Genomic DNA, 57671 nt, shown 5'->3' with positions numbered 1-57671 from the left:
CGTCGTCCAGGCTGGCCTCGGTGCTGTGGATGGTCTCGATATGGCGGCTGCGTGCGAGCTCGTGGAACTGCGGGTCATCTGCTAGTCCGTCAATCCCGAACTCAACGCTCTGTAGTATCCCGCCGTTGCCGCGGTAGGTGATGCGGACCATGCGACGGCTTCGTGCGACTCTCAGCTCGGTCGGTGTGTCCAGTGCTGCGATGCGGCCATCGGCAACGAATGCCACCCGGTCGCAGAGTTCATCTGCGGTGTTCATGTCGTGTGTGGTCAAGAATATGGTGCGGCCCTGTGCTTTTAAACTCAAGATGATGTCTTTGACGATGCGTGCGTTGACCGGGTCCAGACCCGAGGTCGGCTCGTCCAGGAACAGTAATTCAGGGTCGTTGATGAGAGAGCGGGCGAATGTCAGTCGCATCTGCATTCCTTTGGAGTATTTGCCCACCCGGATGTCGGCGGCATCGGACAGCCCCACCGCCTCGAGCAGCTCCGCCGCCGCGCGGGTCTTGCCTGCATACAAGGAGGCGAAAAACTGCAGGTTCTCGACGCCGGTGAGCTTGTGATAGTGATTAGGCAGCTCGAAGGACACACCGATGCGCTGGTAATACTGCGGCCCCCATTGCTGCGGGTCCTTCCCCCACACCGCCACGTGTCCGCCGTGCCCGCGCAGCAATCCGATCAACAGTTTCTGCGTCGTGGATTTCCCGGCTCCACTGGGCCCGAGGAACCCGAATATCTCCCCGGGCCCCACAGAAAAGTCCATCCCCCGGATCGCGGGCTCTGGACTCTTCGGATACGTGAAGGTGAGCCCACGCACGCAGATCACGTCTGTACCCACCGAACACGCGGCGTCATTGCCTAAAGCGAAAGTCATGAGGCGGTGCATAGCCTTTCAAGAAAGCTGCAGCACACCAGGTTCACCGGGCACTGCAGAAACGGACAACTCCATCTCCGACCAGGCTTCCCGGAACACCATTGAACAGGATACTGAATTTTCAGTAATCGCAGAAGACTTTGGGGTGCGCGATGGCGGAACCTGGCACGGGAATTCCTGCCGGCCCCTAAACGATGGCGCTTGTACTCTCTGACCATGGGCTGCAGCGCATGACCGCCCGCACGCCGCTGCCCTGCTGTTCACTGAGCAGCGCACCATCACCATGGGAGAGCTAGCCGAGCAGCTGCATGCTAGCGTCGGCGCTATCTCCACAGCGCTGCGTATGCTCACCGAAGTGGTTCTGGCAGAACGGGTGCCGTCCCTGGGTAACGCCGCGACCACTTCCGGCTGTGCGAAAACGCCTGGGCGAACCAGTACACCAACCAAAACCATGCCACCGCCGCAGTGCTGACTGTCACACGAGAAGGGCTGGCCGCGACGTCACCCGGCGGGTTGGCACACCACCGGCTGGCCCGGATGCACGCCTTCTATACGTTCCTCATGGACCAATTCCCGACCCCGCTTGAGCGCTGGCACGAACAGAACCCACCGTCGTAGCGAAACATTGTTCAGCGCAACATAATTCATGACGGATTCAGACACTTTTTCGACTCCGCCGTGGTGCTGGCCACCGGATGGTCGAGATGTCGGCTGTACTGAGCCCGGTGGTGCTCAGCTCATCGCTGCGGGCCGCGGGCCGCGATGATCGTGCCGGGGATGCTGCGGGCACGGTTGGCGCCAGTGGGGCCGTAAGCCGGACGCCATGGTTGGCCCCATCCAGCAATCGTGGATGGTATCTGGCTTGGCGGCTTAGTCGTTGGCGAGGCGTTCGAGGTGGGTTCGCAGGTCGTGTTGACTTAGCGGCTTTTTGGCGGTGGTGACCTGGCCGTGTGCGGTGATGAACACGTAGGCGGGTCGGGTCGTGATCCCGAATCTCATTGCGATGGCTGCGTCCGGATCGACGATCTGGGTGAAGGCCATTTGGTGTTGCCCGTCGAATTCGGTGACCGGTCGCGGACGAGTCCGAGCGATCCCGACAAAGGCGATGTCGCTGTTGCGGGCTGCAGCGGCTTGCAGGAGTGCAGCCTGCTGCCCGGCCTCTGGCTGCTGCGGCGCCCAAAACCATAAGACCGCGGGCTTGCCGTACAGGCTGGCGCCGGCCAATGGAGTCCCGTCGAGTGTGCGCGCGGTGAAGTCCAGTTGCCACGGAACACTCGGTTCGGCAATGACTGTCGATCGTTGCGCGTCGCGATCATTGACTTGGTGTTGGTTGCGGCTACAACTGCACGCACCGATTGCTATGGTCAGTAGCGCGGCGAGGATGGTGCATTTCATCGGCGTGCAGCCAGAGAGCGTTCGATAGGTGATATGTCCATGGCCCGCCCGCACGGTCGCACGTAGAGGTGGCTGTATTCATCGCTACCGGCTTGGCCGTATTCCTGCCATCCGTATTCGGCGAAGAATCCCACAGTCTGTTCGGGCTCAAGGCCGAACCGCCACAGTTGTTTGGCCACGACGAGTTCGTGATGGCCCGCCTCGGCTCCATACATCTCGTGTCCGTCCAGAAAGTCCTTGCGCACGTAGGTCAGTGCGAGATGACTGCCGGGCCCGGGGTCGCACAGATGACTCAGTGTTTGCCGCACCGCCCACTCGGTCAGGTACTGGGTCACTGCCTCCCAGATGATGAACGTGCGCATGCCAGGCTCGAACCCGTCGCGGCGCAAGGCATCAGCCAGATCGTCGGTTTCAAAGTCCACAGCGGTGAGCCGGATATTGTCTGGTGGGCTGCCGAAACAGCGTTGCAGCGCCTTGCTTTTGGCGGCAATGTTGTCAGGTAAGTCGACCTCCCAGACTGGGATATGTGCCAGTTGCGGCAGGCGGCAGGCGCGGCTGTCAAAGCCTGCGCCCAGGATCAGGACCGCGTCGATGCCCTCGTCGAAGGCAGCCAGCAGTCGGTCGTCAATATAGCGTTTACGGCACGCTATAGCAGCCCAGATACCGGGGATCTTCTTTTCAGCTGCGGCGATTATGGCGCCGCGCAGCGGCGCCCAGCGGGTGCTCGCGGCGGCCAACCGCACGGCGGGGGGTAAGAGCCTGGCGGCCCATGGGTCGACAAGTAGTGGCAGGGTTTCGTGCTGTTCTGCTGCCACGATGACCATCGGGCCTATCGCGGTCCCGGCTGCCGCAGAACGCACTGCAGGCACCTCATTTCTGGTAGGCAAATACGATCGCCGACCAGACTTCCCGGCACACCGGGTTTTACCTTAGCCGATCCGGCCACTGCTGGGTTGCTATCGGCAGCGTCGACCGCTTACCACCATTGCTGGAATCAGGGTTGGGGCGGCTAGTCGATGCCGTACACGCCGGAAGCGCGTGGGCGAGTTCGTGAGCGGTCCAGATTTTGGTGCCGATTATGTTGGAGTGTAAGAGAAGCAGACTTCGAAGCATTTGGTCTGAGGGGATGACTCCCGGCTGGACCAATAGGCGGTCCGCAAGGCGCCATAGCGTGCCGTGAAGATCTCTCGATCGTGAGGAATCGGCGGCATATTCGTTGTCGAGCTAGGGCAAATGCGTTTAAGTCGGCACACTAACGCTGTCGATACGTGTGTGCATGTGTCTGTCGTTAGCACGCCAGCGTCACGTAGGCGATCTTGTGGCTGACGGTGGGTAGCGAGGTGGGCTGATTGCGCATGTTCCGCCCCGGCTGCACATTCGTCACAGCCGACTGCTGAGATACCGACTGCACGGTGCACTGGGACGGATGGTCGGATCCGACCCTGGTGACAATCACCCGATATCCATTTGCCTTGAGGCTGTTGATGATCCCCTCGGGGTCTTCGATAGGCCCGGCGCGGGCAGTAGATCCTGGCGCCAACACCACCGCTAGCGTGATCGCCATTGCTAAGGTTGCCGGTAAGACTCTTTTCATGGTCGGTGCTCTTTCTGTCTGGTCAAATACCAATGAGCGTGAACACAGTCGGCGTCGATGCGGTGGATTCCGCTCAGAGCTACCCGGTATGCCACTGAAGACCGATGCGAACTCGCGCCACGATATGTTGACCGGCACGACCCAGGCTTGAAGCCGGTGTTCGCTAGGGCCACACGGGGGTACGGCAGGCACAGACATGGTTCCTGCACCCGCATCGACTGTCGCTAGCGATGCTCTCACGGTCAGTTACTCCCTCGAAATGAGGCGCTGCTCATTCCGAAAAGATGATTACAGCCTACCGACCCATGACTGCCCGCGCATCAAGCTGCTTCAGCACGTCGAGCTGGCGGCAGCATCAGTGTCCACGCCTGCGATGGCTGCAGGTTCCGGACATCGTGGTGGTGCAACTGTTCCCGCTGCTGCTCAACGCGATAGCGTTGACGGGCGGTTCGACATCGGTTGCCGGTCAAGCGATCAGTCCCCCTCTACCTGACCCCTCCTGCGCGACCGATCACGCGCGTGCTGCCGGATCAAACCGAACTGCCTCACGCGTCGGGCTCCCCGCTACGGCGGCAGGCCCGGTGGTGTGCATCAAGGTCTACGCACCGGCTATGCGCGCAGCGACCAGGATCACCTGGAAGACGGACAAGTGCCGTATGCAGTGCCTTCCAACGGATTTGCGAACTACGTGCGCGCACATTGCGGTCCTACGCACAGGCGCGAGCTACACGCTTATTTGTCGATGTGACTGTCGAACCACTCCAGCAGTAGTTCTGGATGGTCGTTGAAATAGGTGTAGCCATCGAAGCGGTTAGTGGTGCCCTCGATCCAGAACAGCTTCTTATCAGCGGCGGCAACATTGTCGTGCATCGCCTGAACGTCAGACGGGTACGTCATGGCATCGTCGTGAACCTGGACTAACAATGTCGGCAGAAAGACCGATTTCGCAGCGTCAATCGGCGACAACTGATTCAGGCTAAAGCCCGTTTTTTCCAACATTCTGCTTGCGGCAAGACTGCGCGCCGCTTCCTTGTCGATACCTAAGTTTTCAGCTGCGCGTTCCAGCATCGCCCCGAGAGAGGCGGGCTGGAGGCCAAGGAGTGCCTTGACGTGCTGAAACTCTTCAGGATGTTTGTCGATGGCATGAAATGTGGAATTGCATCCGTAGCAGATGCTGAACAGCCCGGTTTTCATATGCGCCGTATCGTCTCTTGATTTAGCGTAGCGCAATGAGCCGATGACATCCCGATACTCGAATTGACCGCCGCCGGCCCGCCCGTCATTAGCGGTACCGCTCTGACCCATGTTCCGTAGATCATAGGCCAGGATGTTGTAACCGGCGTCGTGCAGCGTCTTATGCTGCTGAACATAGTTGACTTCGAATCCAACAAGGTCATTCGGGATCTTGTGCCCCGGGTACCCATAACGATTGCCGTTTAGAAAGTGGTTCATGATGATGAGACGGTCAGAATCCGCCGGAATGAACCAGCCTTTGATTTCGGTCCCGTCCGTGGCGGGAAACGTGACATCCTCATAGGCCATCCCGTACTCGTCAGGCGTCCGGAGAATATCGGTCCGTGCAGGTCTGGCGAAAAAATCTACGAACTGACGGTATGTCTCGCCTTGTTCATCAGGCATCTGATCGGTTTATGTCATATTCGGGGTCCTCTGCTTCTGATCATTCTGATAATCCTCCGCCGGGGGTGTCAGGCTTATGCAGCGAGATGTTTCTGGAAGAACGGAACAGCCTCAGCGATAGCGATATCGACGTACTTGGGCACGTCATAGAAGTCCATGTGGGTAGCACCATCGACGATCACCAGCTTCTTGTCGCTGCGTGCCCGCGAATGCAACTCGGTGCTGTTCCACAACGAACCTGCTTTGCTCCCAGCGACTATCAGGATCGGCTGGGTAAGCAAGACCTCGACTAGATAGAAGGCATCGAACCCGACGATTTTCGACAGGCTCCTTGACAGCGGGTACCGATTCGTAACGTTCGGGTGCGTCCCGCGCGGCGTCAGGTAATAGTCATTAGCCTGCACCAGGTCAGGCAGGGTGTTCTCGTCGATCTCCTCCGGAAAGAACGGGGCGAAGGTCACTTCGGCGCCCGCTACCTCGGCGGTACGGTACTGCGCCGCTGCCTCCAGAGTGGGCAGCACATCGGAATCCACTCCAGTGCCGTACCAACCGCGGCGCCACGACGTGCCGATATTAGCCCCGCTGACCATACCCACTGCTTTGATGCGGTGATCGGTCATGGTGGCGTTGACGGCGTACCCGCCACCGGCACAGATTCCCCACGCACCAATCCGGTCGGCATCGACGTAGTCCAGGGACTGCAGGTAGTCCACCCCGGCCCGGGCGTCCTCGACGCGGGCACCCGGGTCCTCCAAGGAGCGGGGCTCGCCGCTGCTGTCACCCTGGTAGGACGCGTCCGCGGCCAGCGCGACAAAGCCGTGCTCAGCTAGTCTCTCGGCGTACAAGCTCGCAGTCTGATCTTTGACCCCACCGCCGGGATGCACAATAACCACCGCCGCATAGCTGCCTTGCGGATCGAGGTCACTTGGCGCAAACAGGTTGGCCGCCATAGTGATGGGACCATTGCGGAACGTGACCGCACTCTTGACCGATGTCAATGGATTCTCCTTTATACGAGTGGTCGATTGTTCTTCTGTGTCATCGTTGGCCTGGAGAAGTTCATGATCTGGTGTCTGCGCGCCAGTGCGCGTTGCCATCAGGGTCGCCTCGGCATGCAACGTCTTGCTGGTGGGGCTGCCTACCGTTTCACGCATCCCACCCACGCGGGCACCAGCATCTGCCAGACAGCGGGGTTACAACAGGGGAGAAATTCTGCCTAGGCAAAAAGCGCCCAGGCGATGCCAGAATGCGGTATGACGGAAGACCCACGATGGGGTGAGCTCGGCAAGTTCCTACGGGCGCGCCGTGCCGGCCTGAGCCCATCGATGGTCGGGCTACCGGAGTCCACCAACGCGCGGCGCGTGCCCGGGTTACGGCGCGAAGAGGTCGCCGACTTAGCAGCGATCAGCGCTGATTACTACCGGAGGCTGGAACAAGGCAGGCTGGCCGCATCACAGTCGGTGCTCGCCGCACTGGCCCAGGCGCTGCACCTCAACGATGACGAACGCGCATACCTCCATGACCTGGCCGGTAACCCGCCACCGCGACCGCGACGCAGGGCAACCCAGAAGGTCCGCCCACAACTGCAGTGGCTCTTGGATCAGTTGACCCAAAACCCTGCATTTGTTGTGGGACGGTTCATGGACGTTCTGGCCTGGAACGCAACAGCAGCCGCGCTGTACACCGACTTCTCGCAGATCCCCCCTGCACGCCGCAATCTCGTACTACTCGCCTTCCTCGATCCGTCAATACGGGCAATGTTCGCCGACTGGGACAGTGTCGTGAACACGTGCGTAGGGTTTCTGCGAATGGACGCGGCCCAATATCCGCACGATCCGCGCCTGGCCGAGCTAGTAGGCGAGCTTTCCGTAAATGATCTCGACTTCCGAAAATGGTGGGCTGCCCATGACGTCGCCCGCCGCACGAGTGGGCTGAAGAACCTATCCCATCCAGTCGTCGGCGACCTCACCCTCGATTGGGAAACCTTCACCTGCGCAACTGATCCCAACCAACAGCTCGTCATCATGACACCCGAACCCGGCAGCCCATCGCAAGAACGCCTACAAGCACTGATCACCCATGTGAGCCGATAGTTCAGCCGCTCACCCCTGGTCGCCCGCACCGTGGGCACACTGCAACTGATCTTCGACAACGTCCACGCCAGGAGCCACTCGTAAACGAAACCAGCACAATGTTCTTGGATTGAACACTGCATTCGACACCCGTAGACCTAACCTCCGATATCGGATACAGCGACCGTTTCGACCCGGCTATCGACGGGCTGGTGTTTCACTGCCTGCCCCATGATCTGACAGCTAGCTACATTCATTGTTTGGCGCTTGCGCAACTACTGGCCTGGCTAGTCTCTGCACATCGCAGCTAACTAGCTTAGGTCGTGCCAGGCAGTTGTTCCACAGCTAGTCAGGTCGGGGAACGAACCGCACGAACGGCATCTTTTGCCCAGCCTCCCGGAAGTCTGCCTCCGAGCCGTCAACAGATATTCCTAGGACGCGCGGCAGCATGTATTGGGCTGCGCGGCGGTGTTTGGCTGCGTAACGCACGAATACCTCACCGCTTTCGTCTTTACTGAGAGGAAGGGCCATCACGGGAAGTACCCGGGTGCCTACCTGGATGCTCACCTCGGGTGCGGCCAGGATGTTCTGATACCAAGCAGCTTTAGCGCCCCAGCCCGAAGCCACGACGTAGCTGTCGTGATCGGAGTCGCGTTCAGCGACTTCCAGCACGGTGCGCCTGGGCTTGCCACTGATACGCCCGGTGTGGTTGAGCAGCAGCAGCCGCTGCCCAAATATCCATCCGAGTTTCAACCGATAAAGGTAGATCGGCATCCGGAAGACAGCGCGAGTCAGGCCCGAAGGCAGCGAAACATTTTTGACGATCTGCATGGCGGCTCCTCGTTCGTTAGAGACGAAGCTTGTGATGTGTTGAATAGCGTTGTGTGCTGGTCTATCTCCAACCGTGTGGGTCGATGGGGGCTGAGGCTTGCGCGGTGACAGTAGATTCGGGTGCTAGACCGGGCAGGGCGATCCGTAGTACCCGGGGAGTGCCGAGCCTGCCCGCCAACCATGGAAAGGCTGCATCGAACGCCTGCGCGGCAAAAGGCCAGTCGTGTCGGCCCGGTCGGGTTGACACGGCACAGCGGATGCCGTGGCTACTGGCTTGCTGGCACAACGAATTGGCGGCAACATCCTGGCCCTCGAGGTTCGCGACGCCGTCGTGCGGGCTGTCGCTTACCGACCCGATCCCTGTGGCGGTGAGCAGTCGGCGCCCCGCCCCTCCGGGAATGTCAAACCAGCCTGCCACCGCGTGATAGCGCCCGTGGCGGCTGATGACGGTGGCCGGATCGAATCGCGACCATTCCTGGCTGTCACCGCCGAACAGCGCTGCGATGCTGTGGGCTTTGTCGCCGGTGTTCGGGCTTGCGTCCCCGGCGATATCGACAAACGCGGTGAAAGTTTCGGGGTGCATCACGGTCAGATCCAGCGCGCAAGTACCACCCATCGACCAGCCGGCAACACCCCAGTTATGTCGATCCGCGCTGGTGCGGAAGTTCGACACGATGTAGGGCACGACCTCGTTCACGAGATGATCGGCCGCGTTGCCGCGGCTGCCGTTGACGCACTCGGTGTCGTTGTTGAACGCCCCGGTGGCATCGGCGAACACCAGGACGGGGGCATTTCCACCATGCCGGGCAGCGAAATCATCTGCAGTTTGGGCAGCATGGCCCGCCCACACCCAGTCCGCGGGGCTGTTCAAGGCCGAGCCGATCATCAGGACAACAGGAAGGTGCGGTGCCGGGTCGTGGCCAAACCATGCCGGCGGCAGGTACACCAGCTCGGTGCGATGGCTAAAACCGGACGCGCCAACAGGAATCGTGACTGGTGTGATAACACCGGAAGCTGGCTGCACCCCTGCCAGTTGCATGGCCAATACCGTGCCGCGGTCGACCTGACCTGGAACCGGGGACAGCGTGAGTCGGCTCCACGCCGCATGCACCGTGGGCAGGTATCCGATCCACGCATTCACCGACAGGCCCGCAGACACAACACACAGTGGTATCGCCACGACCGCCAGTGCGCGCCGCCACCACACCCCACGCCAGCAGGCCGCGAGCACCGACACCAGGCCTGCGCCAGCGATCCATAACCACAGTTGCAGCGGTGCCGGGTCGCCGGCAACACCTATCGACCCGAGATACCAATACGCCGTCGCAGCCAGCATCACACCGACCACAGCACCCCAGAGCATGGCTGCGCCCCTGCGTTGCGTGCGGCTTGCTAGCACTGCGAAAAGCACTGCTGCCGTGAATAGTTGGGCCAGCACAGGCAGCCATCCATGAAGAAGTGAGAGCTGCCCAATGAAGTGACGCATCGAGGCACCTACAGGCCAGCAGAAGCGGAGGGCTCGCCGCCAGCAGCGGTGAACGCACTCAACGCCCGCACCAAGCCGCGACGCTCCCGCGGCGCCATCTTGCCGGCAATCTCAGCGATGACAGCCCGTCGGCGCGCCGTGACCTCCTGAACCACGCCTTCGCCGTGAGCGGTCAACTCGACCACCAATTCTCGGCGTGAGCGCGGGTGCGGCCGTCGATCATCATTCCAACGTTGACCAAACGATCGACCATCCGGCCCGTCGTAGACGGCTGAACCCCTAACAACTGAGCCAAGGCGGCCAAGTTGATCGGGCCCTCATTGGACAAGATCACCAAAGTGCGAAATTGCGGAAACGTGATCGTCTCATCTACCTCCGCGATCGATCGCGCAGAGATCGCCAACAGCAGCCGCGAGGCGACCAGCAGCGAATCTGTAAGGGCATCAAGCGATTCCGCTAGATCTGCCTCGTCAACAGTCACACCGTCTCCCTTTCAGGGCAGCCCATCAACACCCAGCCGAGCAATACAATACCGCACGGTAACTATTGCATAGTGCTAGTGTATGCCTCTGGCCGCGCGCTGACGCGACGTATGGATGCGTGGCCGGTACAGGGCGCTGGCGGGTATTACCTGGTGCGACGGAGAGGCCCGCCAGCGCCCCCGGCCGGTTCGCGCCTTGTGCACGGGCCGTCAAGGTGTCGGCGTCAGGCCGAGTGGCTGATGATGCCGGGAAAAGGCAGATCCCGCAGGATCGGGTCATCGGGGAAGCAGATCGATGCCACAGACACCGTCGGTTGTGGGGCTCCGGCATCAGCGGCGATATGGAGGCGATAGCCCGCCGTGTCCGCCGACCACCCCGCGGCGCTTGGGTCCTCGTTGACCTGCGCACCCCAGCTGCGCCACAGGGCCTGCGTTCTGGAGGCAATTTGGTTCGCTTGCATCTGCGGCGATGTCATGACCGCCATGGAGACCTCGAAGCGCACCGCCGGGCTAGCGGCGTTGGCGCCCACACAGGCCGTAGTGCGGCCGCCCACCGGCATGGCGCCGCCATCGAGATAGCTCCCGATCGGTAGCGCGTTGACTGTCTTCTCCAGGTAATCGACCACTGCCTTCTGAACCTGCGGCCGACTGGCTGCGAGCTGCGTCACCGAATGGTGCTCTTTGTCAACGGTATTGGTTGTCAGGCCGCTGAGGGGAGCGGATTGGGATGAACATGCGGTCGCCCCGGCAAGCACGCCGACCGCGGCGAGGCGGCACTGTCGCTGCAGGAAGGCCGAGATCTGCCGCGCAAATATGTGGGCTGCGGGAGCGGGCGAATGCGACAAGCCTGCGCCTCCGAATTCATCGATACCCACGCGGTTTCACTCAGTCCGCCCAGGCCAGCACTGATTTCACTAAAGATAACCTACAAAAAGTATTGCATACTGCTACCGTATCTGGCGGCTGCATTCACGGCGCAGCGGCCAGAACCGAGTGCTGATGGTGACGCCAGATGCGATAGGGACACATCGCCTGCGTTGCTCTGATCTGGGTGAGCGCTGCCGTGTGAGGAATGCGGTGGTGTGCCGGGAAGCCTGGTCGGCGTTATTGAGTCGACCGATCAGAGAGCTGAGGGCGCCTATGAGTTCGGCGGTGGGATACGGCGTCTACGGTTCTGCCTCGGTCCTGGCCACCGAGCAGTACGAGAGCTCACCGCTGATCATCGACCCGTACGCGATTCGTCTGCTGCCTCCCGCGTTACATCTGAAAGCTCTGGCCACACGCCGGGCACCGGTGCGGCGGGCGATGATTGCCGCAACGGAGAAGAAGATCTGCGGCGGGTGGGCTGGCGTGCTATGCCGCAAGCGGTACATCGATGAGCAGCTCATCGAGGCCCTTGCCGACGGACTTGATGCGGTGATCATCCTGGGCGGCGGGTTCGATACGCGTTTGTACCGGATACCGCAGTTGACCGGTGTCCCGGTCTGGGAGGTCGATCTGCCAGCCAACAGCATCCGTAAGCAGCAGGTGGCGGCGCGTCGTTTCGGATACATCCCCCGACATGCGACATATGTTGCTGCCGACCTAGCAACCGAGAACATGACGAAATGTCTGTCGGACAGTGGATTTGACCTGGATATGCGCGCGTTTGTGATCTGGGAAGCCGTGTCGATGTATCTGACTGAAGCTACTGTGCGACGCACGCTGCGGCACATGCTCGCGTTGGCACCGGGGAGCCGCTTAGCGTTCACCTTCCTGCGTAAAGCATTTGTGGACGGGTTCGCCATGTACGGTGCGCGCGCTGGATACGACGAATTTGTGACACAACAACAGTTGTGGCACTTCGGTCTACATCCCGAACAAGTCGCAGAGTTTCTCGCCGAGTACGACTGGGATCTGCTTCTACATGTGGGCGCAGCAGAATATTTGCAGCGCTACCTGCGACCTGCGCACCGCGACCTACCTGTTTCAGAGATCGAACGGGCGGTGATTGCCCAACGCTAGCTCATCGCACGACAAGTCTAGAACTAGCTAGGAAAGCTGAATCACCGTGAAAAACAGCGCAATAACTCTCGTCGCCATAGTAATTCTCGCAACCGGATGCTCACCCGCCCGCACACTGTTTACGTCCCAGCAGCTGCCCGCGGCTAACCCGCACGCATCAACACTGACCGCAGAGCCGCTGGCGCCCTGGCAGCTGCAGTTCATCGCCCAATCACTGGACGGAGGCGGGTTTTCCGGAGAAGACTTGTGGGGCAAGCCGGCCGTGTTGTGGTTCTGGGAACCTTCCTGCGCCGCGTGTAAGTCACAGGCCACGATCGTGCGAGCCGCGGCCGCCAAGCATCCAGGCATCACCTTCGTCGGGGTCGGAATCAAAGCCAGTGCTACAGATCTGCGGGCGTTTACACGCAATCACCCCATGGAATTCACACAGGTCATCGACACCAGCACGAACATATCGAGCCGCTTCGGTATCACCCAGTCACCTGCATACGCCTTCATCACCGAAGGCGGCGTCATAAACACCGCCAAAAAACCATTGTCACAGCACGATTTAACGAAACAAGTCAACAAGCTCAACGACGCTTGACCCACCGCCGGAGTCCATCCGTTCACCTATACGAAAGGCCACCTCATGCCCGCTAAACAAAGCACCTCCAACCCAGAGACAGCGTCGAACTCCACCCCGGGCCGAGCCCTTGCCGGCATACTCGAAGGTAGCGCTGTCGGCATAGAAGGGCGCCGCGCCTACCTCAGTCCCCAGCAGATGAGTCCTGAAGATATCGCCGCGATCCGGCACGGCATAGCCGCGCTAGATGCCGAGCTGTGGGCGCTCAAGCGAATGTTCCGCTAGCAGGTAAACACCCAGGACAACATGCGAAATGAAATCCCGCTCCGGATCAACGCGAGCACGTGTAACGAACACCCGATGATCGAGGATCGTTCTGCCGCACAGGCGCACGTGCTACTGACTTCGCTCTACGAGCATGTCAACGAGGTATCTCAATCGATCATCGAGACTGAGCGCCGGAACCAGAATGCTCCCGTCAGGCCCACCGCAGCCAGACATCGACGCCGTCATCTCATAGCGTTGCGAAAAGACCTGTACGAAGCGCACCGGCTCATCGACGAGCTACACCGCAAGTTTCCTAGCGCTCGGGACATCCCCTGGCCCACGGCCAATGCCCCGGAAGTACCCCGCCAGTAGGCGTCACGAGATCTGTTCTGCCACCTTCTATTCAAACGCGGCGCCTGCGCTGGCTAGGGGTGACGGCGAGCGGTGTCATGGAGCGTGATGCCGCGGCGCCACAGTTTGGCGGTGTAGATGGTGTGCTCACCGAGCATGCGGGCTGTGAAGGTGGCTAAGGAGACCGCGATCATCAGGGGAAGAATGATCGAGTATTGGCCGGTCAGCTCGAACAACGTCACCACCGCGGTGATCGGGGCGCCGGTCGCACCGCCCAGCAGTGCTCCCATGCCTATCAAGGCATAGGAACTGGCAACCACACTCAGCGCCGGGTCCAGCTGGTGAATCGTCTGACCGAAGGCACTGCCAGCCATCGCGCCAATGAATAGCGTAGGGGCGAATATGCCGCCGGAGCCGCCAATACCGATGGTCAGACTCGTCGCGAAGATCTTGCCGACCAGGAGCACCACGAGCATGGTGATCGCGTAATGTCCGCCAACTGCATTGCGCAGTACCGGATATCCCACTCCATACATTTGTGGCAGCGCGACCAGCAAGGCGCCAAGGATGACTCCGCCGACAGCCGGTCGCGCCCATTGAGGCCCGCGCCAGATCCAGTCACAGGCGTCCTCTACCCAATACAGAACCTTCGAGAAGGCAGCGGCCACCACACCGGCGCCCACACCGAGCAGTCCGTAGAGCAGATACTCGAACGGGCGCCGCACACTGAACCCCGGTAGTGACAGAAATGGATGATCACCCATGAGTGCGCGTCCCACCACTGCCGCAGCCACGCTGGAAAGCAGCACGAGCCCGGCAGACTCGGCGTCAAGGCTGCACAGAATCAGCTCCAGAGCGAAGAATACTCCGGCCAACGGAGCGTTGAAAGTCGCCGAAATACCCCCTGCAGCACCACAAGCGAGCAGAAGCCGCAATCGTCGGCCGTCCAGGCGCAGCACCTGCCCCACCGCCGAACCCGTCGCAGCACCGATTTGGACAATCGGCCCTTCACGCCCGACCGAGCCGCCACCACCGATGCACAACGCCGACGCCAAAGCCTTCACGATCGTGACCCGCGGAGCGATCCTCCCACCATTACGTGCCACCGCGTACATCACCTCTGGCACCCCGTGACCACGAGCCTCCGGCGCAAAATGATGCACGATGGGGCCATAGATGGCCCCCGCGATCACCGGCGATAACAACAGAAACCAAAGGCCCAACGCCGGCCAATGTGTGCTTGGCACTCGTCCCAAGGCTGAGTAATCCTCAACTCCGGTAAACAAGCGGGTAAAGAAAACGATCAGCCAACGAAATCCGACAGCGCCCAAGCCGGTAATAACGCCAACGACCATCGCCAACACCACCGTCAACATCCCGCTGTCGCGCCAGCGTCCCAACCAGATTTGCACAGATGAGGCAGCATCAAGCGCGGACGAGCGGACACCGATCATCATCGAAGTATGCAACAGTTGCATACTGCAGTGATCGGCGCCCCCTGGACCGGAAGCCTTCACATCACCGCCCAGATGGCCAACAATGCCTCAATCCGGCAATGCGCAACACCCAAATTCGCGCCGGGTCAGCTCGGCCACAACACAAGTGCAACACCAGCATGCCTCAGCCTGTGTCAGCGGAACTCGTTGCAACGCTGATGATTACGGATTTATGGCCGCTACCAGCCATGCCGACTCGTCGGCGTAGCAGCACCATTGTTTCCAACAGCTGATTCGTAGTCGACCGATTCACTTGCGTCGCGATGACTCAACTATGTGCTTTTATCGTCGTCCCGCAGGTCGGTAGCCGGACACATCGCGTTCTTCGGGGCGCCAGTGTTTGGCGGGGTAAAGCTTCCGTACATCTTCATAGCGACCAGTAATCCCGCTGACCAGCTTGCTGATCGACGGATTGTTCGGAGTGGCAAGGTACTCGATGCTCGATCCGCTGAGATATCCACGCAATAGACGACGGATCACGTTGGTCAGATTGTCGCCTTCGTCTTGGGCTTTGGAGTGTCCTGAGTCCCACTCATGGCCAGGAACTCGCACGGTGCGGCGCGGAGTGACACTCACAGCTGCTGGTCGCTATCGGCGCGCCAATCAGATACCACGCGCACCTGGTGCCGGATACCGGCTGCGCCGTCAAGCGTTTGGCCCATCGCCGAGTCTGCCAGGTATCTCGTGGCGGGCCAGGTGTCGCTGACTGGTTGAAGAATTCCCCTTTCCTGCTGCAGCCCAAGGGAATTGATCAGCTGGTTGCGCAGGGCTGCACCGGCTCCGACGGCTCCGATGCGCAACGGCAGGCCAGAGTGTGCGTGACCGTCCGCGATGTCCTCACACGCGCAAGCCTGAGCACAACCACTGGAATCAAACCGTCCTCGCTGACCGCTCACGCCGCCCGGCAGGTCTTCGAAGAAACCGGCCGAATCGAATTGGCGGCCAAGCTGATCGGCTCCGGGTCACTTGATGGCACCGCCGCGCTCATCGGCTACCAATGGCGCCAAGACGACTGATCGCACATGTCTCTGCCGCCGCACCGCCCACGTCGCACCATCTATGGTGCCGACCGGATCGATCAATGGCGCCGCCAGCAACTCCACACCCCGGACGATCACACGCTGGTGGAGATCGAGAAAGTCCGCGCGATTGCCTCCGACCCAGCCCAATACGCCATCGCCGACCGCATCCCCGACCGCGAACCAGGCACACCGGGGCGGCCTCCGATGTACCCCAACTGGGTGCATATCGTCCACACGTCCCTGCACGGTGCGTTCGGCTCGGCCAATGCCGCCAGCCGGATCATGAACAGCCCCGACTACTGGGACATTATCCGCGGACACGCCGCCGACCACGACCATACCGCTCGTGCCACGCCCCCGAAACGCCACCATCACACCTACGCACAACCGAAGCTCGACCGACATATCGAGCAGCTGCAAGACGGCCTGCGCCAAACCGGCGCAGAACTGGCCCGCCGACTGGGCTGCCTGAACCCCAACAAGCGGGTATCGCGCACCGACCCCACCCGCGGCCAGTTCGTCGTTGGAGACGGCACCGTCGTGCCACCTCCGTACCGCAAGAAGACCGTCGAGCGACTCACCGCCGCCGGGCGCTGCCGCATAGTCGCTCACAGCGAAGTCCAAAACGGTGACGGCGCACCCGAATTCCGCTACGGCGCCAAATTCGCCACCCTGTCCGCCCGGCCAGACAACGCCCGGAACCTGCGTGCCATCCTCGACACCGCACCCGTCCCACATGGCAAGGGTTACAAGGGCGAGGCCGGCATCGCGATCACCATGCTCGACAATGTCATCGCCCATCCCGACCTGCGCGTCGACGGTATCTGCTACGACGGGGCCTTCCGCGGCACGCACATCAACCACGCCATGAAACAGGGCCTGACCGTCCTGGTACCACCACACTCGGGCACCGCCAAACCCACCTTCTTCACCCAAATCACGTGCACATGCCGCGATACTCACGACATCTGGACCCTCGACGGCCGCCTCCATGAACGCAGCATCATCGACACCGGCGAGATGACCTATGAGCCGCTGCCGGTCGACAAGATCTACTCGCGCCGCAACCGAGGCGGCACCCACCGCTGGTACATCGACTTCGCCACCACTTGCGGCACCGTCCAGTCCCGTCGCCTCGACAACACCGACGAGGATGACAAACGCGGCTACAACCGCGCCGAGCACCTTCGCCAGCACACCAAGACCGACACTGGCAAGAGCATCTATGACCGCTGCTACGGCTGGCGCGAAGACGCCGAATCACTCAACAACACCCTCGACCGCACTCTCTACGGCGGACGCATGACCGCCCACAGCCCCACCCGTCAGCACGCTGTGATGATCGGATTCGCGTTGGGCCGCAACGCCATCGCCCACTACCTCCACGGGCGCCGTCAAAAAATCACCACAGCCTAACCAGGCACCGGTCTATCCGCCGCCCAGTCACAAAAGCCCCACTGGACACGTCAGGCCCCACACGCACCGCCTGCAACAGAGCCGACTCACCACCAGCCGACGTCCAGAGCACCCCGACCGAACCGCTAGAGTTTTAGACACCTATTCACACAGGTCCCCCGCCCTCGGGGACGTGTTGAAAACCCAAACGGTGCCGATCGACATCGGCGCTGTTTATGGCCTCGGAACGCGGAGTTGCCAAATCTAGAACGCGTAGACGCCGCGACCGGCCCCCGTCTCTTCGCCGCGCGCAGGGCCGGAGCTGGATAGACGCCACAAGCCAGGCCGGGTTGCGGGGTGTCCCTCTTTAGCTGCGACAATGCTGTATCGATCTTCGTCGGGCATGTAGACCAAGGGCGTCGCTCGGGGCATTCCGCTTTTCCCGACGTGATCGAACGGCACCATCAGGGAAAACCGACACGTGTTAGCCGAGCGTTCACGACTGACCCGATAGATCAGAACGTGACCGCGCACGAGATGTCGAACGAGGCACGAACCGATTCGGCCGGGGGCTGTGGTCGCCGACGCCATACGGCACAGCTGCGAGTGGTAGTGCGCGTTGGTGAGGCATGTCACCATGCGGTGCTGGATTCGAGCGGTATCGATCGGTTCGCTGGCTGACACTGCCGACCGATGCAAGTTGCGCCCATGCAATGTGCAGGCCGAAATAGTCAGTCCAGGAGGATGATTCGCGCGCCAGCGCGGAGCAGCTCAATGGCGGTGAGGCCGCTCAGGGCGTGGAATGTGTCGCTGAAGTGTGAGGGGCTGGCGAATCCCGCGGCGCCTCCTCCACACTCCGGCTCTCAGGCCCGAACAGCCGCCTCAGGCCAATGCGCAACACAGTGCATGCTCATCGCCGGACCTCGGCCGAAGCTGCCGACGCCGTGTTCTCGTCGTCCAACTGACGGCCGATGACGGCCGATGACGGCTAGAATACGTGCGTATCGAACACCGCGCGCCTATGGCGTGACCGACCCACAACGCAGGAGGACTACCTGCGATCGGCAGGTTTGCGCGCACTTGTTAGTTGGAGAGGGGTGCTTTCAATTTCCGGCGAATCCACGCCCGTCCGAGTCATCCGCAGTGCCCAGCGCGGACATTGGTCGAATGAGTGGCTCCAATCATGGCAATCGTTCCCTGCCACAGGAAATTTCGATTTCGCGGCCAATGCGCATGGTGTGCTGATGGTGCACAACGAAGACACCATTGAGCCGGGCGAAGGTTTCGACATGCACGCGCACCGGGACGTGGAAATCATCACGTGGGTGCTTGAGGGCTCAGTTGTACACAGGGATTCGCTGGGGAACGAGGGCGTCATCTATCCAGGGCTTGCCCAGCGCATGAGTGCGGGGACCGGGATCGTGCACGCCGAACGCAACGGGGCAGGACGACGTGAACGTTCACGGCTCCGGGTGGTGCAGATGTGGATCCCGCCGGATGAACTGCATCGGCCACCGGGCTATCAGGAACTGGACATTGCCGCCGAGCTTGCCGGCAACACACTGGTGCCCATGGCGTCCGGGATGCCCAAACACCGCAACGATGCCGCGATCACATTCGGAAATCGTTACGCTACTTTGCATGTCGCGCGATTAGACGCCGGACGGTCCATTCAGGTGCCAGACGCCCCCCACGGGCATGTCTTCGTTGCCCGCGGCGAGGTCGAATTCGAAGGTTACGGTCAGCTTCAGCAAGGTGACGCGGTCCGGCTCACCCGTACCGGTGGGCATCGGCTTACTGCCGAAAAGGACGGTGCCGAACTGCTTGTTTGGGAGATGCACGGCATTGCCGCCAACGTCTAAGTCCAGGACACGCAGCTGGAAGCACGTGCGGGCGCCCCGGCTAGTCTTCGACCACGCCGCCGCCACCGGGCTTTGCAGCCGCGCGGCGCCCACGAGAGCACCATGAACCACGTCAGCGGTCAGCGGCGCGGCGATGGCTGAGCACACCCGCGCAACCGACGGGCTGCGCCGCCACGCCCAGCAGCGCTGCGACGAGGCTCGCCGCCGCATCGACAAAGCCATCCGCAATCTGCGCAAACACGGCGAGCCGATCAACGTTAACGCCGTTGCCCGCACCGCCAAGGTCACCCGTAAAACCATCTACGCCCACCCCGACCTGCTGGAGGTGATCCGCGCTCAGACGCTGCGCCGCCAGCTGGCCACCCAGCAAACCCACCTGTCCAAACTCAGAACCGAACTCAAAGCCCGCGACGAAGCGCTGGCGGCCGCGCACGGCGAAATCGCCCGCCTCTCAAACGGTCAGCGCTAGAACAACTTCAGGAACAGCTGGCCCGTGCCAAATGCCCAACGTCTCAGGGCAGATCGAACTACGGTTGAGACAACCAGAGCAAGGAGGCCCAGATGGTTGCTCAGGTAGATCGCGGCATGGTTGCGGCCCGCTACTGCCCGGCCTGTGGCGCTCAGATACCGGACCGGTTGCGCCACGATGCTCTCTATTGTTCATCCGCGTGCCGGGCAAAGCATTGGCGTTGGGCCCAACGCAGCCGCTCGCGGATCTGCGCGATGCGCGGCGGGGGCCAGTTGCGGGCCCGATGCGCTGAGTGTGAGAGCACCTGGGTCGTCGGACTCGAGCACCGCGCTGGGACTATTTACTGTTCGCATCGGTGCCGGACCCGGGCTTGGCGGCGTTGCCGTTCGCTGCAGACGTCACCGTGACCGTTACCGCGAACGGCTACACAATCCCTTTCACACCGGGCTTGACCTGCGTAATTAATGATCCGAAACTCTTGATCGGCGGCCTCGGGGAGCGCACAATGATGCATCAGCCGGTTTGCAGCCGTTCTTCAAGCGGCACCGGTGCGCGCAAGAAGGTGATAGACACAAGCACATCGATCATGCGGGCCCCCGCTGCAGCGCAGGGGTTCGGCCCACGGCGCACAGACAGTGCGACCGCGGTGCATCGAGCACCAGGTGCAGTGCAGGCCCGCGTGGCCCCGGACAGGGGAATCACGCGAGGAGACAACAATGCCCGAAAAAATCGGAAACGTCAGTAAGCGCCGCTATGACCAGCTGGTCACCGAGGGACGCAACCTGGTCGAGCAGCAATCACGCTGCCAGTTCGAACTCGGTGACCGAGCCCTGGAAATCGAGCCGCTGCAGCCGCGCGGCGGAGCGCACCCCGGCCCGGGCGTCGAGCTGCTCAGCGTCACCGACGCGATCGCCATGTACGCCCAAGACATTGGCCTGGCGGCATCGACAATCATGGACTACCGGTGGGTCGCCTCACGATGGCCCAACGGTCAGCGAGTGCACACCGTGTCGCACTACATCCACAAGGTGCTCGCCGGCCACGACAACCGGTACGCACTGATACAAAAGCCACCCAAGAACGGCCGTACTGGTGAGCGCCGATGGGATAGCGAGGCTGCCCGCCGGGCAGTAGGGTGGACGCCACGCACCCCAGTTACCAGCCAGGAGAAAGTCAACCAGGTCCACGATCTGACCAAGGACGATCACGTCGCGGTATCGGTGGCCCGGGACCTGCTCAAACGCCCCAACGTCGCATTCGAAGCCATGGGCGACCAATCAGCACGCCACGCGGTCAACAGCGCCCAATACGACCGATCCCGGCAAACAATCGTGTGCGCACGCCAGCGCACACCGGCCATCCGGGCGCTTTCGCACAGCATCGAATACATCGATCTGGTGGGTGCCTGCGCCCAGTTCGTCGCCGGCGTAGGCCGCATCCTGCCCAACCTGCGTGGCCAGGAGTTCAGCACTGAGGAAAGGGCCGCAGTCGAGCAGAATCTGGCCCGGGTGCGCAGCACGGCCGACTGGATACAACACGCGATGGACACCGGGGATGTCAGCCTTGATGAGGCGCTTGCCGAATTACTCAAAGGCGGGTGAACCATGCCCCACCGCATCCCCCGCACCGTCAAATCCGAGCGCGTGCGTTTGGCACTTCTACAAGCCCGCCCTGGCGGGCTCACCCTGCAACAGCTGTGTGCCGCAACAGGTCTGACCGCAAGCCAGATCCGTGATGGTCTCAGAGAGATCAAGGAACACGCCGCCATGGAACACATGACCCCTTTTGCCTGGTCCCGCAAGAACGGCTACGCCTTTCCCGAGGAACCCTCAGACTGGATCGCCTACGAACGAGCCCAAGCCCACACCGCACTAACCCGATTCGTGCGCCTGATCACCGGCACCGTCTATCCCCACCAGCAACTTCTGCCGCACGATGACTACGCCAGGCTGCTGCTGGATCAACTCGTCGGCGTGCGTGCATCACTGGAAAGCATCACCCGGCTAGCCAGCTGAGCACCAACCGTCACGGTGCACCACAGGACCAAGACACTGACCCACAGTCACCGGAGCATCTGAGGTCCTGATGAACAATTAGCCGACCGAGGATCCCCGCCCCTTGCCGTCGGGCGATGACGGCGGCACCTGTGACATCTGCGGCATTTGTGGCGCCGCCCTACCCATAGAGCTCGGCCCAGGCCCGTCGCATTCAGACCTCTGTTGACGGCGACCCGCGCCCTGGTCCTGGTCTTTGTCTTTGCCCTTTTCCTGGTGTCGCTGTCGTGCGTCCCGGTCGTAGGCGTCCAGGATTTCCTGCAAGCGGGGATCGATATGCGCCTTGGGCGCTCGTCCCTGGTCGAATGTGTTGTTGGTGGTCATGGCGCGCACCGTAGAGCAGGCGTTGCAGCCAGGCCGAACGCGGCGCGCATACGCGCCGCCAGATGGTTGGGGGCACGGCCTCGCGGTGTGGATTCGCGCTGACCTCATCGGGTCGCCGCAAATGGATCACCCCAATCCGCTCCGCCGGTGTGGGTGTGGCCACATGCGGCGAGTCTGAGGCGGGTCACAGCTGCACATTAATTCACTTTCTGACCATCTACAGCCCGCTAGCAACCATCATGACGCGTGGAAACACCGCGCCCGCTCGTGAGGCGGCGGACCAATGAGCCGTCACTTTCCGGACGCGACCGCCTTTCTGCAAAGAGCGACGCGCTCTTACGGCAGACTGCTCCGTTGCATCAGCGGTGCCCACGTAGAAGCTCCGCGCACGGGCGGCGCATGACGCTGACATAGTTGCGCGATACATTCTTAAGGAGTCGACAACCCTAAGGAACTGTAAATGCGTGTGCTTCTTCGAAGGTCGACGTCAATCGCTGCGGTCTTTTCAGTAGCAACGCTGGTGTTTCCCGTTTCTCAGGCGTCGGCAGATGGATCGGCTGAATTCGACGACGCTGAGGTGACAGTGTCGCCGGATTGCTCGGGGGTTATGGGCGCCAGCGCTATTACGTCCCCCGTCCAGCAAAGCGACTATGTTGGACCAGGCATCGACGTTCGAATGCGCTTTGACGCATTCGACAAAGATGAGTCATGCTTCGCCGCTGCGACCATATCCTGGCGCAACCTCGACACAGGGGCGAGTGGAACACAGCATGTCACCGTGCCCTCAGTGCCGGATCCAGGCATCGCGCGCCACTACGGCTGGCGGTTCGGGATAGCGGCGGTCAAGTTGCGCCCGGGTGCCGGCACTGTAGCGGTCAGCGTCAGCACCAACCCGAACCCCCCAGAGGTCCGCATCATCATCTGAATGTGCGGCGTCGCCAACAACAGCACTAGCTCGCCTTAGCCTAGTCGACTAGGCAGATCTCGTCCCCTGAGGCCTAGAAAGATCCCTGGATACGTGGTGCCGTGCGAAACTCTCCTCACATGTCAACGTCAACCTGGGCAGGGCCCCAGCGGTACGGGTCGAGCGTTTTGACGGACGCTGCCAGATCGTCGGAGAACCGGGCGAGCCCATAACCGACACTCATCATCGGTTCAGCGGCATGTTCGTCGCCGCGTCCTTGCAGGGCGCCACTTTCAGAGCAAAATCGCCGGGACCGAATTGAGCGTGGGCGTGCTGCTCGACGAATGTGTGGCCCTCGGCGACCAGTTTCTGATACTGACTTTCAGTGACATTTCCGATCATGGTTGGCCTTCTGTGCGCTCGACGCACCGCGGCGTTGTGCCGAGCGAAAATGGCTTTAGTCCGCGACAGGCCGTTGCCTTACCGCTCCTTGAGCACGCTTTAGGTTCGGGGCTTCCGGTAGCCGGTGGATCAGGGGAAGAAAAAGTAACCGTGCTGTTGCGCAGGTCCATCGGCGGTGCCCGGTTTATGGCTGCGCCTGCTGCGACTGTTCCTGTGGGGGTAATCGCCACGTTGAATCGCCAGCTTGAGTTCACGGCGCTGCCGGAAGGCTTTAACGGCTTCCGCTGACCGCCCCACCTGCTCGGCAATCTGCTGGTCGGTGAGCTTTCCTTCGGTAACGAGCGCAACCTCAGCTTCGGTCCAGTGCTTGCGTCGGGGGCGCTGGCGCGGAACGTGTCGTTCATTGTCGCTATCGAGGGGTTCGTTGGATCGTTCGTCGGCAGCCTTGTTGACAGGCCCCCACCGCTGCGCTTCCGCGGCAGCGATCTGTTGTACCCGTTGCTGTTCGGAAGTAAGGCAGACATCACAGCGGCACCCGGATTGGTATCCCGATACACCATGGCGCACAGGCGTTGGCCTCCAATTCTCTGTCGTGGCATCGGCGCGGACTTCGCACACCGGGGACGGCGGCCCCAAATGCCGGGCTGCGCGCCAGCCGGTGATTGCGACCAGGGCGCCATGTGATGTGCGTTGGCATAGGCACGGTATGTGCCGGCCGCGGCAACGTCGGCTCGGCACAGGCCTCACGGTTATGCGGCGAGGGTGGGATAGTCGGTGTATCCGGTGTCTCCGCCGCTGTAGAAGTGCTCTGGCCGGGGCTCGTTGAGGTCGGCTGCTTGCCGGAGGCGATCGACCAGATCGGGGTTGGCCAGGAAGTTCCGTCCGATCACGGCGGCGTCGATGCGCCCGTGTTCGATCGCTTGTTCGTAGTCGGCCTCGCTGACCTGTCCATGGAACCCTGCGCTAAGGATGAAGGAGCCGGGCCATAGTGCCCGCAATTGATCAACGTAGGGGTCATTGATGTCATACATCGCGTGCAGGTAAGCCAGGTTTTGGGGCGCGATCGCGGTGAGTAGGGCCTCGTAGGTGCTGAAAGGCGCGGTTTCGTTGAGTTCTCCTATGGCGATGCCCGGGGAAATTTTGATTCCGACCCGGTCGGCGCCCACCGCTGCGGTGACTGCTTCGACAAGTTCGATGACGAACCGCGCCCGGTTCTGTGGGGATCCGCCGTATTCGTCGGTCCGGCGGTTGGCGTTCTCGGCCAGGAACTGTTGGGGCAGATAGCTTCCGGCGGCATGGATCTCGACACCGTCGGCGCCCGCGCGGATCGCGCGCTGCGCGGCGTTGGCGAAATCCTGGTGGGTGGCATGGATTTCCGGGACGGTCAAGGCGTGCGGGACCCCGACGCGTGAGCGCCCTTGCGGGCCGACGTGAGTGGTGATGTCGGTCTGGATCGCCGAAGGGGCGACCGAGCCGAGGCCGTTGATCGCGGCGTGCGCGTGCCGGCCGACGTGCCACAACTGTATAACGAGCTTTCCGCCGCGCGCGTGCACGGCCTCGGCGATCCGCTTCCAGCCCGCCTCATGGACATCGGTGTAAATACCGGGCGTGGACAGGTACGCCCCACCACCTATCGCAGAAACCTGAGTCGCTTCGCCGATGATCAGACCCGCGCCCGCACGCTGGGCGTAGTACTCGACCTGGGCGTCACTGATTCCGCCATCTGGCAGCGCGCGGCTGCGGGTCATCGGCGCCATGATGAGTTTGTTGTCAAGCGTGATCGTGCCCAGCGAAGTCGGTTGGAACAGTGTCGAATCGGCAGTGATGGACATTCTTTGTCTCCGTTCGGATGTGGTTTCGGTGGCTCTTATAGCTGTCCGCCGACGAGACGGATGCTGGTTTCTCGTAGATGCTGTTGCAGCGCCGGGTCTTTGGGGCCGGCGGTGACGGTGATGGTCTTCTTCTTCGGGCCGAAGAATCCGCCATTGACGGTGGCGGTAGCCGGATCGGTGGCCAGCCACAGCGGTGTGATCGCCGCGGTGGCGGGACTGATCATGATGAACTTGCGCAGCAGCGGTTTGAGCCAGCGGCTGTCGACCAGCTTCAACAGCAGCATGTCGTTGCCGTCGTTCTGCCGGATGTTCGTCTCCACCATGCCGGGTTGCACCGCGGTGACCACTACGCCGGAGCTGCCGAGCCGGGAGGCGAGATCCTGGGTCCAGACGTCATTGGCGGCCTGGGATTGGGCAAAGGTTTTGAACGGAGACAGTTTCGGGATGCCCGGCAGGCTGTCGAAATCGAAGTTGAGCTTGTTCATCCCGGCCGCGGCGATGTTCACGATGCGTGCGCGTCCCTTGATCAGGGCCGGTAACAGCCGTTCGGTCAGCAGGAACCGCGCCAGGTAATTGATCGCAAAGTTCTTCTCGATACCATCGGTGTTGATTCCGTGACTGATCTCGAGGATCCCCGCCGAATGGACCAGGATCTCAATCTGGTCGGTCTCGGCCAGGATCGTCTCGGACAGTGCCCGCACCTGCGCCAGCACGCTCAGGTCCGCGGCCACGAACCGCACATCGCCGTCGGCGCGTAACTCGGCTTCCGCTGCGGCGCCCTTGGCCTGGTTGCGGCCCACGATCCAAACCCGCTTACCGCTGCGGACTAACCCGCGGGCCACTTCCTTGCCGATTCCGTCGGTGCCGCCGGTCACGATCGACAGCGGCCCACGGCCACCGTCTTGCTTGCGTGTGGTCATCTCAATTCCTCGCCTTCTCGGTTGTTCAGACAGGTCCAACCAGGCCTTTCATGCTGTGACAGGCCGTGCTGGCACCAATAAACGGTGAATTTTTCTCCGGATATTGGTAAGATAGCACAAACGGTGACAATCTCTCCGTTTCATGCATTCCGGAGGAGGCCAGTGGTGTGAGTGAGGCCACAGCTAAGCGCCCGCAGCGGGCGGACGCGGTGCGCAATCATGCGCGCCTCTTACAAGCAGCGAACGAGGTATTCGCCAAACGGGGCCTGGGAGTAACCCTCGACGATGTCGCCCACCATGCGGGAGTCGGTGTGGGGACTGTCTACCGCCACTTTGCGGGCAAGGACGAGTTGATCAACGCGGTGTTTGAACAGAACTTCGCCGCCATGGCCGAGGCCGCCGATGAGGCCACCACCGGCGAAGAACCCTGGCAGGCGTTGGTGGAGTACTTCGAATTCGCCTGTGAGCGGATGGCCGGCAGCCGCGGCATGACCGAGGTCCTGAATCGCGGCGGATGCGACCAGGTTACGGCCCAGCACCTGCGCATCGAGGCCGCCGTCGCCACGCTCGTTCAACGTGCCCAGTCCAGCGGCTCATTGCGGCCCGACGCACACCCCGACGACTTCTTCGGCGTGGTTTTCAGCGTCGGCGCGCTCGCCGACGTCACCCGCCAGATCAACCCCGACGCCTGGCGCCGCCACCTGGCGCTGCTGCTAGACGGCCTCAACAACGACCACCGCCCCCGCCGGCCACTACCGGGCCGGGCCGGGTCAATGCGTCAGGTCCATCACACGGGGGACCGAGCGGGCGGGGGCCCAGATTGCCTCTGAGCGCTGTTCGGGATATGCCTCGACGCGCGATTGGGTATCAAATACCTGGGTCCCCTGAGCTTCGTCTGTATAAGCGGCCCAATCGGGGACGCCCTGTGTAGCAAAGGAAATCCAATTCCTCTGCATCTCTGCACTTAGGGCACCGGCTGCCGACGACGGTGACGGCCCATACAGCGTGTCGCCGGGACCGCCAAGGGTGCCGAACACCAGGGGAATCTCCGCTGTGTGTCCAGCACCAATAGATGACTGTTCGAAGCAGAATTCGTAGAGATAGGCCACCCCGCCGCCCCCGGAGTGCGCTTGCGCCAGATGCACACTCGGCATTCGATACAGGTAATCCGAGCAGGCTGTCTCATACAGTTGCGCATCGGTCAGCTTCGGGTAGGCCAAACGGTAGGCCCGGGAGCCATCAGTTCTCGGGGGAAGTTCGCAGAGCGCCTGCTGCGTTTGTGCGGAGCTAATGGCAACGGCTGCCCCCGGCGTCCGCGACAGCGCAAAGCGATACTCGTGGCGCGTATGTCCAACAATCAACGGAATATCAGCGCCCAGACCCCGACCCATCGCTTGCCACGGATCTCCGGTGAGCAATTCTCCGTCGATTACTGGACCGAACAAGCTGCCGCCCACCGTAAACCGATAGCCCCAACGGTCCTGGTACCGGGGAAGATTGCTGCTCACCCGAACCGCTGCTTTGACCAGCACCTGAGGATCAATGCCGCTGAGCCCATCAACCGAGGGAGCCGCAGCGAGCGGCGCGACGATTTCCATGGCGACATCGGAGGCAAAACGCACCGTCTGGCATCGTGCGGGAACACTCTGACAGATTGCCCGCCTAAAGAGCCCTCGGGCACGCGGCAAAGTCATCAGGACCGCGATCGACGATGCCCCGGCAGACTGACCGGCAAGCGTGACGTTGCCCGGATCCCCCCCGAACGCCGCGATGTTCTCATGCACCCAGCGCAGCGCTGCGAGCTGATCCAGAATCCCTCGATTGGCAGGGGCATCGGTGATCTGCGCGAACCCTTCCACACCGAGGCGATAGTTGAAGGTGACCACCACCACACCGTGCTTCGCGAGATTTACCCCGTCGTATACAGGTTGGGCGGAAGATCCGCTCACGAAAGCGCCGCCATAGATCCACACCAATACAGGCAGAGCCTGTCCTCCCAGATCCGGCGACCACACATTGATCGTCAGCCACTCACTGCTGGTAACCGAACGGACAGGTACGCGCGTGAGTTGCGGTGGGCTAGTGCCGAACCTGATGGCCGGTCGCAGACCATCCCACTTCTGCACGGGTTCGGGCGCCGCGAACCTGAGCGGCCCCACGGGCGCCTGCGCGAATGGGATACCACGGAAGACCGCTACTTTTTGTTCTTCGGCCCCCACCACAACACCCTGGGTGGTACGGACGGTTGGCCTGCTTTCACCCGCATTCTTGGTGTCGCCGCAAGCAGCTAGCGCCACCGCCACACCTAATCCTGCGCTAGCGCCCAGCAGTGATCGTCTGGCAAATCGCACGGCATACTCACAATCTCCATAAAAGAATGCCCGCCCGCAATCATCGACCCGCGCGGACCGTGCGGGTCGCGTATGGGCAGGTCATCGTCGCCAGTTTATGTCGTCGGCGGGGCGAGGACTGGCCGTATGTGATTCCGGTGGTCATGCCATCAATGGGCTAGCTGTTGCGGATCGCGGGCCGCCGGCGCAGATCTCGTGCAAGGCGCAACTGCAGCGAGGCGTTGCGGCCCGGCATAAGCCATCCTCCAGCTCACCGAGCTTTAGACTTCTTCCCAGCGGACGTTGTGGCGAGCGCTCCGAGCATCCGGGTTGCCAGAATGGCGAAGGGCCGCTGGTAGGCCGACCCGAGAATTCGCACCAGCATATCGACGACGATGGCGTCTGCCCCAACCAGCACCCTGGCGCGTCGGCGGGTAATTCCACGAATAATCGTCCGCGCAGCTGACTGCGGACTAGTCGGTGTGAGTCTTTCGGTAAATAGTCGACTGATTGCAGCCATGTCGCCACCGGCGCTGGCAGTGGCATTACGCACAATGGCAGTCTTGACGCCGCCGGGATGCACGCAGGTAACTCCCACCTGGTGCCCGGCAATCAGCATCTCTTGCCTGAGTGCCTCTGTGTATCCTCGAACGGCGAATTTCGCTGCATTGTAGGAACTTTGAGTCGGGACTCCGAACAGGCCAAAGATGCTGGAGACGTTAACGATGTGCCCGTCGCCCGAGGCGATCAGATACGGGAGAAACGCTTTCGTTCCGTGCACGACCCCCCAGAAGTCGACATCGAGAACGTTTTCGATATCACTGTAGGAGCTCTGCTCGATGGTCCCGAACTTGGTGATGCCCGCATTGTTAATGACCACGTCGACGCGACCGAAGTGGCTGGCCACGGCCTCGGCGTACACGTGAACCGCGGCCCGGTCGCGAACGTCGAGAGTCTGCGCATGTGGTCGCGCGCCGCGACTCTCGCAGAGCACACTGGTCTGCTCCAAGCCGAGGCTATCGACATCGCTGACCGCCACGAGCGCGCCTCGACCGGTCAGTTCGACGGCCAAAGCACGGCCAATGCCCGAAGCTGCTCCTGTCACGACGACGACTTTGCCTCGAAGATCTCGCATGGCGCCCTTTCTGCACGCGGGATATGACAGCACACTAGATACCAGTCGAACGACTTACAAGTCAAATGACAGATAGGTGCGACGGCCGGTACGCTCGCCGGGTGGCAACGCAGGCGGAACGGCGAGCGGCGACCACCGAGGCGTTGCTCGATGCAACCATCCGCTCGCTGTCCGAGTCTGGCTACGCCGCGTTGACCACACGCGGGGTGGCCGAGCTGGCAGGGGTGACCCAAGGCGCGCAACAGCACTACTTCCCCACCAAAATTGCTCTCGTCACTGCGGCCATGGAGCGCCTCATCGAGCAGCTTGCGGCGAACGCCATAACTAGCACCATGCACCAGGGGACCGAACAGGAGCGCGCACTAGGGTTTCTAGACCGATTGTGGGAGTTGCACAATTTGCCGATCTGCATGGCTGTACTCGAACTGTTCACGGCCGCGCGCACCGATCTGATACTGGCGCGGCAGGTTTCGGCGAGCACTCGGCTGGGTATCGCGGCGATTGAGTCTGTCGCTGCGTCGTTACTGCCCACTTACTCGCAGTCGCCACAATTCGCTGACTTCGTCGGCGTCGCCACATCGACGATCCGCGGAATGGTCTCGATGACATCGGTCCCCGGCCTGCAGGACGCTCATCCACCCTGGCCGCAGGTCCGCGCATTGCTGATGAAGATGCTGCATGAATGTGCCACGGGGTGTTCTGGAGGCAGAAACTCCGAGACAGCCGAGCAGAATTCCGCACATTGATTTGCATTTTGCTGATCGCTTGGGGACAGACTTGCCGGCCGGAATCAGCAAATATGCTCAGATACGAGGTGCGCTTGCCAGTCGAGGGATTCAGGATCAGCTCGCAGTGCTGCGACGGTTAGCTGGGCGGGAGCGCACGTTGAGGGGCCACCAGAACCAGCGGCCGAGAAGTACCGCGATAGACGGTGTCATGAACGATCGCACGATCAGTGTGTCGAAGAGCAGCCCCAGGCCGATGGTCGTGCCGATCTGACCAAGGGCAATCAGGTCGCTGAAGACAAACGACGACATGGTGGCAGCGAAGACGAGGCCCGCTGCTGTCACGACTCCGCCGGTGCCACCCATGGCACGGATGACACCGGTTTTGAGTCCCGCCCCCAGCTCTTCTTTGAATCGAGATATCAACAACAGGTTGTAGTCGGCGCCAACCGCCAGCAGCAAGATGATCGCCAGGGCAAGCACGATCCAATACAACGGGATGCCGAAGATGTACTGCCACACCAGCACTGACAGGCCAAACGATGCGCCCAACGACAGCGCCACGGTGCCCACGATGACCAGCGCGGCAACGAGGCTGCGGGTGACGAACATCATGATGAGCAGGATGAGGCTAATCGCGGCCAGCGCGGCGATGATCAGGTCGTATTTGGCGCCTTCTTGAATGTCCTTGAATCCCGCCGCGGTCCCGGCGACATAAATCTTGGAGTCCGACAGTGGGGTGGCCTTGACGGCGTCGAATGCGGAGTTCTTGATGGCATCGACGTGCGAGATGCCTTCGGGGGTCGCGGGATTGCCCTCATGGGTGATGGTCATCCGGGCAGCTTTGCCGTCCGGTGAGAGGAACATTTTGAGGCCGCGTTTGAAGTCGGGGTTGTCGAAGGCCTCCGGGGAAATGTAGAACGAGTCGTCGTTCTTGGCGGTGTCGAAGGCCTGGCCCATTGCGGTGGCGTTGCGCAGCGATTCCTCGGACTGCGCGTCGGTTCCTGAATTGGTGGCGTAATTGGACAGTGCGATATCGCGGTTTCTTTGCTGAATGGCGATCTGCGGTGGCAATAGGGCGACGAGTTTGGGTTGGAGCGCATCGAGCTTGTCCAGGCTTGCCGTGATAGCGCCGAATTTGTCGCTGAGTTCGCTGATGCCGTCGAGGGCATCGAATACCGACCTCAATGCCGCGCACATGGGGATGTCGAAGCAGTGTGGTTCCCAGTAGAAGTAGTTGCGTAGCGGCCGGAACTGATCATCGAAATTGGCGAGCTTGTCGCGCAAGTCGTTCACTGTTGCAATGGTGTCGTGGAACGCTTGGGTCTGCTCGTGGGTGGCCACAGCGCTGGCTTGCTGTAGCGCCATCTGTTGCTGCAGGACGTTGATGGTGGTGGAGATGTCGTTCGCTTGTTTGAGGAGATCGGCGGTGCGTTGACGCTGGTAATCGAGGTTCATGATCTGGCTGGCGCTTTGCGCACTGAGCTGAAACGGAATAGAGCTGTGGCTAATGGGCGTCCCTAGGGGCCGGGTGATCGACTGCACCAAGGAGATGCCGGGGGTATGCAGAATGGCTTTGGCGACCCGTTCCAGGATGAGCATGTCCGCGGGATTCCGCATGTCGTGATCGGTCTCGATCATCAGCAGCTCGGGGTTGAGTCTGGCCGGGGAGAAGTGCCGTTCGGCGGCCGCGTAACCAATGTTCGCCGGTGCTGACGCGGGCAGATATGGACGTGCATCGTAGCTGGTCTTGTATCCAGGCAGGGCCAGCAGACCGATCAGGGCGATCGCACACGATACGACCAGGATCGGGCCGGGCCAGCGCACGATTGCGGTACCGATGCGGCGCCATCGGCGCGCACGAACCTTACGTTTAGGCTCCAGCAGCCCGAAGCGGGTGCCGATGACCAGCACGGCCGGCCCCATGGTCAGTGCGGCAGCAAGTGTGACGAGCACACCGAGAGAGGCGGGCACGCCCATGCTCTGGAAGTAGGGCAGCCGCGTGAAGTGCAGGCACGCCAATGCGCCGACGATGGTCAGGCCCGAGCCGGCGATGACGTGGGCGGTCCCGCCAAACATGTCGTAATAGGCCGCTTCCCGATCTAAGCCGCTGTTGCGTGCTTCGTGATAGCGGCCGATGACGAAGATGGCGTAGTCGGTGCCTGCGGCGATTGCCACCAACGTCAGCAAGTTCGTCGAGTAGGTGGACAGGCCAATGATTCCCGAATTGCCGAGCACGGCGATAACCCCGCGGGTGGCGGCCAGCTCGACGAGGACCGTCGCGAGCACGATGAGCGCAGTGATGATCGAACGGTAAACAATGAGCAGCATTGCGACGATGACCAGGAAGGTGATGATGGTGACCTTCTCGGTGCCCTCGCCGCCCACCTGGAAGTTGTCAGTGACAAGCGGTGCCGCGCCAGTGACGTAAGCCTTGACCCCGGGCGGCGGTGTTGTGGTGGCCACGATGTTGCGGATGGCATCTACCGACTCGTTGGACAACGCCTGACCCTGGTCCCCGGCCAAGTAGACCTGGACCAGGGCGGCCTTGCCGTCCTTGCTCTGGGCACCCCCGGCGGTGAGCGGATCTCCCCAGAAATCCTGAATATGCTCGACGTGTTTGGTGTCCGCAGAAAGCTTCTTGATCAAGGTGTCGTAGAACTGGTGCGCGTCTGCGCCCAGAGGCTGATCGCCTTCGAGCACGATCATGGCGCCGCTGTCGGATTTGAACTCGCCGAAGACTTCTCCGATGTGATTCATCGCCTGCAGCGAGGGGGAATCCGGCGAACTTTGCGCCACCGAATGTGCCGCTCCGACGACTTCCAACTGGGGCGTAACCACATTGGTTAGTACGGCGATGCCAATCCACAACAACATGACGGGCAGGGCGAGCCGGCGGATGATGCGGGCAGGCCGCGACCTATGGACTCCAGGATCGATGCGATGGTCGTTCATGCCGACTTATCCAGGCAGGCGATGTAACCGTTCACGTTGCTGGTAGACCTTTCGTCCTTCACCACACCGTTGACTGTGATGCGGCAACCGATGGAATGACCGTCCCCCTGCGCACGCAGGTCGGCGAAGAGCGTGGGGTCATTGGTGGTCAGCGTGTGCGACCACGGCAGGGTTGCATCCTTAGCGCGCTGGGGTTGGGCCTGCTCGTCCAGGAAGTTGATGGTGGCGATCGTGCCCGGAGAGCCGAACACTTCGAACAGAACGCGCTTGGGGTTATAGCCCGTGTTCTCCAATGCGTCGGCACTGGGACGCGACACCACATTGTTGGAACCGAACACACCATGCAGCCGATCAACGGCGAAGCCGACGACAGTCACAACGAGGACGGCCACGATCGTCGTCCACTGCCGCCTCACGAGGCCGCTTACCGAAAATCTCTGCATTTCAGCCTTTCGACCCGTAACTTTCCATGAATGTTTGCTCCCGGACGATCTCAGTAGCTGCCCAATCTCTGGGCGGCGATGCTGCCGCTCGATGGACAGACGCGAACAATGCGTGCGCGCCGGTCCATCGCGATCACCGCTGACCGCACACTCAATTCGGAGGCTCAACCTCCGATTGGGCGACTGTAGCACATATGGAGGTTTGACCTCCGATTAGTTGATAGGTTTCCTGGGCAATCGAATATCCTGAAAAGGTGACGTCCCCTGCGCCCGCGGCGGTCCGGCTTCGTGCCGACGCGGCCAAAAATCGGCAGAAAATCCTGGCGGCCGCCCAAAGGCTGTTCGCATCACGCGGACTGGACGTAAGCCTGGACGACATAGCGCGCGAAGCCGGCGTCGGGGTCGGAACCGTGTATCGGCGATTTCAGACCAAATCGGCAGTCATCGATGCTGTCTTCGAGACGTATCTGCAGACACTGGCCGCGGCCGCCCGAAACGCTATCGCCCATCCTGATCCGTGGCAGGGATTTATCGACTACTGCGAACTCGCCTGCCAGCAACTGGCCGAAAGTCGCGGACTGCGCCGAATCTTTAGCAGCGAGAAGGACAGCGGCTCGCAGGTTCAATGTCAGTCAACCGGTGTGGACGATGCCCTCATGGACCTCTACGAGCACTTGCGGCGGACTCGGACTCTTCGCGATGAAGCCCAACCCGCCGACATCTTCTGTCTGCTGCTCATGGTCGGTGAGGTTGCCGACTTCACCGGACCCGCCGACCCCGACGCCTGGCGGCGCTACCTGCACTTGCTGCTCGACGGACTGCGTAACCCGCAGCGCCCGCAGCGCCCGCTGCTCATTCCGGCGCTTACCCCTGAACAACTACATCAAGCCAAGGTGCACCATGGCTAGTTGCCGCAGGCAAGCCAACTAAAGGCGGACCGCGTAATTCCTGGGACGCTGAGAACGAACCCGCACTCTCCCCGGCCGCCGCGATTACGATTGCCAGGTGTGATGGCGATGGTCGTGCCAGAAAGTCGGCTATGGCCACGTGCGGGGCTACGCATTGTGATGTGTTGACGGCGGTACAAAGTGAGGGCCAGATGTCTGGAGACGCCGATTTCGTTAGCCGCTCGCAGTTGCCGGTGCCTGATCGGGTGCCGCCCGGGTTGACGACCTACGACGCCAAGGACCCGGATGCGACGTATCCGTCGATCCGCCGGATCCGTCCCCCCACTGGTGCGCCGAATGTCGTGGTGATCATGACTGACGACACCGGTTTTGGGGCCTCGAGTGCGTTCGGTGGCCCGTGCAGCACCCCGAACGCCGAACGGTTGGCCGCCCGCGGGCTGCGGTACACGCGGTTCCATACCACCGCGTTGTGCTCGCCGACCCGGGCCGCCCTGTTGTCGGGGCGCAATCATCACACGGTCGGGATGGGCGGGATCACCGAAGCAGCCACCGCGGCGCCGGGGCAAAGTTCGGTGCGCCCCAACACTTGCGCACCCCTGCCGGAGATCTTGCGGCTCAACGGTTATGCGACCGCCCAGTTCGGCAAGTGCCATGAGGTGCCGGTGTGGGAGACCAGCCCATCGGGACCCTTTGATCACTGGCCCAGTCCAGGCGGAGGTTTCGAGCATTTCTACGGATTCATTGGCGGGGAGACGAACCAGTACTTTCCGGCGCTGTTTGAGGGCACCACTGCGGTAGATCCGCCGGCGACACCCGAGCAGGGGTATCACCTGACCGAGGATCTGGCCGACAAAGCCATCGCCTACCTTCGCCAGCAGCAGTCCCTGGCCCCGGACAAGCCATTCTTCCTCTATTTCGCACCGGGGGCCACCCACGCACCGCACCACGTGCCTGCCGAATGGTCCGACAAGTATCGGGGTGCATTCGATGATGGGTGGGATGCGTTGCGGGAGAGGACGATTGCCCGGCAGAAGGAGATCGGGGTCATCCCAGCCGAGGCAGACCTGACCGTCCGCAGTTCGGGCATTCCGGCGTGGACCGAGGTGGACGAGAGCCTCAAACCGGTGCTGGCCCGTCAGATGGAGATCTACGCCGGATTCTTGGAACACACCGATCACCACATCGGGCGGGTGCTTGATTGCCTCGACGAACTCGACGTCACCGACAACACGCTTGTGTATTACATCATCGGCGATAACGGGGCATCGGCCGAAGGGTCGCTGCAGGGCACCTTCAACGAGATGCTGACCCTGACCGGTTTCGGCGCCTTGGAAACCCCCGAATTCATGGCCTCCCACGTCGAGAAGTTCGGCACCCCGCAGGCCTACAACCACTACGCGGTGGGCTGGGCGCACGCAATGAACACCCCGTATCAGTGGACCAAGCAGGTCGCCTCGCACTGGGGTGGTACCCGCAACGGCGCCATCGTGTCCTGGCCGGCCAGGATCACCGCCGTGGGTGAACATCGACACCAGTTCACCCATGTCATCGACATCGCCGCCACCGTACTGGAGGCAGCCGGGCTACCTGAACCAGTGAACGTGCATGGTGTGCAACAACTCCCGCTGGAAGGCACCAGCATGCTGTACAGCTTCGACGACGCCGTCGCATCCGAACGCCATGCGACCCAGTACTTCGAAATGGTGGGCAACCGCGGTATCTATCACCAGGGTTGGACCGCGGTGACCAAACACCGCACCCCGTGGGAGACCGGCGACGACGTGCCGCTGCCCGCCTTCGACGACGACGTGTGGGAGCTCTACGACACCAGCACCGACTGGACCCAAGCTCACAATATCGCCGCCGAGCACCCCGACAAACTGCATGCACTGCAACGACTGTGGCTCATCGAGGCCGTCAAGCACAACGTCCTGCCCCTCGATGACCGGTTCGCCGAACGGGCCAACCCCGATTTGGCCGGGCGCCCACAACTGATCACCGGCACCCGCCAACGGCTCTACGAAGGCATGGGCCGGCTCAACGAAAACTCCGTGATCAATCTGAAGAACAAGTCGCACACCATTACCGCCCAACTGCAGGTTCCCGACGCCGGCGCCGACGGAGTCATCATCGCCCAGGGCGGCATGATCGGCGGTTGGAGTCTGTACGTGCGCGACGGAGTTCTGAAGTACTGCTACAACTTCTACAACTTGCAGCGCTACTACGTCTGCGCCGACACAGCCCTGACTGCGGGCGAGCACCAGATCGTCGCCGACTTCGCCTACGACGGCGGCGGACTGGCCAAGGGCGGTCAGCTGCGTCTGCTCGTGGACAGCATTCAAGTCGGCATCGGCCGGATCGAACGGACTGAACCCATCATCTTCGCCGCCGACGAAACCTGCGACGTGGGCCGCGATGCCGGATCAACGGTCACCGATGACTACCCAACCGGGAACAACGCCTTCACCGGACGCATCCACTGGGTGGAGTTAGACACCAGCCACGCCGGTGAGCACCCCGACCCCGCCGCCGAGAACCGCCAACGTCTTCGCGTGGGCTTAGGAACCCAATAGTCCCAAGGCATCCCGGCGAACCATAACACCGGACTCCTTGAGGGAACCATCCAACTCCACGGCCGCGACGCGGTCGGGACGCGGTGTCGCGCTGGAGCGGCTCGAAGCCGCCGACCGGCCACACCAGCACCGCTGGTGCGCTCTCTTGTTCGTCGCCCTCATCTCCCGCCGGGGCAGAATCGTCGACGTCAACTCTGAAAGGCTCGTAGGATCTTTCAAGTACGAGGGCGTGTGCTGCGTGCTGTACCACGGCAATCAGGAGGGTGAGGCATGGAATTGCATGAGTCGCATGTGAATTCGAGGCAAGGAGGGCCCGCAGATCTCCGAGGTCGTGTCTTCCGCCGTGCGCTCACCGGCCTCGTTGCGGTGATTTTGGCAGGGTTGGCGGGCGGCTGCGGCCAAACCAAGGACGTCAGCTCAACGAATTCCTCGAACCCACCTGCCGCCGGTGATGCTGTCTCCATCGCCACCGATGCCTACACCTTCGGGTATCCGTTGGTCCTGATGGACGCGACCCGCGCGGTGGCCGCTCCGGTGAACACCTTCGATCACGGTGTGCTGCCTAACCCGAACGATCGCGATGTCGTCCGGTTGAACCTGGATACCCTGTATTCGCAAGCGTGGATCGATGTCAAGGACCAGCCGATGGTGCTGCAGGTCCCCTCCATGGATGGCGGGCGCTACTGGCTCATGCAAATCCTGGACGCATGGACCAACACCGTGCACGATCCCAGCAGCATCGATCCCAAGACTACGGCCGGCACTTCCACCACCGCGCCCCACACCTACGTGATCACCGGCCCCAACTGGAAGGGTGCTATTCCCGAGAATGCCACCCGGCTGCAGATGCCGACGCCGACCGCCTGGCTGATCGGGCGAATTCAGATTAACGGCGAGGCCGACACCGCCAATGTGCAAGCACTGCAACAGCAATTGAAACTGGTTCGGCTCAGTGACTGGACCGCAGGCAAGCAGGACGGCACCGTCAGCCGCATCCACACCACCAACCCAAATACGGTGCCCCCGGTAAAAGCGGTCGCCGCGATGGACGGGCCAACCTTCTTCGCCAAAATGAACCAGCTGATGGCCGCCGATGCAGCCGCAACCGCCGACGCACCGGCCATGGCCCGTTTCGCCACCATCGGCATCAAACCGGGCGGCACCGCCGACGCCTCACCCGCGGATCTGAACGCCGCGGCGGCAGCCGCGCAGAAGGACATCGCGGCCTATCAGAACCCACAAACCAAGAACCTGAACGGCTGGGAGTTCGCCACCAATGTCGGCACCTACGGCACCGACTACAAACAGCGCGCCTTCATCGCCCTGAACGGGCTGGGAGCCAACCTCCCTCAAGACGCCCTCTACCCGAGCATCTTCGGTGACGCGGGTAGCAATGGTGCACCGCGGCGCTTCCGTATCCGCTTTCAGCCCGGCCAGCTTCCCCCCGCCGACGCATTCTGGTCCATCACCGCCTACAGCAGCGACAGCTTCTTCGTGCCGAACCCGGCGCAAATCTACGCAGTCGGCCATCAAATCCCGGTAACACCCGGCCCGGACGGTTCGGTCGAAATCGCCGTCCAGAGCACCGACCCGGAAACAACCGTCCCAGCAGGCAACTGGCTTCCCATCCCCGCCTCCGGCAAGTTTTCCCTCACCATGCGCCTGTACGCGCCCAAGCCTGCCGCCATCGACGGAACATGGCAGCCGCCCGCCCTAACACCGGTCAAATGACCATCAAAGCCCCGCGGGCCCGCCATGTAGCCGCACAGCGTCAGCGGACACGGCCTCGACGCTGATCGACAAGCTAATGCTGCAGTGGACAGGGATCGGCCCGCCAGGTGTTGGCGTGTTGGCGTGTCGGCTACGCCGCAAAAGCGTCTGCATGCTCCTCACCACGCCCTCATGGGGAACACCCCTACAGATAACACTGTTACCCACAGTTAAGTACTCGCCCACCACCCACATAGGGAACAGTCGGACACACTCCTAGCAGCCCTACAGATAATGGTATCTCAGCCGATCGCCGAAACCGAGCACCGGGGCCGGAACACTCCCGCCAGGCCTGCGACAGCCAGACATCGACGCCAGCATCTCATGGCGCTGCGAAAAGACCTGTACGAAGCGCACCTGCTTATCGGCGAGCTACGCCGCCAGTTCCCCGCCGCACGCGATGTCCCGTGGCCAACGGCTAGCGCGCGAGACGGATCCCGATGAACAGATTCGCTTCCGCAGCTTCGGGATTCGCGACTAGAACAACCAGCCATAGCGTAGCGACTAACGTAGCAGCACTGAATGCAGCAGCGCCCACCAAATACAATCCGAGTAGGTTCTACCGTCGTGCCGCAGGCCGGTAGCCCGAGACATCACGCTCTTCAAGACACCAATGCCTGGCCGGGTAGAGACGCCGAACATCATTGTAGCGCCCAGTAATCCCGCTGACCGGCTGACCCATTGCCGGATCAATTGGCGTGGCAAGGTATTCAATGGTCGAACCGCTGAGATACCCACGCAATAAACGCCGGATCACATTGGTCAAATTGTCGCCCTCGCCTTGGGCCTTCGAATGCCCAGCCCGCCATTCGTAGTCGGGAATTCGCACAGTGCGGCGCGGGGTCAGGCTCACGGCAGCTGGGTGTTGCCCGAATGCCACTCAGAGACTAGCCGCACCTCTTCGCGCACCTCTGGCGCACCGTCGAGCAATCTTCCCATAGCCGAGTCCGCCGAATAGCGCGTGTTGGGCCACGTTCCGCTGACCGCGTGAACAATCCCCCTTTCCTGGCGCAGCCCAAGAGAGTTGATCAGTTCGTTGCGGAGCGCAGGAAGATCGATGACCCGATCCGTTGCAGCGTCCCCGGCCATGAGGCCACCGCCTGAACTCTTTATCCACCCTTGCGCCGCAAGACCTTTGGCCAGGGCTTCATCAATATCGCTATGCAGGGCGGTCATCGCAACTCCTCACAAAAAGCATGCTTTATATGAGAAATACTACCAGAAAAGCATGACAACTATAGGCCAGTCATGCTCGCCGAGCACTAGCAGTCCATGGATTCGCCGCAGCCGCCGAACGCCTCGTTCAGGGCGCACTGCCGCCGCCCGGAAATCCGTTCTGTCCACCCCGGCCGGTGTCCCTCGCCCGCCGACGGTTCCAGATGGCTAAGGGATGTGCGTGTTGCGCTTTAGCTGATGGCGGACCAGAGAGTCAGTGGGGCGGCCGTTGTCTGCCAACGTCTCTGGCGGTTGCGCCAGCCGAAATGATCTAGGTGGTTGGTACTGCCCAAGATTTTCTTAGGTTTCTGATTGACCGAGTTTTGTCACGGCTTCGGCGGTATAGGTCGTTTTCATGTTGCCGCCGGGTGTGGTTTCGATTTTCATGATGGCGTTGATGCGGACACGGTCTCCGACTGCTAGTCCTCGGATGTGACTCGGGTCGATCCGTCCGAGCTTGACGGTGATGGTGTCGCCGTCGTCTTGTTTGATCAGCCAGGATGCGACAGCGCTGACGGTGAGGTACTCGCCGAGGATCTCGACGGACTGTTCGTCGAGGTTGGCGTGTTCAACGGTGGCTGCCATGTAGGCGGCCGCGGCCGCGGTGACCCGGACGCGGCGGGTGGTGCGCGAGGGTTGGCGCCAGTCGATATCGACGTCAAAACCGGCGCGTTCCAGTGTCTTTGCGAGGTCCCGTACGGCCGAGGCGGTGCGTGGCCCCATGTCTTCGAGTTGGCGCACGAATGCTGACTCCTGTTCGATGGCGCCAATGTCGATTCCCGCGGCGAACACATCGATTGCGGCGCCCACTGCAGTGTCGAGCATCTGATCACCGGGGTCCAGTTCGGAGAACATCCCCACCTTGCCCTCGCCATGCCCGGTTTCGTCGATCGCACTCACCGCAGGCGCCACCGTCAAAATAATTGACCCGGGTGCCGGCGATGCGGACAGCAGCAGATCCGTGCGACGCCGGACATCGGCATTGGCTTGCCTGCCGAGCGCTTTGTCGCCGGTCTGCGATGCCCCGACTGCGGTGGCTACACGTTGAAACCCAGTCATCACCCGTGCAACATCGTTCATCTTGGCCGACGACCCGGTAACCCCATCCCCGGTGATGCGAATGTTGCCCCGCGAAGTCAGGGTCCTTCCCAGCGGATCCGCGGCGATCAAGTCCTCTACCCCGATCCGCGTGAGATCGGCGGGGGTTGACCATTCCGGCACGCGAATGGCTGCCTCCGGGCTGGCCATCGCCGCCAGTATGGCGGCCGCCATCTGGTCGAGATCGCGATCAGGTGTAGTCATCGAGCGTCACTTCCAGGTATCCACGTCGCGGTAGAGCATCCAGGCGTGCTGGGGCCGAACCGGTAGGCCCGGATCGCCTCCTTTGCAGCACATCGTCGACCTGGCCGCGGGAGTACAGGTACTCGGCGTAGTAGTTGTCGTCGATTTGCGGGTCAGGTTGGCAATGCCAGGCTGCCAGTCGAGTATCCACATCGACACCGACAACTTTGTGGACTTCTCCCGGGGACGCGAAAGCGCGGAGCATATTATGGGCCTCTGGGTCGAGGTTGGCTTTGTCCAGCTCGAGGTCTTCGACCCAGTACAGACAGTGGATCGCGGGGGGTTCGGCGATCTCCGTGAGGAATGGTCCGTACAACCAGGCCGCGTTGACCGGGGTGTAGCGGCGGAGCAGGTTGGTGGTGGCCTGCCAGTCTCCCCACAGTAGGTGGCGGCGGGGCGGGTGGTTCTCAACGAACCTGGCGTAGATCTCTTCTTGAGTGACCCGGTATCTTCCGGGCGGCAACTGGCCGTCAATATCCAATTCGGGTAACACGGCCACCCCCTCTCTGAAGGGGGATGCTGTCACAAAGGACTCGCCCCCTCTAGGGCGTATTGCAAATTGCAGCCTCGGCGTTATCGGTTGGTGGCCATGGCGCGCCAGCGGTAACAGCAACGTCATCATCGGCGGCGGGTGTAAACAATGCCGCTACCGCCTCATCAATCGCGGCGATCACCCCGAGCGCCGCCCCCGTCAACTCTGCCTCATGTGCGACGGCGGTATCCGCAACCGCGGCGGCCAACCGGTCGCGCGCAGCCAGTAGTGTCCCGAAACCACGCTTCGGGGTGCTCTGCGGCACCAACTCTTCGGAGATGAAGGCGCGCAGCAACTCATCCAGTGCACGCCGCTGACGGGTGCTCATTCGATGTGCCTCGGCCGGGACTTGGTATTGCTCGGCTGCGGGGGGCCGCACTCCAGCGGCTGTGAATGCGGCCGTCTCGGGCACCTCGGCCAGGTAAGCGATAGCCCGGATCGAGGCGTCCGAGGGGCGGGAGGCGTAGGTGCCTTGCCGCAGCCGGTTCAAGGTCGCGTGCGATACCTCGTGGCCGCCGCGTTGGGCGATCTCGGCCAATCGCCGCCCTGATGCACCGCCGTGGCGCTGCACCGCCAACTCGATCAACTCGACTAACGATCTGCTGGTTGTCCCCATGATCCACCTGTTCGTGTCGGTCCCGGTTCGGCGTGTACACGCCTGCTACATCCATTGTTCTGACACTTGTAACGCGAGTCAAGCGCAACTCGCCGATATATATGCTCCAACAGCGAGCTAGCGCTGTGTAACATGTCTCATGTGTCAAGAGTCAATGACTTTAGGGGCGGTAGCTCGCTCGACCCCCTTGGGCCTGAGGCGTCGCCGCGACGAGGTCCGGGGCCACAGAGGTCGGCCAAGTGTGTGTTCGAGGTGCGCGAGGGTGCCGATATCGCAGAGCACCGTGCCAGCCAGGATGCGCCCGATCGTGGTGTGGGCAACGCCGCTGGCCAGCGCCAAGGGTCGTTGACCGATTCCAGTTTCGGCCATCGCCGCGCGCAATGCCCGCGCGACGTGCTGCGCAACAGCCGCCGCCGGCGGCGCATCGGCCGCCAGCTGCCCGTCTGGCCAGGCGCCAGCGGGCATGTACTCGGCGGGTGGTCGAACGCCGTGGCTGCGCGACACCACCCGACCATAGCGCCCAACACGGCACTCGACAGCCCATCGGCCGACCACCCGTACCATGCTGGTGCATTTACGCACCAGCATGGTTGGAGGATCACCGATGGACCAGCACCACAGACGGGTTGCGCGCGATGAAGAGCGCACAACTGGCCGCGCAGTTGAGCCTGCCGTTGCCGTGGGGGCCAGCCATGGCTGAGAACAGTGTGGCCACGTCCGTGGATCTTGTCGTCTCAGACTGGGCGGTGGATGGGGCGATGTCGGCGCAGACGCTGGACAAGTTCGCGTTGCTGGCACAACGGTTCGTGCGGTTCGCGGCCGCGCACGATGTGACGACACTCGATGCCGTCGATGACGGTTTAGTGGCCAAATTCGTTGCGGCCAAGGGCCGGTCCCGGCGCGGCGCGGTAGCGCCTGCGGCGGCGGCCACCATGCACAACCGCCGGGCGGCCTTGCGGGCATATTTTCGCACCGCGCGCCGGCTCGGCCTGGTCCTGCACGACCCGACCCTCGACATCAACGTGCCCGACCGGGAAACCGCGTCCACAAGGCCACTCACCGATGACGAGGCGGTGCTGGTGCGGCTGTTCTCCGAACACGCCACACCCACCCGGCACGCCGCCACGACCGCACTGCTGCTGGCCGGAGCGCACACAAACGAGCTCGGCCACATCCGCATCAGCGACGTCGACACCACCGCCAAGACCGCATGGGCGCACGGTTCGACCAAACACCGCGCTCGCGCCCTGCCGTTGGATACCTGGGCCCTCCGGGTCATCGACCAACGAATCGCGCATTTGACCGAACGCGGCGCTACTGCCGACACAATCTTTTGCACCGGCTCCGACGGCTCCGATGCGCAACGGCAGGCCAGAGTGTGCGTGACCGTCCGCGATGTCCTCACACGCGCAAGCCTGAGCACAACCACTGGAATCAAACCGTCCTCGCTGACCGCTCACGCCGCCCGGCAGGTCTTCGAAGAAACCGGCCGAATCGAATTGGCGGCCAAGCTGATCGGCTCCGGGTCACTTGATGGCACCGCCGCGCTCATCGGCTACCAATGGCGCCAAGACGACTGATCGCACATGTCTCTGCCGCCGCACCGCCCACGTCGCACCATCTATGGTGCCGACCGGATCGATCAATGGCGCCGCCAGCAACTCCACACCCCGGACGATCACACGCTGGTGGAGATCGAGAAAGTCCGCGCGATTGCCTCCGACCCAGCCCAATACGCCATCGCCGACCGCATCCCCGACCGCGAACCAGGCACACCGGGGCGGCCTCCGATGTACCCCAACTGGGTGCATATCGTCCACACGTCCCTGCACGGTGCGTTCGGCTCGGCCAATGCCGCCAGCCGGATCATGAACAGCCCCGACTACTGGGACATTATCCGCGGACACGCCGCCGACCACGACCATACCGCTCGTGCCACGCCCCCGAAACGCCACCATCACACCTACGCACAACCGAAGCTCGACCGACATATCGAGCAGCTGCAAGACGGCCTGCGCCAAACCGGCGCAGAACTGGCCCGCCGACTGGGCTGCCTGAACCCCAACAAGCGGGTATCGCGCACCGACCCCACCCGCGGCCAGTTCGTCGTTGGAGACGGCACCGTCGTGCCACCTCCGTACCGCAAGAAGACCGTCGAGCGACTCACCGCCGCCGGGCGCTGCCGCATAGTCGCTCACAGCGAAGTCCAAAACGGTGACGGCGCACCCGAATTCCGCTACGGCGCCAAATTCGCCACCCTGTCCGCCCGGCCAGACAACGCCCGGAACCTGCGTGCCATCCTCGACACCGCACCCGTCCCACATGGCAAGGGTTACAAGGGCGAGGCCGGCATCGCGATCACCATGCTCGACAATGTCATCGCCCATCCCGACCTGCGCGTCGACGGTATCTGCTACGACGGGGCCTTCCGCGGCACGCACATCAACCACGCCATGAAACAGGGCCTGACCGTCCTGGTACCACCACACTCGGGCACCGCCAAACCCACCTTCTTCACCCAAATCACGTGCACATGCCGCGATACTCACGACATCTGGACCCTCGACGGCCGCCTCCATGAACGCAGCATCATCGACACCGGCGAGATGACCTATGAGCCGCTGCCGGTCGACAAGATCTACTCGCGCCGCAACCGAGGCGGCACCCACCGCTGGTACATCGACTTCGCCACCACTTGCGGCACCGTCCAGTCCCGTCGCCTCGACAACACCGACGAGGATGACAAACGCGGCTACAACCGCGCCGAGCACCTTCGCCAGCACACCAAGACCGACACTGGCAAGAGCATCTATGACCGCTGCTACGGCTGGCGCGAAGACGCCGAATCACTCAACAACACCCTCGACCGCACTCTCTACGGCGGACGCATGACCGCCCACAGCCCCACCCGTCAGCACGCTGTGATGATCGGATTCGCGTTGGGCCGCAACGCCATCGCCCACTACCTCCACGGGCGCCGTCAAAAAATCACCACAGCCTAACCAGGCACCGGTCTATCCGCCGCCCAGTCACAAAAGCCCCACTGGACACGTCAGGCCCCACACGCACCGCCTGCAACAGAGCCGACTCACCACCAGCCGACGTCCAGAGCACCCCGACCGAACCGCTAGAGTTTTAGACACCTATTCACACAGGTCCCCCGCCCTCGGGGACCGGATGGAAACCCCGGCGGCCCAGGTCACGGTGGATCTGGCTTGGGAGTCGGGAACGCGACACTGCCGATTCCAGAACGCGTTACCGACCGAATCTTGTGCACACCTCAGGTGCGGTCAGTGGATGGGGTGTACTGCTGGCACTAACTGAACTTCTTCGGCGGCCCACCGGCGCGTCACTGGGAGAGCGTTATAACTTGCCACGGATAGCCGCATGCAGTGTCTGCTTGACTGATTCGCGGATCTTGTCGACGAACGGTCTTGTCCCCATCTCGAACGTCCCGTCGTGTCCGTGACTAGCTATGGCAGTACGAGTCGCCGCATGTTCTGGTTTCTCGCCAGCGTGCGGTGCTTGCCAGGTGCCATCGTGCGCAACATCGTTCCGTACTCGTACCCAGTGGCCAACTTCATCCCATAATTGATCGTCAGCATTCTTGCCTGCCAACTGCAACAACAACATGTAGACCTTGCCCTGTGCCTGCTTGGTTGTGTAATTACCCTTTCCGCTCTGGAACTTCCTCGGGTTGCCCGCCTCGTCGGCTATCACGGCGTTCGGCTGTACCACCGTGTCAGCGATTGCCTCGAGCAAGTTGAAGCAACGAAAGAACCGGTACTCCCAGCGGGGGTCACGTACGGCATCGGCGTAAAGCGACACCCAGAGCTGAGCCCGAGAATTTGCTTGCAACCCACTCCATGATTCCTGGAGGGCATGGACATCTTCGCCAGATATGACACCGCCGATCAGGTTCTCGCCGTACCCGCTGTGTTCGATCCAGGCTCCATGTAGCGCATACCGGCCATGTTCATTCCGACTCGCAATAACACCCGCGATGAGATTCGCTGCCGCACCTCGCTCCAGAGTCATCATGTCCAACAATTCCTTTATCACTTCGCGACCATGCGTCGATGCCGCGTCTGGATTCTCGGCCTGCACGTGGCATTTGATCAACACCGCTGGCCTGTTGCTTTGCATCTGCGCTAGCCACTTTTTCCTAGACAGCCACTGCGTAACGATCCCGTGGCTGCGGAGTATCCGATTGAGGACGGTGCGCACATCCTCGCCGAGAATCGTTGTCACAGGACTGAGCGAGATCCCTGGCACTCGCTGCGGTTGGGTGATCAGGAGATTGTCAGCGAGCGCAAGGATTAGAAACTCTGACGCGTTTTGTGGTGTGCTGGTTGCTCGAAGTGGCGCTGTGAAACGTTGCTCCCGCAGATTCTCGATCCGGGCAAGTTCGGCCAGTGCCAGCTCTCCGGTTACCCATTCGCCGTCACCCCGTTGGGGCTTAAGGAAGATCCATCGAGGATGGCCAATTTTGATGGCCCCCCAGGTCGGTCCGGTCTCGTTGATGTTGCCCACCTCCAGCAGAGGAGGGAGGCCGGGATCGATTTCCCACGCGGCACGCCATACGAGCGGATTGTCAGTCGATTTGAGTTCGAGGCTCGCACGCCATGCCACATCCACGGAGTCGTGCGCAAATATTGACACGGCTAGGCTCTTAACGGGCTGCGCGACCTGAACAGCCAGAATGGCTGTGCCGTCACGAGAATCTAGTCTCATATACGCGACGGGCACCTTGTGCATTCGTTCCTCTTCTCTGATTGACACTTGTGTCGGCACGAACCTCTGAGTCACCGCGGTTCCGAACCCGCCGCAGTGGCTCAGAGCGGCGATCTCTCGTGCTCCGAGACAATGCCTCGAAGCCATTCTTCAAGCGGCCGGATGGCGCGGGGCAGGGCCGTGCGCAAGCTCAGGTGCTCCCTTAGCAACGCGGACGGCAGATGCGGTTTCGCCTTGCCGGACTTTCTGTTCGTGGAATTCCAGCCCTTGGAACCAAGCCAAGAAGCCATTTCCTCCTTGCCCTGGGTCCCTTCCGCGAACCGTGTCGCGGTCGCGCTGTCAAGCTGATTCACGCCGTCTGGACCGAGTTTCTCGGCAAGGGCCTTCTGCCCGACGGTGTCGAGCAGAAGGCCCTCCAGATCAGATGCAAGCAGGAACACGTCCCAGGTATGGAGCTTGGCGTTCAGCTCGTCCTGCTGTTCTAGCGCCACCGTCAGGTTGGAAACGTGCTTGTCCGCCAGGACGCACAGCTGTGAGAGCACGCCTTGCGATGGCTGAGAATCCTTGGCCCTCAGGATCGCCAGCAGCTTGCGCTTGCTGTCGCCAGCTTTGTGTATCCCGTCTTTGTCGGTGATGCAGTAGGCCCGCACTCCGAAGAGCTGTGCGAGCCGGAGCAGACGCGGGATGTTGTCGATGCTCGACGCTTCAATCACGGTGATGCCGATGGCGTAGTGCCCGCCGGCCCCGCCTGTGATCCTCTCCAGTAGGTAGTCGATGAGCAGTTTGTCACCGTGCCCCTCGACGAGGATCACTGCGTTCGCGAAAACCAATTCGCTGTTGGTCGCGTCGCAGTCTCTCGACAGTCGCCCTTCTTCGGCTTCCGACAGTTCTTGTCGCCTCGCCTGGTAGTTCGTTCCGGACGGGCTCAGTGGCAGTCGGACGATGCGGCGGACGGAGAAGGAGTCCACGAGGACCGGGCTGTGGGTCGTCACGAGGAGTTGTGCGTCGCTGGAGATGTCCCGGAGGATTTTTGCCATCGCACGCTGAGTCTGTGGATGGAGGAACGCCTCGGGCTCCTCGATCACGAACACGACTTTGCCTGCCGTCTGGTTGCTCCGAGAGGCGACGTACCGAAGGATGCCGAGCACCATCGCGGACTGGAACCCCGTGCCGCGCTCAGCGATGGAGATCTCGATCTCGCCCTTGCTCGTGATGACGGCTTCGTTGAGCATTCCGCGCAGTGCGTGCCGGGAGTCTGGCAGCTTGATGCCGAGATCGCGCTCTCGGAACGGCAATTCGGAGGCGACTGCCTCGATCGACTCGCTCAGCACTCTGTGTACGAGTTCTTCGACAGGAGCGATCGCATTCTCGAATTCCTTCTGCAGCTGCGTCTTCCGTGAACCGCCCGAGCGGACCAGGACGCCTTCGAGGGTCTCGTGCAGACGAAGCAACGACTGGTCGTTCTCGCCTCGGTCTGTTTCGCTCACACGGACAGATGGGATCTTGACGAAGCTGAAGGTTTCTAGCACCCGTTGATAGATGTCGCTGGCGCGTGATGAATTGCGGCTCGTGTGGTAGCTGATCGTCCCGCCGCGAGTGCAAGAGATCTTGACCCAGAAGGTTCCGCTCCTCCTCACCACCGTGTCGGAAAAGGCCTCCACTTCCTCCGGGGTCAGACCAGCGAACTGCACCTGAATGCTCGACATCATGCGCGGGCCGCCCTGAATGTAGTAATCGTGTAAGGGTTTCAGCCGCTGGAGATCCGCTCTTGACGGGTCCGCGAAGAACGCCTCAAGCACACGGAGAAGTGAGGACTTGCCGGCGTTGTTCGGACCTGCGATGAGCTGCAGCTGGGGGTCGACTTCGATACTCAGCCTCTCAAACCCCAGGAACCGCTCGACGTCCACACGATCGATATGCACGCCGCTCAACCTACTTGCGGGGCGGCACGAACAGTGTCGTGTTCTCAATCCGTTCCGGGACTCGTCCGGCCACCCGTGTTACTAACGTGGCCAACAAAAGGAGCTGTCTCCGGGCTCAGCGGCTTTGTGTACGTGTCGTGATGCCGTATCCGAGACGGAGCGTCTCCCGAGAACTAACCACGTCACCAAGCGGTATCTCATCGGGTAAACCCGCCACACCGGCTGCGAATTCAGTGGACACCTACATATCGGCGTGCAAACCTCAAATCAAGAGGGAACCGCACGAACTCGACGGGGCCGTGCCACATCACACATCAGCAGGGGCGGAAATGGTTGGAAAGAACCACAGCGACGATGGCGTGAGCAATACGGACGCGATCTTGCCGTTCCTGCCGCCCGAGATCCGCCGCCGCCACGAAGGTTTCATCGAATACGTGAAAAAGGTGTGGGCGGCCAGGGCACGCGGCCAGCAGCCGCCACCCATGCCGCCCGGTCTGCCGCTCCAGCACGGCGAACTCCTCGAAGCCCTCGCCGCGCAGACACCCGAATGCGATCAACTCCTCAAAGCCCTGTCCCCTCGGGCCGCGATCCCCCTGGACATCGACCCCCGCATCCGCGGCGCGCTCACCACAACAGGGTTCCTCAACCGCGCCCGATGGGTACTGGCAGTCACCGCCACCGGGGACTCACTCGACCCGGCCCTGATCAACGACTACTACACCCGCGCAGCCCACTGGTGGCCGCTCAAATGGCTGGCCGACGTGTACCGCCCCGACGACACCGACGATCCCGACCTGGCGCTCGCGGTCGACGCGATGCCCGGCCGCTTGTTCATGGCGCGCACCAGCTCCATGGCCATCCGCTACCACTGGGCGTGCCGGAAAATCGCGACTCAAATTCTGCGCGAGATCCACGCCGACCCCGAATTCGCCTCCAGGCTCCGTGAATTCACGTACGGAAGCCTCGACCGGATCTTCGCGACCGTCTGCCGGTATCGCGACGGCGACCCGCCGATCGACCCCGTCGACAGCGGCATCGAGCTGGCCGAGCTGATGGCACAGGGCGAGGGCTCCCTCAAATACCTCTCGTTTGAGCAGGCCGCTGAGGATTACCAGATGGAGACCAAGCCGTTCGTGCGCTACGACGACGGCCTGCTGCCCTGCCCCGCGGGGCAGATCCTGTTCGCGCTGGAGCGTCCCCTGCTCGCCGCCGTCGAAACCCTCCTGAAACGACGCAAGGACGAGAACCCGCCGGCCAAGAAAGTCGCCGGCAAGCTCACCAAGGGCGAGCTCTACGAACGGGCCGTGCATGCCCTCATTACCGAAGCCATCGGCCACGAATGCCGGCCGATTCCCCACGGGCACAAGATCAAGGTCAAGCCTGGCGAAGATCCGACCGACGTCGATATCGCCCTGATCGGCAACACCGTCCAACTGCTCGGTGAGGCCAAGGCATACGAGACACCCAACCCCGGCAGCAGCGCAGCCAGCACCTACGAGGAAGAACTCAAGAAGGTCTACGAGCAGCTCCATCTGCGGCTGACCGCCTTGGACAACGGCGTCCCGCTCGTCGGGAACGACGACACCGAATACCACGGCACCAACGCATTGGGTCTCGGTGTGGTTCTGCACGCCTACAACAGCTCCCTGGGTGACCCCCGGATGCTCAAACGCGTGACAGGGCAAGCGGATACCACACGAATCGCAGTGGCCGACCTTCACGCCTGGCTGCTCGTCCTGCACGGCCTCGACGGAATCGATGACCTCCGCCGATATCTGGAATTCCGGGAAGAATTCCGCAAGATAGAGGCTTTTAGCATGGAGGAATGCGATATTGCGCTGCCCTACTTCAACTCCGACCTCGGCTTCCGCGACAGAAGACTAGCCGACATTAAACAGCAATACGCCCAACGTAAACCAGACGAAGTAACAATCGTTGGAGTGCTGACCTGGCAAGTGGAAACCGAGGTTGCGCTCGACACGAAAGCGCCGAAAGACCGGCGACTCTGGCGCCGCAAAATGTTCCGCGACTGCTACTAATCACGGATGTCAACACCAATCATGTTGGCCTAAACGGGCTCTTGTGTGACCAGGAAAGTGCAGCAGGCTCGCCTCCACGAGTTCACATAATGGAGCACCTCAGCGCTTCTGGGCGGGCCGGTCTCGATAGCCTCCGTAGTACAGATCGACACCGAACTTGTTCCGCATGATCCAGTCGTGAATCTTGATGTCCTCGCCACTGGCCTGACCGGGCAAGAAGCTAGGCGCCCACCGGTCGATGAGCGGCAGCCTGCCGAGTTCGGTGGGTGTGCGCGCAACGACAAAGGACGTTGCGCCGAAACTCATTGCGAACAGGAATGAGTCGGCGGCCAACTCGGGCCGAAATTTAGTCACCACGTAGTGATATCCGCTGTCGAGCAGCGATCGGGCGTTGTCACACCAGTACACCGAAACCGACGAGTCGGTCTCGCGGCCTTCCACGAAGTCAAACAGTTCTTGCCGGATTGACACGTTCGATACCGCCGAGAGCATAATCGCTGTCTTCACAGCCCAGCGCGAGACCAGGATTCGGTGAGCGGGGTCGGTGAGCATCTTGGTGTCGTAAAGCTCAGCGATTGGATCCTCAAGTTCGGCACCGAATGTCTTATTGCACGGTTCGCAAAGAATTTTTGCCGTCACCGGGGTTACCGCGAGGCGATCGGCGAGCCATTTCGGGGTGCAATGTTCGATAGTCAGTGACGTGGCGGCGGCGCAGTGCATGCAGGTGGATCGGGTGGCGCCGCGAGGAAATTGTTCGCGGTCACGGGTTGCATATCCGACATAGGTGTGGTCGTCGCCGGAATCGTCGCCGCCCACGAACACGCTTTCATAGAAGGGGTTAACTCTCTCCCAGTCTTTCGATTTCTCGCGGATACCGGCGTTGACCGTGCCGCGATGCGCGGCCAGGGCGGGCCTGCTAATCCCGCTACCCTCCTGGACGATAGTTCCGAAATAGCGGGTCTGGTCGCCATGTCTGATCTCGATGCCGAGAGTCTCAGTGAGCCTCAGGAAGTAGACGACTCTGGAGTCCAGTTTCAGTCCGCGCATCACAGTGCGCCGGGGTGTTCCGTGCATAGTGATGGTGAGTTTCTTGCCACTCAGCGAGAAGTTGCAGGATGTACTGACCCTGCGGTGTAGCGGAAATTCGAAGCTGTCATGTTTGAAGTTGGCCGGGATTCGATGGGCGCCCAGCGCCTTACCGAAAGCATCTGCCGCAATGGCGCTTTCGGCGTGGTAGATGGCGAACGGCGTGGCGAACGAGGCCTTCTCAGGGATGATGCTGACAACTGTGCTGAAATCGTCGCCTTTGTCCGTCACAGTGGCGTCAAACACGTAGACACCCAGAGTCAGCACGGCTCGGTTGATCTGTGTACTGCGCAGCCCGATCGAATGCTTCCGCTGACGTGCTATGTCCTCCTGGGTCGGCTCGCGTCTTTCCATATGGTCGATTCTGCTTCAGCCGGGTGACAGGGCACGACCCCCACCACCGTCGCCTATTCCACACCTTCTGGCAGCGCACATTATCGGTACCCGTTTGCGCGATGGGGCGCAGATCCCAGCACAAGAAGTCTCCGGCGGTGACGACCAGTTCGATCCGGTGGCGCAGTTCCTTCATCACTTCAAGGCTGCGTACCACGGCAGCATCCGGGTCTCTGCATACACGTCACATTCGATCAGCACTACCGGTCCGTTGCTTTGAGATCAGCGGCCAGCTAGAAAAGCTTCTGCCCCATATTGGACCCCAACGGTGAGCCGGAAGAATTTTCTTGAATATATTGACGGTGAATATCGAGCGACAGCGCTTCGGGATATACATAGTTATTATCAAGCTGGTGCTGCACTCGAAGCCATTCTCGCATCACTTCCTTATGTTCCTTGGGCACGATAATTGCCGCGCACTTGTTTGATTCGATCGGATGCGTCCTGCTCATCAAAGGGCCATTCACTCGATGCTCTCGATAGTAAGATTCGATCGAGTCCGTGTGATTTTCGATGACTATAGCCATTGTCGAATTATTGTTGTTTTCAATAACATTGGAGAAGAAGAATACGCCGCGTTGAATATGCTGCCGGGCTGTGAGGTACGGTGCATGAAACAGATTTACCTGGTTGTTAGACACGCCTCCGAAAGCGGTTTCTGGTGTTGCGCGGGTAAAAGCACGAACATATGCGGCGTTGTACGGCTGATAGCGGTAACAGATCAATACTCCGTCTTCATCATATGCGGAGGTGTCGAAACAAATCATTGCGAGGGCGGTGAGGAAATCTGAGGAAAAATCGAGAAGGGCTGTCGCTGCCCCTTGGTGCTGAAGATATGCCAATAGCTGCATATCCCCCAGGGCGGGAACCATATGCGGGAACAATCCGATTGCACGTGCTCCTGCCACTAAGTCGCTGGACAACCAAGCAACAGAGTCATTAGACAACTCCCCTTGATGCCTTACCCGTATTCGTCGATGTAAACCGGGTGCCATCTGCCAGGCGCGAGATTGTCCCCGCCAGTATGTTCTGGGGTGGTAGCTATCCCAAGCCCCCTCCTCGTACCGAAGGGCGAGCGAACTGATGACATCGATCCAATGGGCAAACGCATCCCCTCTACGAAGAGGCCCCGGATCGATGTATGTGAGGTCGGCAGGAACCATCATTAGTGAATCGGCCATGATGAAATCATATAAGTGATAGTAGATATCTGTCCACGGGTAGTAGCTGAATAGTATTCAGCTACGAAAAATCAGCTACTGATATCTTGTGTAGTAGCTCTTGCATTGTTGTACTCCGCTTCACACCTAGCGCCTCAAACGTGACACTTCTCTGGGCCACCCGAGTTTCAGTATGGTCGTAGAGCACCGGAATATAGTCCCATTTCGATCCCCCTATGACGACAACCGTGTATGGGCAATATGGCAAGACCTGATCTTCCAACCAGCCGACCGTATCTGTCAGTCTGGCAATGACAAAAAGGCGCTCCTGATCATCAGAACCCGGAAGTTGATCATGAAGTTCTCGCCGTAATTCGGATTTCTTTGAAAGGGTCTCAACAGTATCGGGATGGCCGATGGGATAGAATTGCGGAGTCAAGATACCCATCAAATTCTGAGACTCATCCCACCGATCTTCGTCTGCGTCGCCCTTCTGATGACGTACGGCATACATCGCTTTGCCATCAATAATCACCCGAGCCTCATGATGAACGCACCATTTCCTGAAACCATACCGAACGAGCTTTTCAACGACCCGATCGAATATGTCGTCCAAATCTTCGCTAGGTGACTTCTTCTCGTCAACACCTTGGGGCGAGTAGACACGAACAATCGGATTGTCCACCAACTGATCGTTGTTGAATGTCATCTCGGCAACAGCCACGATATGCGCCGAACCCAGTTTGCGTCCTGCCATCTCCTTGGCAGTGGGGGTCACCTTGGCAACTTTCCGTTTATCTCTTCGTGCAGCCGACGACTCTTCGCTGTTTTCCTGCGTCGGCAGATCGACTCTGGCGCTAGCGGCGGCAGCCGACCTTATGAGATCAAGCGAAACCTCAAGCGCCGCTGAGTACGGGGCATGCCGATCGGGCGGTAAGGAGACTTTGCCTCGCTCCCAATTCGAGACAGCGGTCTGGGGAGCACCGAGACGCCGCGCGAGCTGGCGCTGGCTCAGGCCTGCGCGTATGCGCAGTCCTGCAAGACCGGAACGCGCGGCTGGATCGAGGTACAAGTCGAAAACGTCGAGCCCGACGACCTGAGCAATTCGCGGAAGGTACTTGACAACAGGCGTGACACCGCCGTCTTCCCACAGACCCACAACCTCAACATTCGTGCCTACACGCGCCGCAAGGTCAGCCCGTGACAACCCGGCGGCTTCTCGTTGGCGAGCCAATCTCGGACCGTCGAACCGGCCAGGTGCAGTCGCGGTCATCCAGTGGCTCCTCCCGGGATTTCCCCAGGATACCAAGGCAAGAACACAAATAGAGAATAGACGAAGGGTGGATCTATGATCTACGCTCGATTATTGATTCACGAGGAGGTTCGCGTGTCTACGTCATAGACCCAGAAACAAAAGAAGCACCAGCCTAGGAACTGGTGCTTCTTTGAAGAACTTCGCCGGATGCCGTCCGGATTCTTTGCTATCCCAACTCCCGCAGGAGCCTAATGAAGAGTTTAGCATGCCCTGATCGCGGCTACAAGAACAATCCATGCGATTGGTTTTCCCTGTTCACGGCACATTTCGCGAGGAGCTCATATGTGCCCGTAAGCGCAGATATGGCGTCACTATGACGTCAGATGATCCTTCGCAGCAGCACCTCAAGCTGTCGCTGCCGACCAGCCTGCCGGACGCGATCGACGCAGCAGTCCGCATATGGGCTGAGTCCACTAATGCGGGCGCACTATCTCCACAGACACTCGACAAGCTCACCTCCATCGCAGACCGTTTCCAGCGCTTCGCGGCAGTTCACAGGATCGCCACTCTCGACGATGTCACGCCGGACTTGATCAAGAAGTTCATCGTCGCGCGTGGAAGAAACCGCTGCGGGCTGGTCTCGCGGACTGCCGTAGCGACCATGCACAACCGGCGAGCAACTCTTCGTGCCCTTTATCAGACGGCGCGGCGCGAGGGCCTGACCCTAAACGACCCAACCAGCGACATCATTCTTCCTGCTCGAACAGCGTCATCTCGTCGCCCAGTCTCCGAGGATGAAGCAGCGCTAATACGTATGGCCTGTCAACACGGTCCGAGCACTCGTCACGCAGTGACCGCTGCGCTCCTCCTGGCAGGAGCACACACTTCAGAACTCGGGCACATCACCGCCGCCGACGTTGGGCTGCACGCCGCACATGTACAAGCACACGGGTCGGCCAAACATCGCGCGAGACGGCTACCCCTTGATACCTGGACCATTCGCATTATCACCGAACGAGTCTGTTACCTAAGCAATCCTCTTCCCGAGGGCCACCAGTCGCCAGTGCTGTGTACTGCCGCGACAGGCAGCGACGCACATAAGCAAGCGCGGGTGTGTGTGACGGTTCGCGAGATCCTCACGTGGGCAGGCCTATCCGATGATCTGAGCATCCGCCCTTCTTCACTGACCGCTTATGCCGCCCGCCGCGTTTTCGATCGCACCGGGCGGGTCGAGGCCGCCGCCGCTCTCATCGGCTCTCGCTCACTTGACAGCACCGCTGCACTCATCGGCTACCAGTGGGTTGCGGGCGATGTATGACAACGAATGGACCCCCAGTCACATCGATTTTGTCGAAGCGATCACCGCCAACCCCGATATCCACCTGCTCGCCGACACCCTCACCACTTCGCGCCTTGGGGAAGGCGGCCGCCCGAGCACCCACCCGGTCGTGGTTTACGTCATCTACATAGCACTTGCCGGAGTCCTGGGCTCGCATCGTAAGGCCGCCAGCACCATCGCCAACCGACACTGCTGGAAGATTATCCGCGACAGCGTCTATCTCACCGCCGGAATCGATCTGGGCAGGCTGCCGCCGACCCGCAACATGTGTGAATACCATCGCGGCAAAATCAGCACGCAGGTCGAGGCCATCGCCGAAAAGTACCGCGACCTCGCCATCGCCCAAGCCCACGAACACGGCTGGCTCAATCCTGCAGCAGGACGTTCAACCAGCAATCCGCACCGCGCCAATTTCGTAGCTGCCGACGGAAAAGTCGCTCCCTCACCAGTTTCCGAGAAAACAGCACATAAATGGCGAGGACAAGGCCGTCACCTCAACGCCGACCGCCACACCCAAGGCGGCGATCCTGAACCGGTATTCGGTGCCAAGTTCTGGCTCGCCGCCGTCCGTGCCGATGACCGACGCAACGACCAAATCATTCTCGACATCCGGCACATCGCCAAATGCGATGGCGGCGAAGCCGCAATCGCCACCGCAGCCCTGGAAATTTTATCCACTAAAACCACTGGGCTGCACGGAGTCTGCTACGACGGCGCGCTCCGAGGAATACACCTAAACCGACTCATCAAACGCGGCCTCACCGTATTCTGCCCCGCCCACCGCGGCACCAAAGCCACTCCCACAGCCACCGTCGTCTGCAGTTGCGGTGACACCCATGAACTGTGGACAAAACGCGGCGAAATCTGCGAACACCACATCCTCGACACCGGCGAAACCACCGACATCCCCAGCCCCGTGGCCAAAAGATTCTTTCGCCGCAACGCCGACGGCACCTTCCGTGAGT

52 protein-coding genes and 2 pseudogenes (2 of these 54 only partly in view) are annotated in these 57671 nt (G+C 61.5%); 24 read left to right on the top strand and 30 right to left on the bottom strand.

Going from position 1 to position 57671, the window contains the following annotated elements; translation table 11 throughout:
* Nucleotides 1–871, bottom strand: partial view of an ABC transporter ATP-binding protein gene (locus BB28_RS04825; RefSeq protein WP_064393569.1) — the 5' portion only. It extends 35 nt beyond the left edge of the window; the window shows 871 of its 906 coding nt (coding positions 1–871); it begins with the start codon at nucleotides 869–871; its stop codon lies beyond the left edge, outside the window.
* A gap of 194 nt (nucleotides 872–1065) precedes the next feature.
* Between BB28_RS04825 and BB28_RS25685 the strand changes: the two are divergent.
* Nucleotides 1066–1489: pseudogene (locus tag BB28_RS25685) on the top strand (GbsR/MarR family transcriptional regulator).
* A 252-nt stretch (nucleotides 1490–1741) separates the two neighbouring features.
* Here the strand turns inward: BB28_RS25685 and BB28_RS04820 are convergent.
* The 5 genes from BB28_RS04820 to BB28_RS04800 all read right to left on the bottom strand — a co-directional run bounded on the left by BB28_RS04820 (nucleotide 1742) and on the right by BB28_RS04800 (nucleotide 6652).
* The gene (locus tag BB28_RS04820; protein ID WP_081252210.1) at nucleotides 1742–2266 is read right to left on the bottom strand and encodes a redoxin domain-containing protein; all 525 of its coding nucleotides are present in this window, start codon (nucleotides 2264–2266) and stop codon (nucleotides 1742–1744) included.
* Nucleotides 2263–3126 (bottom strand): SAM-dependent methyltransferase, encoded by an 864-nt coding sequence (locus BB28_RS04815; protein ID WP_225421994.1) that lies wholly within the window; start codon nucleotides 3124–3126, stop codon nucleotides 2263–2265. The genes BB28_RS04820 and BB28_RS04815 overlap by 4 nt, the downstream gene beginning before the upstream one ends.
* Nucleotides 3127–3554: 428 nt before the next feature.
* On the bottom strand, nucleotides 3555–3830 hold the full coding sequence (locus BB28_RS04810; RefSeq protein WP_109394729.1) for a hypothetical protein: 276 nt from the start codon (nucleotides 3828–3830) through the stop codon (nucleotides 3555–3557).
* Nucleotides 3831–4592: 762 nt separating this feature from the next.
* Nucleotides 4593–5498, bottom strand: a complete 906-nt coding sequence (locus tag BB28_RS04805; protein WP_064393402.1) for an alpha/beta hydrolase — start codon at nucleotides 5496–5498, stop codon at nucleotides 4593–4595.
* Nucleotides 5499–5572: 74 nt separating this feature from the next.
* Nucleotides 5573–6652 (bottom strand): alpha/beta hydrolase, encoded by a 1080-nt coding sequence (locus BB28_RS04800; RefSeq protein ID WP_225421993.1) that lies wholly within the window; start codon nucleotides 6650–6652, stop codon nucleotides 5573–5575.
* Nucleotides 6653–6751: 99 nt separating this feature from the next.
* Between BB28_RS04800 and BB28_RS04795 the strand changes: the two genes are divergently transcribed.
* Nucleotides 6752–7591 (top strand): helix-turn-helix transcriptional regulator, encoded by an 840-nt coding sequence (locus BB28_RS04795; protein WP_064393401.1) that lies wholly within the window; start codon nucleotides 6752–6754, stop codon nucleotides 7589–7591.
* Nucleotides 7592–7915: 324 nt separating this feature from the next.
* On the opposite strand, the gene BB28_RS04790 is transcribed toward BB28_RS04795, so the two are convergent.
* The 4 genes and pseudogenes from BB28_RS04790 to BB28_RS04775 form a co-directional block, all read right to left on the bottom strand.
* Nucleotides 7916–8401, bottom strand: a complete 486-nt coding sequence (locus BB28_RS04790) for a nitroreductase family deazaflavin-dependent oxidoreductase (RefSeq protein ID WP_064393399.1) — start codon at nucleotides 8399–8401, stop codon at nucleotides 7916–7918.
* Between the two features lie 61 nt (nucleotides 8402–8462).
* On the bottom strand, nucleotides 8463–9887 hold the full coding sequence (locus BB28_RS04785) for an alpha/beta hydrolase (RefSeq protein WP_064393397.1): 1425 nt from the start codon (nucleotides 9885–9887) through the stop codon (nucleotides 8463–8465).
* Nucleotides 9888–9895: 8 nt separating this feature from the next.
* Nucleotides 9896–10368 (bottom strand): annotated as a pseudogene (locus BB28_RS04780) (MarR family winged helix-turn-helix transcriptional regulator).
* 224 nt (nucleotides 10369–10592) lie between these two features.
* Complete coding sequence (locus BB28_RS04775) at nucleotides 10593–11243, bottom strand: hypothetical protein (RefSeq protein WP_057966290.1); 651 nt, start codon at nucleotides 11241–11243, stop codon at nucleotides 10593–10595.
* Nucleotides 11244–11508: 265 nt separating this feature from the next.
* Between BB28_RS04775 and BB28_RS04770 the strand changes: the two genes are divergently transcribed.
* Genes BB28_RS04770 through BB28_RS04755 form a run of 4 tightly spaced genes read left to right on the top strand, consistent with a single transcriptional unit; the run spans nucleotide 11509 to nucleotide 13576 of the window.
* Nucleotides 11509–12372, top strand: coding sequence for an SAM-dependent methyltransferase (locus BB28_RS04770; protein WP_064393395.1), 864 nt, complete (start codon nucleotides 11509–11511; stop codon nucleotides 12370–12372).
* A gap of 46 nt (nucleotides 12373–12418) precedes the next feature.
* Entirely contained in the window at nucleotides 12419–12958 is a 540-nt protein-coding gene (locus tag BB28_RS04765) for a redoxin domain-containing protein (protein WP_157889425.1), read from the top strand.
* A gap of 45 nt (nucleotides 12959–13003) precedes the next feature.
* Nucleotides 13004–13222 carry a hypothetical protein gene (locus BB28_RS04760; protein WP_064393391.1) on the top strand — a complete coding sequence of 73 codons (219 nt, stop codon included), beginning with the start codon at nucleotides 13004–13006 and terminating at the stop codon, nucleotides 13220–13222.
* Between the two features lie 21 nt (nucleotides 13223–13243).
* Nucleotides 13244–13576, top strand: a complete 333-nt coding sequence (locus BB28_RS04755; protein WP_225421992.1) for a hypothetical protein — start codon at nucleotides 13244–13246, stop codon at nucleotides 13574–13576.
* A 53-nt stretch (nucleotides 13577–13629) separates the two neighbouring features.
* On the opposite strand, the gene BB28_RS04750 is transcribed toward BB28_RS04755, so the two are convergent.
* Together BB28_RS04750 and BB28_RS04745 are read right to left on the bottom strand one after the other, a co-directional pair.
* A complete protein-coding gene (locus BB28_RS04750) occupies nucleotides 13630–15012 on the bottom strand; it encodes a chloride channel protein (RefSeq protein ID WP_225421991.1) in 1383 nt (460 codons plus the stop codon).
* Between the two features lie 321 nt (nucleotides 15013–15333).
* Nucleotides 15334–15627 carry a hypothetical protein gene (locus BB28_RS04745; protein WP_064393389.1) on the bottom strand — a complete coding sequence of 98 codons (294 nt, stop codon included), beginning with the start codon at nucleotides 15625–15627 and terminating at the stop codon, nucleotides 15334–15336.
* Nucleotides 15628–15761: 134 nt separating this feature from the next.
* On the opposite strand from BB28_RS04745, the gene BB28_RS24935 reads away from it, so the two are divergent.
* The 6 genes from BB28_RS24935 (at nucleotide 15762) to BB28_RS04710 (ending at nucleotide 21814) form a co-directional block, all read left to right on the top strand.
* Nucleotides 15762–16067, top strand: coding sequence for a hypothetical protein (locus BB28_RS24935; protein ID WP_235604545.1), 306 nt, complete (start codon nucleotides 15762–15764; stop codon nucleotides 16065–16067).
* A 6-nt stretch (nucleotides 16068–16073) separates the two neighbouring features.
* Nucleotides 16074–17489: a hypothetical protein gene (locus BB28_RS25475; protein ID WP_225421989.1), complete on the top strand. Its 1416-nt coding sequence runs from the start codon at nucleotides 16074–16076 to the stop codon at nucleotides 17487–17489.
* A 1085-nt stretch (nucleotides 17490–18574) separates the two neighbouring features.
* Entirely contained in the window at nucleotides 18575–19330 is a 756-nt protein-coding gene (locus BB28_RS04725) for a pirin family protein (protein ID WP_064393565.1), read from the top strand.
* A gap of 133 nt (nucleotides 19331–19463) precedes the next feature.
* The gene (locus tag BB28_RS04720) at nucleotides 19464–19799 is read left to right on the top strand and encodes a DUF6262 family protein (RefSeq protein WP_064393385.1); all 336 of its coding nucleotides are present in this window, start codon (nucleotides 19464–19466) and stop codon (nucleotides 19797–19799) included.
* Nucleotides 19800–20515: 716 nt separating this feature from the next.
* Nucleotides 20516–21400: a DUF6192 family protein gene (locus tag BB28_RS04715; RefSeq protein WP_064393383.1), complete on the top strand. Its 885-nt coding sequence runs from the start codon at nucleotides 20516–20518 to the stop codon at nucleotides 21398–21400.
* 3 nt (nucleotides 21401–21403) lie between these two features.
* Nucleotides 21404–21814: a hypothetical protein gene (locus BB28_RS04710; RefSeq protein ID WP_052511081.1), complete on the top strand. Its 411-nt coding sequence runs from the start codon at nucleotides 21404–21406 to the stop codon at nucleotides 21812–21814.
* 78 nt (nucleotides 21815–21892) lie between these two features.
* On the opposite strand, the gene BB28_RS04705 is transcribed toward BB28_RS04710, so the two are convergent.
* Nucleotides 21893–22177 (bottom strand): hypothetical protein, encoded by a 285-nt coding sequence (locus tag BB28_RS04705; protein ID WP_064393381.1) that lies wholly within the window; start codon nucleotides 22175–22177, stop codon nucleotides 21893–21895.
* Nucleotides 22178–22955: 778 nt separating this feature from the next.
* Between BB28_RS04705 and BB28_RS24930 the strand changes: the two genes are divergently transcribed.
* On the top strand, nucleotides 22956–23102 hold the full coding sequence (locus BB28_RS24930; protein WP_157889424.1) for a hypothetical protein: 147 nt from the start codon (nucleotides 22956–22958) through the stop codon (nucleotides 23100–23102).
* 309 nt (nucleotides 23103–23411) lie between these two features.
* Nucleotides 23412–23771, top strand: a complete 360-nt coding sequence (locus tag BB28_RS24925; protein ID WP_157889423.1) for a hypothetical protein — start codon at nucleotides 23412–23414, stop codon at nucleotides 23769–23771.
* A 461-nt stretch (nucleotides 23772–24232) separates the two neighbouring features.
* Here BB28_RS24925 and BB28_RS04690 read toward each other — a convergent pair whose 3' ends face one another.
* Both BB28_RS04690 and BB28_RS04685 read right to left on the bottom strand, forming a co-directional pair.
* Entirely contained in the window at nucleotides 24233–25315 is a 1083-nt protein-coding gene (locus tag BB28_RS04690) for an alkene reductase (RefSeq protein WP_064393378.1), read from the bottom strand.
* Between the two features lie 35 nt (nucleotides 25316–25350).
* Nucleotides 25351–26235, bottom strand: a complete 885-nt coding sequence (locus BB28_RS04685; RefSeq protein WP_064393377.1) for an SDR family NAD(P)-dependent oxidoreductase — start codon at nucleotides 26233–26235, stop codon at nucleotides 25351–25353.
* A 167-nt stretch (nucleotides 26236–26402) separates the two neighbouring features.
* Between BB28_RS04685 and BB28_RS04680 the strand changes: the two genes are divergently transcribed.
* Complete coding sequence (locus BB28_RS04680; RefSeq protein WP_064393376.1) at nucleotides 26403–27065, top strand: TetR/AcrR family transcriptional regulator; 663 nt, start codon at nucleotides 26403–26405, stop codon at nucleotides 27063–27065.
* On the opposite strand, the gene BB28_RS04675 is transcribed toward BB28_RS04680, so the two are convergent.
* On the bottom strand, nucleotides 27006–28538 hold the full coding sequence (locus tag BB28_RS04675; RefSeq protein ID WP_201257829.1) for a carboxylesterase/lipase family protein: 1533 nt from the start codon (nucleotides 28536–28538) through the stop codon (nucleotides 27006–27008). The two genes, BB28_RS04680 and BB28_RS04675, sit on opposite strands and share 60 nt — an antisense overlap.
* Before the next feature lie 298 nt (nucleotides 28539–28836).
* Nucleotides 28837–29700 carry an SDR family NAD(P)-dependent oxidoreductase gene (locus tag BB28_RS04670; RefSeq protein WP_064393375.1) on the bottom strand — a complete coding sequence of 288 codons (864 nt, stop codon included), beginning with the start codon at nucleotides 29698–29700 and terminating at the stop codon, nucleotides 28837–28839.
* A gap of 101 nt (nucleotides 29701–29801) precedes the next feature.
* Between BB28_RS04670 and BB28_RS04665 the strand changes: the two genes are divergently transcribed.
* Nucleotides 29802–30446, top strand: coding sequence for a TetR/AcrR family transcriptional regulator (locus tag BB28_RS04665; RefSeq protein WP_064393374.1), 645 nt, complete (start codon nucleotides 29802–29804; stop codon nucleotides 30444–30446).
* 96 nt (nucleotides 30447–30542) lie between these two features.
* Here the strand turns inward: BB28_RS04665 and BB28_RS04660 are convergent, their stop codons facing one another.
* A complete protein-coding gene (locus BB28_RS04660; RefSeq protein ID WP_064393373.1) occupies nucleotides 30543–33380 on the bottom strand; it encodes an MMPL/RND family transporter in 2838 nt (945 codons plus the stop codon).
* Entirely contained in the window at nucleotides 33377–33823 is a 447-nt protein-coding gene (locus tag BB28_RS04655; RefSeq protein ID WP_064393372.1) for an MmpS family transport accessory protein, read from the bottom strand. The genes BB28_RS04660 and BB28_RS04655 overlap by 4 nt, the downstream gene beginning before the upstream one ends.
* Nucleotides 33824–34077: 254 nt before the next feature.
* Between BB28_RS04655 and BB28_RS04650 the strand changes: the two genes are divergently transcribed.
* The 3 genes from BB28_RS04650 to BB28_RS04640 all read left to right on the top strand — a co-directional run bounded on the left by BB28_RS04650 (nucleotide 34078) and on the right by BB28_RS04640 (nucleotide 39035).
* Nucleotides 34078–34731: a TetR/AcrR family transcriptional regulator gene (locus tag BB28_RS04650; RefSeq protein ID WP_064393371.1), complete on the top strand. Its 654-nt coding sequence runs from the start codon at nucleotides 34078–34080 to the stop codon at nucleotides 34729–34731.
* 191 nt (nucleotides 34732–34922) lie between these two features.
* Nucleotides 34923–37304 carry an arylsulfatase gene (locus BB28_RS04645; protein ID WP_064393370.1) on the top strand — a complete coding sequence of 794 codons (2382 nt, stop codon included), beginning with the start codon at nucleotides 34923–34925 and terminating at the stop codon, nucleotides 37302–37304.
* 504 nt (nucleotides 37305–37808) lie between these two features.
* Nucleotides 37809–39035 (top strand): DUF1254 domain-containing protein, encoded by a 1227-nt coding sequence (locus BB28_RS04640; RefSeq protein ID WP_234801000.1) that lies wholly within the window; start codon nucleotides 37809–37811, stop codon nucleotides 39033–39035.
* A 598-nt stretch (nucleotides 39036–39633) separates the two neighbouring features.
* Here BB28_RS04640 and BB28_RS24920 read toward each other — a convergent pair.
* The 6 genes from BB28_RS24920 to BB28_RS25470 form a co-directional block, all read right to left on the bottom strand.
* Entirely contained in the window at nucleotides 39634–39927 is a 294-nt protein-coding gene (locus tag BB28_RS24920; protein WP_046252700.1) for a hypothetical protein, read from the bottom strand.
* On the bottom strand, nucleotides 39924–40250 hold the full coding sequence (locus BB28_RS04635) for a hypothetical protein (protein ID WP_046252699.1): 327 nt from the start codon (nucleotides 40248–40250) through the stop codon (nucleotides 39924–39926). Before BB28_RS04635 ends, BB28_RS24920 begins: the two co-directional genes overlap by 4 nt.
* Nucleotides 40251–40589: 339 nt before the next feature.
* Complete coding sequence (locus BB28_RS04630) at nucleotides 40590–41591, bottom strand: hypothetical protein (protein ID WP_165690382.1); 1002 nt, start codon at nucleotides 41589–41591, stop codon at nucleotides 40590–40592.
* Nucleotides 41578–42156: a DUF6932 family protein gene (locus tag BB28_RS04625; protein ID WP_225421987.1), complete on the bottom strand. Its 579-nt coding sequence runs from the start codon at nucleotides 42154–42156 to the stop codon at nucleotides 41578–41580. Before BB28_RS04625 ends, BB28_RS04630 begins: the two co-directional genes overlap by 14 nt.
* A gap of 16 nt (nucleotides 42157–42172) precedes the next feature.
* Nucleotides 42173–42778 (bottom strand): hypothetical protein, encoded by a 606-nt coding sequence (locus tag BB28_RS04620; RefSeq protein ID WP_046252697.1) that lies wholly within the window; start codon nucleotides 42776–42778, stop codon nucleotides 42173–42175.
* A 144-nt stretch (nucleotides 42779–42922) separates the two neighbouring features.
* A complete protein-coding gene (locus BB28_RS25470) occupies nucleotides 42923–43282 on the bottom strand; it encodes a helix-turn-helix domain-containing protein (RefSeq protein WP_225421986.1) in 360 nt (119 codons plus the stop codon).
* A gap of 131 nt (nucleotides 43283–43413) precedes the next feature.
* Here BB28_RS25470 and BB28_RS04610 point away from each other — a divergent pair, with 131 nt between their 5' ends.
* Together BB28_RS04610 and BB28_RS25465 are read left to right on the top strand one after the other, a co-directional pair.
* Entirely contained in the window at nucleotides 43414–44358 is a 945-nt protein-coding gene (locus BB28_RS04610) for a tyrosine-type recombinase/integrase (RefSeq protein WP_225421985.1), read from the top strand.
* Between the two features lie 6 nt (nucleotides 44359–44364).
* Nucleotides 44365–45780, top strand: a complete 1416-nt coding sequence (locus tag BB28_RS25465) for a hypothetical protein (protein ID WP_225421989.1) — start codon at nucleotides 44365–44367, stop codon at nucleotides 45778–45780.
* Between the two features lie 361 nt (nucleotides 45781–46141).
* Here BB28_RS25465 and BB28_RS04595 read toward each other — a convergent pair whose 3' ends face one another.
* Nucleotides 46142–47536 carry a hypothetical protein gene (locus tag BB28_RS04595; RefSeq protein WP_046252694.1) on the bottom strand — a complete coding sequence of 465 codons (1395 nt, stop codon included), beginning with the start codon at nucleotides 47534–47536 and terminating at the stop codon, nucleotides 46142–46144.
* A gap of 77 nt (nucleotides 47537–47613) precedes the next feature.
* The gene (locus BB28_RS04590) at nucleotides 47614–49434 is read right to left on the bottom strand and encodes an ATP-dependent nuclease (RefSeq protein ID WP_046252693.1); all 1821 of its coding nucleotides are present in this window, start codon (nucleotides 49432–49434) and stop codon (nucleotides 47614–47616) included.
* A gap of 380 nt (nucleotides 49435–49814) precedes the next feature.
* Here BB28_RS04590 and BB28_RS04585 point away from each other — a divergent pair, with 380 nt between their 5' ends.
* A complete protein-coding gene (locus BB28_RS04585) occupies nucleotides 49815–51473 on the top strand; it encodes a hypothetical protein (protein ID WP_126315368.1) in 1659 nt (552 codons plus the stop codon).
* 99 nt (nucleotides 51474–51572) lie between these two features.
* Here the strand turns inward: BB28_RS04585 and BB28_RS04580 are convergent, their stop codons facing one another.
* The 3 genes from BB28_RS04580 to BB28_RS04570 form a co-directional block, all read right to left on the bottom strand.
* Complete coding sequence (locus BB28_RS04580) at nucleotides 51573–52913, bottom strand: hypothetical protein (protein WP_046252691.1); 1341 nt, start codon at nucleotides 52911–52913, stop codon at nucleotides 51573–51575.
* 272 nt (nucleotides 52914–53185) lie between these two features.
* The gene (locus BB28_RS04575; RefSeq protein WP_081252206.1) at nucleotides 53186–54133 is read right to left on the bottom strand and encodes an FRG domain-containing protein; all 948 of its coding nucleotides are present in this window, start codon (nucleotides 54131–54133) and stop codon (nucleotides 53186–53188) included.
* Between the two features lie 61 nt (nucleotides 54134–54194).
* Nucleotides 54195–55385, bottom strand: a complete 1191-nt coding sequence (locus BB28_RS04570) for a helix-turn-helix domain-containing protein (protein WP_075874102.1) — start codon at nucleotides 55383–55385, stop codon at nucleotides 54195–54197.
* A 355-nt stretch (nucleotides 55386–55740) separates the two neighbouring features.
* Here BB28_RS04570 and BB28_RS04565 point away from each other — a divergent pair, with 355 nt between their 5' ends.
* Together BB28_RS04565 and BB28_RS25460 are read left to right on the top strand one after the other, a co-directional pair.
* A complete protein-coding gene (locus BB28_RS04565; protein WP_046252688.1) occupies nucleotides 55741–56685 on the top strand; it encodes a site-specific integrase in 945 nt (314 codons plus the stop codon).
* Nucleotides 56678–57671: the 5' portion of a hypothetical protein gene (locus BB28_RS25460; RefSeq protein ID WP_225421983.1), read on the top strand. Its footprint extends 320 nt past the window's final position; 994 of the gene's 1314 nt are visible here — the first part of the coding sequence; the start codon lies at nucleotides 56678–56680; its stop codon lies beyond the right edge, outside the window. The genes BB28_RS04565 and BB28_RS25460 overlap by 8 nt, the downstream gene beginning before the upstream one ends.

Source organism: Mycobacteroides chelonae CCUG 47445 (assembly GCF_001632805.1).
In the GTDB taxonomy this organism is placed as follows: domain Bacteria; phylum Actinomycetota; class Actinomycetes; order Mycobacteriales; family Mycobacteriaceae; genus Mycobacterium; species Mycobacterium chelonae.
Note: the sequence above shows the minus strand (reverse complement) of the source record. Positions and strands in the feature narration are given on the sequence as shown.

Coding starts and splice junctions, on each gene's coding strand:
- BB28_RS04645 (WP_064393370.1), top strand. CDS start 34,923: ATGTCTGGAGACGCCGATTTCGTTAGCCGCTCGCAGTTGCCGGTGCCT.
- BB28_RS04785 (WP_064393397.1), bottom strand. CDS start 9,887: ATGCGTCACTTCATTGGGCAGCTCTCACTTCTTCATGGATGGCTGCCT.
- BB28_RS04565 (WP_046252688.1), top strand. CDS start 55,741: ATGACGTCAGATGATCCTTCGCAGCAGCACCTCAAGCTGTCGCTGCCG.
- BB28_RS04800 (WP_225421993.1), bottom strand. CDS start 6,652: ATGCGTGAAACGGTAGGCAGCCCCACCAGCAAGACGTTGCATGCCGAG.
- BB28_RS04690 (WP_064393378.1), bottom strand. CDS start 25,315: ATGTCCATCACTGCCGATTCGACACTGTTCCAACCGACTTCGCTGGGC.
- BB28_RS04750 (WP_225421991.1), bottom strand. CDS start 15,012: ATGATGATCGGTGTCCGCTCGTCCGCGCTTGATGCTGCCTCATCTGTG.
- BB28_RS04820 (WP_081252210.1), bottom strand. CDS start 2,266: ATGAAATGCACCATCCTCGCCGCGCTACTGACCATAGCAATCGGTGCG.
- BB28_RS25465 (WP_225421989.1), top strand. CDS start 44,365: ATGTCTCTGCCGCCGCACCGCCCACGTCGCACCATCTATGGTGCCGAC.
- BB28_RS04570 (WP_075874102.1), bottom strand. CDS start 55,385: ATGACCGCGACTGCACCTGGCCGGTTCGACGGTCCGAGATTGGCTCGC.
- BB28_RS04790 (WP_064393399.1), bottom strand. CDS start 8,401: ATGCAGATCGTCAAAAATGTTTCGCTGCCTTCGGGCCTGACTCGCGCT.
- BB28_RS04635 (WP_046252699.1), bottom strand. CDS start 40,250: ATGACCGCCCTGCATAGCGATATTGATGAAGCCCTGGCCAAAGGTCTT.
- BB28_RS04620 (WP_046252697.1), bottom strand. CDS start 42,778: ATGGGGACAACCAGCAGATCGTTAGTCGAGTTGATCGAGTTGGCGGTG.
- BB28_RS04655 (WP_064393372.1), bottom strand. CDS start 33,823: ATGCAGAGATTTTCGGTAAGCGGCCTCGTGAGGCGGCAGTGGACGACG.
- BB28_RS04720 (WP_064393385.1), top strand. CDS start 19,464: ATGGCTGAGCACACCCGCGCAACCGACGGGCTGCGCCGCCACGCCCAG.
- BB28_RS04760 (WP_064393391.1), top strand. CDS start 13,004: ATGCCCGCTAAACAAAGCACCTCCAACCCAGAGACAGCGTCGAACTCC.
- BB28_RS04710 (WP_052511081.1), top strand. CDS start 21,404: ATGCCCCACCGCATCCCCCGCACCGTCAAATCCGAGCGCGTGCGTTTG.
- BB28_RS04685 (WP_064393377.1), bottom strand. CDS start 26,235: ATGACCACACGCAAGCAAGACGGTGGCCGTGGGCCGCTGTCGATCGTG.
- BB28_RS04610 (WP_225421985.1), top strand. CDS start 43,414: ATGAAGAGCGCACAACTGGCCGCGCAGTTGAGCCTGCCGTTGCCGTGG.
- BB28_RS04795 (WP_064393401.1), top strand. CDS start 6,752: ATGACGGAAGACCCACGATGGGGTGAGCTCGGCAAGTTCCTACGGGCG.
- BB28_RS04755 (WP_225421992.1), top strand. CDS start 13,244: ATGCGAAATGAAATCCCGCTCCGGATCAACGCGAGCACGTGTAACGAA.
- BB28_RS04575 (WP_081252206.1), bottom strand. CDS start 54,133: ATGGCCGATTCACTAATGATGGTTCCTGCCGACCTCACATACATCGAT.
- BB28_RS04630 (WP_165690382.1), bottom strand. CDS start 41,591: ATGACTACACCTGATCGCGATCTCGACCAGATGGCGGCCGCCATACTG.
- BB28_RS04580 (WP_046252691.1), bottom strand. CDS start 52,913: ATGGAAAGACGCGAGCCGACCCAGGAGGACATAGCACGTCAGCGGAAG.
- BB28_RS04670 (WP_064393375.1), bottom strand. CDS start 29,700: ATGCGAGATCTTCGAGGCAAAGTCGTCGTCGTGACAGGAGCAGCTTCG.
- BB28_RS04595 (WP_046252694.1), bottom strand. CDS start 47,536: ATGCACAAGGTGCCCGTCGCGTATATGAGACTAGATTCTCGTGACGGC.
- BB28_RS04705 (WP_064393381.1), bottom strand. CDS start 22,177: ATGACCACCAACAACACATTCGACCAGGGACGAGCGCCCAAGGCGCAT.
- BB28_RS04660 (WP_064393373.1), bottom strand. CDS start 33,380: ATGAACGACCATCGCATCGATCCTGGAGTCCATAGGTCGCGGCCTGCC.
- BB28_RS04640 (WP_234801000.1), top strand. CDS start 37,809: ATGGACGCGACCCGCGCGGTGGCCGCTCCGGTGAACACCTTCGATCAC.
- BB28_RS04810 (WP_109394729.1), bottom strand. CDS start 3,830: ATGGCGATCACGCTAGCGGTGGTGTTGGCGCCAGGATCTACTGCCCGC.
- BB28_RS25475 (WP_225421989.1), top strand. CDS start 16,074: ATGTCTCTGCCGCCGCACCGCCCACGTCGCACCATCTATGGTGCCGAC.
- BB28_RS04715 (WP_064393383.1), top strand. CDS start 20,516: ATGCCCGAAAAAATCGGAAACGTCAGTAAGCGCCGCTATGACCAGCTG.
- BB28_RS04805 (WP_064393402.1), bottom strand. CDS start 5,498: ATGCCTGATGAACAAGGCGAGACATACCGTCAGTTCGTAGATTTTTTC.
- BB28_RS04770 (WP_064393395.1), top strand. CDS start 11,509: ATGAGTTCGGCGGTGGGATACGGCGTCTACGGTTCTGCCTCGGTCCTG.